The organism is Psychrobacter sp. NC44 (assembly GCF_904846655.1).
Lineage (GTDB): Bacteria > Pseudomonadota > Gammaproteobacteria > Pseudomonadales > Moraxellaceae > Psychrobacter.
In genome coordinates, this window is record NZ_CAJHBN010000008.1 from 1 (window position 1) to 56,648 (window position 56,648).

The 56,648-nt window shown below is 42.8% G+C and carries 66 protein-coding genes and 1 tRNA gene (1 of these 67 running past the window's edge); 13 read left to right on the top strand and 54 right to left on the bottom strand.

Annotated features, from left to right (window positions below; all coding sequences use genetic code 11):
* Positions 1–363: 363 nt before the first annotated feature.
* Complete coding sequence (locus JMX95_RS07445; RefSeq protein ID WP_227676001.1) at positions 364–1,977, top strand: DUF2254 domain-containing protein; 1,614 nt, start codon at positions 364–366, stop codon at positions 1,975–1,977.
* Between the two features lie 131 nt (positions 1,978–2,108).
* Positions 2,109–3,383 carry a cation:proton antiporter gene (locus JMX95_RS07450; RefSeq protein WP_201553391.1) on the top strand — a complete coding sequence of 425 codons (1,275 nt, stop codon included), beginning with the start codon at positions 2,109–2,111 and terminating at the stop codon, positions 3,381–3,383.
* A 117-nt stretch (positions 3,384–3,500) separates the two neighbouring features.
* On the opposite strand, the gene JMX95_RS07455 is transcribed toward JMX95_RS07450, so the two are convergent.
* The 3 genes from JMX95_RS07455 to JMX95_RS07465 form a co-directional block, all read right to left on the bottom strand.
* The gene (locus tag JMX95_RS07455; RefSeq protein WP_227676002.1) at positions 3,501–4,049 is read right to left on the bottom strand and encodes a DUF2127 domain-containing protein; all 549 of its coding nucleotides are present in this window, start codon (positions 4,047–4,049) and stop codon (positions 3,501–3,503) included.
* Positions 4,042–5,136, bottom strand: coding sequence for a dihydroorotase (locus JMX95_RS07460; RefSeq protein ID WP_227676005.1), 1,095 nt, complete (start codon positions 5,134–5,136; stop codon positions 4,042–4,044). The genes JMX95_RS07455 and JMX95_RS07460 overlap by 8 nt, the downstream gene beginning before the upstream one ends.
* A gap of 177 nt (positions 5,137–5,313) precedes the next feature.
* On the bottom strand, positions 5,314–6,387 hold the full coding sequence (locus JMX95_RS07465) for an aspartate carbamoyltransferase catalytic subunit (RefSeq protein ID WP_201553379.1): 1,074 nt from the start codon (positions 6,385–6,387) through the stop codon (positions 5,314–5,316).
* Positions 6,388–6,803: 416 nt separating this feature from the next.
* On the opposite strand from JMX95_RS07465, the gene JMX95_RS07470 reads away from it, so the two are divergent.
* Together JMX95_RS07470 and JMX95_RS07475 are read left to right on the top strand one after the other, a co-directional pair.
* Entirely contained in the window at positions 6,804–7,787 is a 984-nt protein-coding gene (locus JMX95_RS07470; RefSeq protein WP_045454425.1) for a class 1 fructose-bisphosphatase, read from the top strand.
* Between the two features lie 104 nt (positions 7,788–7,891).
* A complete protein-coding gene (locus JMX95_RS07475) occupies positions 7,892–8,686 on the top strand; it encodes a TrmH family RNA methyltransferase (RefSeq protein ID WP_201553377.1) in 795 nt (264 codons plus the stop codon).
* Positions 8,687–8,782: 96 nt separating this feature from the next.
* On the opposite strand, the gene JMX95_RS07480 is transcribed toward JMX95_RS07475, so the two are convergent.
* The 8 genes from JMX95_RS07480 to JMX95_RS07515 form a co-directional block, all read right to left on the bottom strand.
* A complete protein-coding gene (locus tag JMX95_RS07480) occupies positions 8,783–9,715 on the bottom strand; it encodes an electron transfer flavoprotein subunit alpha/FixB family protein (RefSeq protein WP_045446673.1) in 933 nt (310 codons plus the stop codon).
* Between the two features lie 151 nt (positions 9,716–9,866).
* Positions 9,867–10,616, bottom strand: a complete 750-nt coding sequence (locus JMX95_RS07485) for an electron transfer flavoprotein subunit beta/FixA family protein (RefSeq protein WP_201553375.1) — start codon at positions 10,614–10,616, stop codon at positions 9,867–9,869.
* A gap of 453 nt (positions 10,617–11,069) precedes the next feature.
* On the bottom strand, positions 11,070–11,633 hold the full coding sequence (locus JMX95_RS07490) for a DUF421 domain-containing protein (RefSeq protein WP_201553372.1): 564 nt from the start codon (positions 11,631–11,633) through the stop codon (positions 11,070–11,072).
* Between the two features lie 253 nt (positions 11,634–11,886).
* On the bottom strand, positions 11,887–12,099 hold the full coding sequence (locus tag JMX95_RS07495; RefSeq protein ID WP_010196799.1) for a cold-shock protein: 213 nt from the start codon (positions 12,097–12,099) through the stop codon (positions 11,887–11,889).
* A gap of 380 nt (positions 12,100–12,479) precedes the next feature.
* Positions 12,480–12,905, bottom strand: coding sequence for a hypothetical protein (locus JMX95_RS07500; RefSeq protein WP_045454429.1), 426 nt, complete (start codon positions 12,903–12,905; stop codon positions 12,480–12,482).
* Positions 12,906–13,176: 271 nt separating this feature from the next.
* Positions 13,177–14,193: a ketol-acid reductoisomerase gene (gene ilvC / locus JMX95_RS07505; protein WP_045446660.1), complete on the bottom strand. Its 1,017-nt coding sequence runs from the start codon at positions 14,191–14,193 to the stop codon at positions 13,177–13,179.
* Positions 14,194–14,340: 147 nt separating this feature from the next.
* Positions 14,341–14,838: an acetolactate synthase small subunit gene (gene ilvN, locus JMX95_RS07510; RefSeq protein ID WP_045454430.1), complete on the bottom strand. Its 498-nt coding sequence runs from the start codon at positions 14,836–14,838 to the stop codon at positions 14,341–14,343.
* Positions 14,838–16,550 carry an acetolactate synthase 3 large subunit gene (locus tag JMX95_RS07515; RefSeq protein WP_201555017.1) on the bottom strand — a complete coding sequence of 571 codons (1,713 nt, stop codon included), beginning with the start codon at positions 16,548–16,550 and terminating at the stop codon, positions 14,838–14,840. Before JMX95_RS07515 ends, ilvN begins: the two co-directional genes overlap by 1 nt.
* A 982-nt stretch (positions 16,551–17,532) precedes the next feature.
* Here JMX95_RS07515 and JMX95_RS07520 point away from each other — a divergent pair.
* Entirely contained in the window at positions 17,533–18,030 is a 498-nt protein-coding gene (locus tag JMX95_RS07520) for a DUF4124 domain-containing protein (RefSeq protein ID WP_045446657.1), read from the top strand.
* 8 nt (positions 18,031–18,038) lie between these two features.
* On the opposite strand, the gene JMX95_RS07525 is transcribed toward JMX95_RS07520, so the two are convergent.
* Positions 18,039–19,778: an NAD(P)H-hydrate dehydratase gene (locus JMX95_RS07525; protein ID WP_201553364.1), complete on the bottom strand. Its 1,740-nt coding sequence runs from the start codon at positions 19,776–19,778 to the stop codon at positions 18,039–18,041.
* A 192-nt stretch (positions 19,779–19,970) separates the two neighbouring features.
* On the opposite strand from JMX95_RS07525, the gene queG reads away from it, so the two are divergent.
* Complete coding sequence (gene queG / locus JMX95_RS07530; protein WP_201553361.1) at positions 19,971–21,203, top strand: tRNA epoxyqueuosine(34) reductase QueG; 1,233 nt, start codon at positions 19,971–19,973, stop codon at positions 21,201–21,203.
* Between the two features lie 101 nt (positions 21,204–21,304).
* On the opposite strand, the gene lysM is transcribed toward queG, so the two are convergent.
* From lysM to JMX95_RS07560, 6 genes are all read right to left on the bottom strand, one after another.
* Positions 21,305–21,814: a peptidoglycan-binding protein LysM gene (gene lysM / locus JMX95_RS07535; RefSeq protein WP_055125278.1), complete on the bottom strand. Its 510-nt coding sequence runs from the start codon at positions 21,812–21,814 to the stop codon at positions 21,305–21,307.
* Between the two features lie 302 nt (positions 21,815–22,116).
* Positions 22,117–22,353, bottom strand: coding sequence for an acyl carrier protein (gene acpP, locus JMX95_RS07540; protein ID WP_025652201.1), 237 nt, complete (start codon positions 22,351–22,353; stop codon positions 22,117–22,119).
* Positions 22,354–22,634: 281 nt separating this feature from the next.
* A complete protein-coding gene (gene fabG, locus JMX95_RS07545) occupies positions 22,635–23,363 on the bottom strand; it encodes a 3-oxoacyl-ACP reductase FabG (RefSeq protein ID WP_045454442.1) in 729 nt (242 codons plus the stop codon).
* Positions 23,360–24,328: an ACP S-malonyltransferase gene (fabD, locus tag JMX95_RS07550; protein ID WP_201553358.1), complete on the bottom strand. Its 969-nt coding sequence runs from the start codon at positions 24,326–24,328 to the stop codon at positions 23,360–23,362. Before fabD ends, fabG begins: the two co-directional genes overlap by 4 nt.
* Positions 24,329–24,765: 437 nt before the next feature.
* Positions 24,766–24,948, bottom strand: a complete 183-nt coding sequence (gene rpmF / locus JMX95_RS07555) for a 50S ribosomal protein L32 (RefSeq protein WP_011512869.1) — start codon at positions 24,946–24,948, stop codon at positions 24,766–24,768.
* A 337-nt stretch (positions 24,949–25,285) separates the two neighbouring features.
* Positions 25,286–25,879, bottom strand: a complete 594-nt coding sequence (locus JMX95_RS07560; RefSeq protein ID WP_201553341.1) for a YceD family protein — start codon at positions 25,877–25,879, stop codon at positions 25,286–25,288.
* Between the two features lie 185 nt (positions 25,880–26,064).
* Between JMX95_RS07560 and JMX95_RS07565 the strand changes: the two genes are divergently transcribed.
* Positions 26,065–26,796, top strand: a complete 732-nt coding sequence (locus JMX95_RS07565) for an elongation factor P hydroxylase (RefSeq protein ID WP_201553337.1) — start codon at positions 26,065–26,067, stop codon at positions 26,794–26,796.
* A gap of 218 nt (positions 26,797–27,014) precedes the next feature.
* The gene (locus JMX95_RS07570) at positions 27,015–27,635 is read left to right on the top strand and encodes an L-threonylcarbamoyladenylate synthase (RefSeq protein ID WP_201553310.1); all 621 of its coding nucleotides are present in this window, start codon (positions 27,015–27,017) and stop codon (positions 27,633–27,635) included.
* Positions 27,636–27,713: 78 nt separating this feature from the next.
* On the opposite strand, the gene rplQ is transcribed toward JMX95_RS07570, so the two are convergent.
* From rplQ to JMX95_RS07735, 33 genes are all read right to left on the bottom strand, one after another.
* Entirely contained in the window at positions 27,714–28,073 is a 360-nt protein-coding gene (gene rplQ, locus JMX95_RS07575) for a 50S ribosomal protein L17 (RefSeq protein WP_021813387.1), read from the bottom strand.
* A 19-nt stretch (positions 28,074–28,092) separates the two neighbouring features.
* Complete coding sequence (locus JMX95_RS07580) at positions 28,093–29,100, bottom strand: DNA-directed RNA polymerase subunit alpha (protein ID WP_045446643.1); 1,008 nt, start codon at positions 29,098–29,100, stop codon at positions 28,093–28,095.
* Positions 29,101–29,180: 80 nt separating this feature from the next.
* Entirely contained in the window at positions 29,181–29,822 is a 642-nt protein-coding gene (gene rpsD / locus JMX95_RS07585) for a 30S ribosomal protein S4 (protein ID WP_010196731.1), read from the bottom strand.
* 48 nt (positions 29,823–29,870) lie between these two features.
* Positions 29,871–30,260 (bottom strand): 30S ribosomal protein S11, encoded by a 390-nt coding sequence (gene rpsK / locus JMX95_RS07590; protein WP_045454458.1) that lies wholly within the window; start codon positions 30,258–30,260, stop codon positions 29,871–29,873.
* A 20-nt stretch (positions 30,261–30,280) separates the two neighbouring features.
* Positions 30,281–30,637: a 30S ribosomal protein S13 gene (gene rpsM, locus JMX95_RS07595; protein ID WP_021813384.1), complete on the bottom strand. Its 357-nt coding sequence runs from the start codon at positions 30,635–30,637 to the stop codon at positions 30,281–30,283.
* Positions 30,638–30,890: 253 nt separating this feature from the next.
* Complete coding sequence (gene rpmJ, locus JMX95_RS07600) at positions 30,891–31,007, bottom strand: 50S ribosomal protein L36 (RefSeq protein ID WP_010196721.1); 117 nt, start codon at positions 31,005–31,007, stop codon at positions 30,891–30,893.
* Positions 31,008–31,039: 32 nt separating this feature from the next.
* Positions 31,040–32,371 carry a preprotein translocase subunit SecY gene (gene secY, locus JMX95_RS07605; protein WP_173936727.1) on the bottom strand — a complete coding sequence of 444 codons (1,332 nt, stop codon included), beginning with the start codon at positions 32,369–32,371 and terminating at the stop codon, positions 31,040–31,042.
* Between the two features lie 19 nt (positions 32,372–32,390).
* A complete protein-coding gene (gene rplO, locus JMX95_RS07610; protein WP_045446637.1) occupies positions 32,391–32,831 on the bottom strand; it encodes a 50S ribosomal protein L15 in 441 nt (146 codons plus the stop codon).
* Positions 32,831–33,010 carry a 50S ribosomal protein L30 gene (gene rpmD, locus JMX95_RS07615; protein WP_010196714.1) on the bottom strand — a complete coding sequence of 60 codons (180 nt, stop codon included), beginning with the start codon at positions 33,008–33,010 and terminating at the stop codon, positions 32,831–32,833. The genes rplO and rpmD overlap by 1 nt, the downstream gene beginning before the upstream one ends.
* Before the next feature lie 20 nt (positions 33,011–33,030).
* Positions 33,031–33,546, bottom strand: coding sequence for a 30S ribosomal protein S5 (gene rpsE, locus JMX95_RS07620; RefSeq protein WP_010196711.1), 516 nt, complete (start codon positions 33,544–33,546; stop codon positions 33,031–33,033).
* Positions 33,547–33,548: 2 nt separating this feature from the next.
* Positions 33,549–33,899: a 50S ribosomal protein L18 gene (rplR, locus tag JMX95_RS07625; RefSeq protein WP_021813381.1), complete on the bottom strand. Its 351-nt coding sequence runs from the start codon at positions 33,897–33,899 to the stop codon at positions 33,549–33,551.
* Between the two features lie 11 nt (positions 33,900–33,910).
* A complete protein-coding gene (rplF, locus tag JMX95_RS07630) occupies positions 33,911–34,444 on the bottom strand; it encodes a 50S ribosomal protein L6 (protein ID WP_045446634.1) in 534 nt (177 codons plus the stop codon).
* Positions 34,445–34,619: 175 nt separating this feature from the next.
* On the bottom strand, positions 34,620–35,018 hold the full coding sequence (gene rpsH / locus JMX95_RS07635; protein WP_045446631.1) for a 30S ribosomal protein S8: 399 nt from the start codon (positions 35,016–35,018) through the stop codon (positions 34,620–34,622).
* An 11-nt stretch (positions 35,019–35,029) separates the two neighbouring features.
* A complete protein-coding gene (gene rpsN / locus JMX95_RS07640; RefSeq protein WP_021813378.1) occupies positions 35,030–35,335 on the bottom strand; it encodes a 30S ribosomal protein S14 in 306 nt (101 codons plus the stop codon).
* Between the two features lie 12 nt (positions 35,336–35,347).
* Positions 35,348–35,884: a 50S ribosomal protein L5 gene (gene rplE, locus JMX95_RS07645; RefSeq protein ID WP_011512858.1), complete on the bottom strand. Its 537-nt coding sequence runs from the start codon at positions 35,882–35,884 to the stop codon at positions 35,348–35,350.
* A 21-nt stretch (positions 35,885–35,905) separates the two neighbouring features.
* The gene (gene rplX / locus JMX95_RS07650; RefSeq protein ID WP_045446626.1) at positions 35,906–36,223 is read right to left on the bottom strand and encodes a 50S ribosomal protein L24; all 318 of its coding nucleotides are present in this window, start codon (positions 36,221–36,223) and stop codon (positions 35,906–35,908) included.
* 8 nt (positions 36,224–36,231) lie between these two features.
* On the bottom strand, positions 36,232–36,600 hold the full coding sequence (gene rplN, locus JMX95_RS07655) for a 50S ribosomal protein L14 (protein ID WP_010196702.1): 369 nt from the start codon (positions 36,598–36,600) through the stop codon (positions 36,232–36,234).
* Positions 36,601–36,781: 181 nt separating this feature from the next.
* Complete coding sequence (rpsQ, locus tag JMX95_RS07660; RefSeq protein ID WP_045446623.1) at positions 36,782–37,054, bottom strand: 30S ribosomal protein S17; 273 nt, start codon at positions 37,052–37,054, stop codon at positions 36,782–36,784.
* Complete coding sequence (gene rpmC / locus JMX95_RS07665; protein ID WP_011279794.1) at positions 37,051–37,248, bottom strand: 50S ribosomal protein L29; 198 nt, start codon at positions 37,246–37,248, stop codon at positions 37,051–37,053. Before rpmC ends, rpsQ begins: the two co-directional genes overlap by 4 nt.
* Positions 37,248–37,661 carry a 50S ribosomal protein L16 gene (rplP, locus tag JMX95_RS07670; RefSeq protein ID WP_055125273.1) on the bottom strand — a complete coding sequence of 138 codons (414 nt, stop codon included), beginning with the start codon at positions 37,659–37,661 and terminating at the stop codon, positions 37,248–37,250. Before rplP ends, rpmC begins: the two co-directional genes overlap by 1 nt.
* Positions 37,662–37,664: 3 nt before the next feature.
* A complete protein-coding gene (rpsC, locus tag JMX95_RS07675) occupies positions 37,665–38,393 on the bottom strand; it encodes a 30S ribosomal protein S3 (RefSeq protein WP_045446618.1) in 729 nt (242 codons plus the stop codon).
* Positions 38,394–38,396: 3 nt separating this feature from the next.
* Positions 38,397–38,726 (bottom strand): 50S ribosomal protein L22, encoded by a 330-nt coding sequence (rplV, locus tag JMX95_RS07680; protein ID WP_045446615.1) that lies wholly within the window; start codon positions 38,724–38,726, stop codon positions 38,397–38,399.
* A gap of 10 nt (positions 38,727–38,736) precedes the next feature.
* The gene (gene rpsS, locus JMX95_RS07685; protein ID WP_010196682.1) at positions 38,737–39,012 is read right to left on the bottom strand and encodes a 30S ribosomal protein S19; all 276 of its coding nucleotides are present in this window, start codon (positions 39,010–39,012) and stop codon (positions 38,737–38,739) included.
* A 12-nt stretch (positions 39,013–39,024) separates the two neighbouring features.
* On the bottom strand, positions 39,025–39,852 hold the full coding sequence (gene rplB, locus JMX95_RS07690; protein ID WP_055125272.1) for a 50S ribosomal protein L2: 828 nt from the start codon (positions 39,850–39,852) through the stop codon (positions 39,025–39,027).
* A gap of 11 nt (positions 39,853–39,863) precedes the next feature.
* Entirely contained in the window at positions 39,864–40,214 is a 351-nt protein-coding gene (gene rplW / locus JMX95_RS07695; RefSeq protein WP_010196677.1) for a 50S ribosomal protein L23, read from the bottom strand.
* On the bottom strand, positions 40,211–40,813 hold the full coding sequence (rplD, locus tag JMX95_RS07700) for a 50S ribosomal protein L4 (RefSeq protein WP_045446611.1): 603 nt from the start codon (positions 40,811–40,813) through the stop codon (positions 40,211–40,213). The genes rplW and rplD overlap by 4 nt, the downstream gene beginning before the upstream one ends.
* Before the next feature lie 14 nt (positions 40,814–40,827).
* Positions 40,828–41,466, bottom strand: a complete 639-nt coding sequence (gene rplC, locus JMX95_RS07705) for a 50S ribosomal protein L3 (protein ID WP_055125271.1) — start codon at positions 41,464–41,466, stop codon at positions 40,828–40,830.
* A gap of 48 nt (positions 41,467–41,514) precedes the next feature.
* Positions 41,515–41,826: a 30S ribosomal protein S10 gene (rpsJ, locus tag JMX95_RS07710; RefSeq protein ID WP_010196670.1), complete on the bottom strand. Its 312-nt coding sequence runs from the start codon at positions 41,824–41,826 to the stop codon at positions 41,515–41,517.
* 441 nt (positions 41,827–42,267) lie between these two features.
* Complete coding sequence (locus tag JMX95_RS07715; protein ID WP_201553294.1) at positions 42,268–43,878, bottom strand: Rne/Rng family ribonuclease; 1,611 nt, start codon at positions 43,876–43,878, stop codon at positions 42,268–42,270.
* 178 nt (positions 43,879–44,056) lie between these two features.
* Positions 44,057–44,722: a Maf family protein gene (locus JMX95_RS07720; RefSeq protein ID WP_201553290.1), complete on the bottom strand. Its 666-nt coding sequence runs from the start codon at positions 44,720–44,722 to the stop codon at positions 44,057–44,059.
* Between the two features lie 131 nt (positions 44,723–44,853).
* The gene (mreD, locus tag JMX95_RS07725; protein WP_045446600.1) at positions 44,854–45,339 is read right to left on the bottom strand and encodes a rod shape-determining protein MreD; all 486 of its coding nucleotides are present in this window, start codon (positions 45,337–45,339) and stop codon (positions 44,854–44,856) included.
* 161 nt (positions 45,340–45,500) lie between these two features.
* A complete protein-coding gene (gene mreC / locus JMX95_RS07730) occupies positions 45,501–46,361 on the bottom strand; it encodes a rod shape-determining protein MreC (protein WP_201560450.1) in 861 nt (286 codons plus the stop codon).
* Positions 46,362–46,550: 189 nt separating this feature from the next.
* Positions 46,551–47,579 (bottom strand): rod shape-determining protein, encoded by a 1,029-nt coding sequence (locus tag JMX95_RS07735; RefSeq protein WP_083475748.1) that lies wholly within the window; start codon positions 47,577–47,579, stop codon positions 46,551–46,553.
* Between the two features lie 642 nt (positions 47,580–48,221).
* On the opposite strand from JMX95_RS07735, the gene gatC reads away from it, so the two are divergent.
* The 4 genes from gatC (at position 48,222) to JMX95_RS07755 (ending at position 51,831) form a co-directional block, all read left to right on the top strand.
* A complete protein-coding gene (gene gatC, locus JMX95_RS07740; protein ID WP_201553288.1) occupies positions 48,222–48,536 on the top strand; it encodes an Asp-tRNA(Asn)/Glu-tRNA(Gln) amidotransferase subunit GatC in 315 nt (104 codons plus the stop codon).
* A 68-nt stretch (positions 48,537–48,604) separates the two neighbouring features.
* The gene (gene gatA, locus JMX95_RS07745) at positions 48,605–50,101 is read left to right on the top strand and encodes an Asp-tRNA(Asn)/Glu-tRNA(Gln) amidotransferase subunit GatA (RefSeq protein ID WP_201553285.1); all 1,497 of its coding nucleotides are present in this window, start codon (positions 48,605–48,607) and stop codon (positions 50,099–50,101) included.
* Complete coding sequence (gene gatB / locus JMX95_RS07750; RefSeq protein ID WP_201553282.1) at positions 50,101–51,627, top strand: Asp-tRNA(Asn)/Glu-tRNA(Gln) amidotransferase subunit GatB; 1,527 nt, start codon at positions 50,101–50,103, stop codon at positions 51,625–51,627. The genes gatA and gatB overlap by 1 nt, the downstream gene beginning before the upstream one ends.
* A gap of 127 nt (positions 51,628–51,754) precedes the next feature.
* Positions 51,755–51,831: transfer RNA gene (locus tag JMX95_RS07755), tRNA-Pro, on the top strand.
* 135 nt (positions 51,832–51,966) lie between these two features.
* Here JMX95_RS07755 and JMX95_RS07760 read toward each other — a convergent pair.
* Complete coding sequence (locus JMX95_RS07760; RefSeq protein WP_201540385.1) at positions 51,967–52,440, bottom strand: hypothetical protein; 474 nt, start codon at positions 52,438–52,440, stop codon at positions 51,967–51,969.
* A 635-nt stretch (positions 52,441–53,075) separates the two neighbouring features.
* On the opposite strand from JMX95_RS07760, the gene JMX95_RS07765 reads away from it, so the two are divergent.
* Positions 53,076–54,038 (top strand): DUF1853 family protein, encoded by a 963-nt coding sequence (locus JMX95_RS07765; RefSeq protein ID WP_201553279.1) that lies wholly within the window; start codon positions 53,076–53,078, stop codon positions 54,036–54,038.
* Positions 54,039–54,105: 67 nt separating this feature from the next.
* On the opposite strand, the gene JMX95_RS07770 is transcribed toward JMX95_RS07765, so the two are convergent.
* Entirely contained in the window at positions 54,106–55,368 is a 1,263-nt protein-coding gene (locus JMX95_RS07770) for a DUF5723 family protein (protein WP_157908401.1), read from the bottom strand.
* A 117-nt stretch (positions 55,369–55,485) separates the two neighbouring features.
* A protein-coding gene (locus JMX95_RS07775) for a hypothetical protein (protein ID WP_201560451.1) crosses the window boundary here: on the bottom strand, positions 55,486–56,648 show its 3' portion. The gene runs 295 nt beyond the window's last position; only the last 1,163 of its 1,458 coding nucleotides appear in the window; the start codon falls outside the window, past its right edge; the stop codon is at positions 55,486–55,488.

The following is a 56,648-nucleotide window of genomic DNA, read 5'->3' on the forward strand; positions in this document are numbered from 1 at the left end:
CAAGGGTGGATGGAGAATAATCTGCCTAAGCTATTTCAGGATATGGGCTGTATTTATTTTATTGTGAACTGACTATATGCAAACGCGTTCATTAAGTATGGACAGTAAAGAAGAGCCATCAGTGCTAGCAAAAGTAAGCACTGCGATAAGCAATTGGATTGACAATCTAGTCAATTAACAAAACAATCCATTATGCTAAAAATAAGCCCCTATGATAGGGGCTTATTTTTTACTAAATTTTTAAACGATCCTATTTATATGGTAAGGTAATTCTCTTTAAGTCTCTTTATTCAGTGGTGCAACAGCACAGCTTTTATCAATAAAACTTGCTTGATTTTTAGGTCGTTTTTGGAGCACATTATATTGGATAAACACCCTAAAAGTGGCTGGCTTAAGTCGCTATTGCTCACCATCATGCATAGGTTAAAGCAATTTGCCCAGCTCTGGTCGCTACAGACGCTACTGGATTTACCCGATCGACTAAGAAACCTATGGCAGCAGCTTATTGGCTCTTATTGGTTTATCCCAACGGCGTGCGTCATCGTTGGAATATTGCTTGCGCCTTTATTGGTCACTATCGATCAACACTTTGACCGCGAAACAGTTAGAGAGATTACCTTTGCTTTTACCGGTGACGACGATGCGGCGCGCGCTATCATGACAGCGATTGCAGGCGCAGTATTAGGCGTAGCAGGCACGACCTTTTCCATTACAATCGCCGTGCTATCGATGGCCTCTTCGCAATTTGGCCCACGGCTATTGCGCAATTTTTTGACCGATACGCCAAATCAATTTGTATTGGGGGCGTTCATTGGCACCTTTAGTTATAGTTTATTGGTGTTAAAATCCATCCATAAATATGACGTAGCTTTTGGTGTGCCACAGCTCGCAGTGACTTTTGCGATTATCATGGCAATTATATGTGCGCTGTTGCTGGTGTACTTTGTACAGCATATGGTACATGCCATTCAAGCCTCACATGTGATTCAAAACGCCAGCAATGATGCGATTAATAATATTCACTATTGGTATCGTGATCATTGCGATATCCAGCATCAACGCGATATAGAACATCATGACATTGAACAGTTTCATCATTGGTCAGCGATGCCCATTTATCCACCAAGCTCAGGTTATGTCCAACAATTCTATCTTGAATCACTGATTACACTGACACAAGACTATGGCGGCGTGGTGCAAATGCGTATTAATCTTGGTGATTATGTCACTGACAAAAACGTCATCGGTTACTTTTACCAGCGTCCAGCAGGTCATCCAAACAATCGACAAAAAACAGCGACGCCATCTTTAGCTGTTGTACCGCGTGCCCCTGACGGGCTTTTTTGGCAACGCTTTGCAGGCTGTATACGTATCGAACAACGACTGGCTCATTCTAACGATATTGCTTATAGCTTGGGACAAATGACTGAAATCGCCGTCCGCGCCTTATCGCCTGGTATCAATGATCCAAAAACAGCGGTCAACTGCGTACAATCACTGACCAGTTGCTTAAGTATTATGATGCGTCGCCAGCCGCCCAGTCCCTATCATTTTTATACACCGGCACAAAACGATGATTCATCGAAAGCCGAAGTTAGACAGCAACGCTTGGCGATATTAGCCATAGTTACTCATACTCCCAAAATATCTGATTTTATCAATACCTCGCTTGGCGAGATACGTCGGTATGCAGCAGCAGATTTGATGGTCTTAAAAGCGCTATGTCAGGCGATGGTCAATCTAAGTTATGCTCGCGTAAATAACGCACAGCAGCAAACCCTATTGCATGAGATAAAACTGATTAAGCGTGCTGGAGAAGAAAACCTAAGCTATCAAGAGCTGATAGATGACTTGAGCGCGATGTGCCAACAAGCCCAACAATTTATACTTAGTAACGATGCTCATCATCAGTATTTTGACTATGTTAGCGCGTTTGACGCCCATATTCGCCAAGCATTACAAACGCAATCAAGATAGTTTTTTCCTACTTATAATATGGTACATACCGCTGAGGTAAGAATAAAAAACAACCAAAATAGAAATAGAAACTTTCTAATCCTTATAAGCACTAAGCTTAAGACCATTCATCATTACTTGAGAATTTTTTCATGGCCCCTACCAGTAGCCTAACCATACTTGAAATCAGCGCGATATTCTTATCAATCACAGCCCTATTAACTTACGTTAACCATCGCTTTATTGGTCTACCGACCACGATTGGCGTGATGGTAATCTCCATTTTATTATCTATTGGCGCCATATTTTTGGGATTTTTGGGATTTGATCAGCTGATTGATTATGAAGTAAGCTTATTAGAGCAGCTTGATTTTACCGAAGTCTTATTAGATGGCATGCTCTCTATGCTGTTATTTGCAGGGGCGCTGCACGTCAATATCAGCGATTTAAAACGTTATAAACTGCCTATTGGTATCCTTGCTTGCGTCGGTACCATCGTCTCTGCGATGCTTATCGCCACGGCGCTTTATTTTATGCTGCCGCTGCTTGGTTTCGGTTTGCCGTTTCTTTGGTGTTTGCTATTCGGTGCTCTAATATCACCGACCGACCCCATTGCCGTAATGGGTATTTTGGCATCGGCTGGCGCGCCAAAAAGTATAGAAACGGTCATCGCGGGTGAATCATTATTTAACGATGGTATCGGCGTCGTCATCTTTGTATTGCTGCTAGGGATTTTATCCAGTGGTGATATACCGACGGTCAATTATGTGGCGCATACTCTAGCGGTTGAAGCTGGTGGCGGCATTATTTTTGGCTTAGTACTTGGGGCGATTCTGTATTACATGCTGAAAAGTATCGATAGCTATCAAGAAGAAGTGTTATTAACGCTTGCTGGTGTGATAGGTGGTTATGCACTCGCCAGCCATTGGCATTTATCAGGACCACTCGCCATGGTGATGATGGGATTAATGGTTGGTAATCGCGGACGAGCATTGGCGATGAGCGATAAAACGCGGCATTATATTGATTTATTTTGGGAATTAATCGATGAAATTCTCAATGCTATTTTATTCGTACTCATCGGTTTAGAAGTAGTGATGATTGCTTATTCGGGTAATTTATTTATCGCCGCTGGTTTGACGATTGTCATTGCCCTAGTTGCGCGTTTTATCGTTGTAGGTATGACGACCAAAACCTTTCATCGTCAGCTCGATTTACCGAATGGTGCATGGAAAGTGCTGACATGGGGCGGATTACGTGGGGGTATTTCGGTAGCTTTAGTATTGCAGCTGCCGCTGGGAACCGAACGCGATATCTTGTTGGCGCTCACTTATGCAGTGGTGATATTCTCTATCTTGGTGCAAGGTTTGAGTATTGGCAAAGTCGCCAAAAGCATTCGCGCTGATAAGAGTACAGCAAAGCCATAATTTATAACCAGTTTTAAGCCAATCATTTTAGCAAAAGAAAGCCAGCATAAGAGAGTATCTTATGCTGGCTTTTTCATACACATTCAGTTTTTTTGATAGCCGCTATATACGCACTTTTTATATTAAACCTTTACGCTTCATATTACGATAGACCACGACCACAATAAGAAGGTTTGAGACTAATATTCCAAGTTTAAACCAATCAAATGGGCTAACGATTAGATAGTAAAGCTCAATAGGAATAAACACCCCATAACCCAGCACACCAAACCAATACGCCCACGTTTTATCTTGCCATAAGCCATAAGCCTCAAGGAAACGCAAACTGGCGTAAGCAAAGATTAATAACAAGAATAATGGCCAGTTTTTACTTGCCTGCTGGGCAATCCGTACTGCACTGTCAACTTGCGGTGCCAGTAGCTGTCCAAAAGTCTGTTGCCAAGAAGCAGTCGCCGTCGTTAGCCAATGGTCAAGGTCAGTATGCCATGACCATAAAGCCCCTGCCCCTAATAGTGCACCGACCCCTTTAACCACCTCATAGATTGCCACCGCTTTGATAGATTCACTAGCAGTACTGTGCGACTTGATGGTTTGGTTGTGCAAGTGATGATCGCTATCCTTCGAGGATGGTTGCAGACTATCATCCTGCCTAGGCAAATTAGCCAAAGAAAGTCTCCACAACGCGGCCTTGCAACTGCTGATTAAAGAATGGCGTGTTTTTACCATTGGACAGCATGGATTGTGCGGTAACTTGCCATTCCAAATTAGGATCCACCAGTACTGCCCCGCCGATTTTTTCATATTGCTCACTAATACCAGCGATTTTCGCCGGATTGAGACAGATTTTATCGACAAGTTGCTCTAAGGTTAATACCTCATCATTTACTAGCTGACAAGCCAGCGCCATAAAGGTATCAAAATTTGAGATGCCTGGTGTACTCTCAGCAAATGGGGCTTTCTTGGCGGTACTGTTCAAGGGTTCATGATGGCTACATATCGCATCAATGGTGCCATCTTTCAAACCACGGCGGATGGCTTGCTGATCGGTATTACTACGCAGGGGCGGTAATACGTAGGCTTGGGCGTTAAAACCCTCTAAATTATCATCGGTCAAATACAACTGATGCATCGCCACATCACAAGTCACGGGCAAGCCTTTATCTTTTGCCCAGCGCATCAATTCGATTGAAGATTTACACGACAGTTGACTAAAGTGAGCGGCGATGCCCGTTTCTTCAACCATTAGCAACTGCGTTGATAAGGCAACCGTTTCAGCGATCCAAGGAATCCCTTGCAAGCCGTGATATGACGCGATATAACCTTCATGCGCCACGCCATCACCAGATAGACTTGGCTCATCAGGATAAAAGAATACTTTCATATTAAAAGTCGCGGCGTATTCCAGTGTACGCAGCAATACTAAGTCATTGCGAAAAGGGCGGCGCGCATTAGAAACGGCTATACAACCGCCTTTTTTAAGCCCAGCGATATTTGATGGACGCTCGCCTTCTAAACCAGCAGTCAATGCACCCAAAATATGCAAATATATGCCGCCATCACCAAGCGCGCGCTCACGTAAGCCCTTTAATAATGAACCGTTCTCTAAGATAGGATTGGTATCAGGCGGAATGACCACATGCAAAAAACCATTGGCGCGAGCAGCGCGCCCTTCTGACTCCAAAGTGCCATGTTGTTGTTGACCCGGCTCACGTAGGCGGGCGCACAAATCAACCAAAGGCGGCAGTACCCACATTTCACGCCCAGCTTCGAGTGAAGCCAACTTATCTGTCGCAGCACTTGATAGTGAGTCTTTAAATGATTGAGAAAGATGGTTAATTATCGGTGCATCTATATTTAACATAGTTGTCATGAGCGTTATTACCGTATCAATAAAATGGGATAAATAAATATAAAACAGCGAGGCAGAGGATTATTTATTCGCGGCTTGGTGAGCGCGCTGACCTTCCATAGCTAGCGACAGTACTGCCATACGAATAGCAATGCCGTTATTCACCTGTTTTAAAATCACTGACTGGTCGCCATCGGCAACGCTTGATGCAATCTCAACACCGCGGTTCATCGGCCCTGGATGCATGACCAACGCATCGGGCTTAGCCAACGCCATGCGCTCTGGTGTAATACCATAGTGTTTATAATATTCACTCGATGATGCCAGCAGCGGCGAGCCGATACGCTCGTTTTGTATTCTTAATCCCATAATGACATCACAGTCGGTGACACATTCATTCATATCTTCATAGACTTGTACCCCAAAGCGCTCAATGCCTTTCGGTAATAAGGTACGCGGCGCACAGACGCGAATGTCTTTAACGCCCAAGGTTTGTAGCGCACTGATATCTGAGCGCGCCACTCGCGAATGCTTGATATCGCCAACGATAGCCACTGACAGCTCCTCAAATGGACGCGGTGCTTCACGATGAATGGTGAGCATGTCGAGCATCCCTTGCGTTGGATGCGCATGCCAGCCGTCGCCGCCATTAATAATAGCAATATCTGGTGTTACTTCGGTTGCCATAAAATGGGCAGCACCTGACGCTGAATGCCGTACCACAAAAATATCTGCCGTCATGGCTTGTAGATTCCACAGCGTATCGCGCAAGCTTTCACCTTTTTTGGTACTAGAGCGCTCGATATCGATATTGAGCACATTGGCACCGAGACGCTTTTCGGCTACTTCAAAGGTCGTACGGGTACGCGTTGACGGTTCAAAAAACAAATTCATCACCGTATAGCCTTCGAGCTCAGGACGGTTAATGAGCTGTCCGTTATCATCAAAAAACGTCTCTGCTTTGGCAATAATCGCTTGCAACTGCGCTTTATTAAGACCTTCTACCCCCAAAAAATGGCGAATGCTACCATCAGCATTCAGCTGCGGACGACTCAACGACGCATCAAGTTTCTCATGAATGGTATCAGGATCAAATTTAGCATAATCCGTTGGCGAGACTGTCTGAGTTGAGCGGCTATCGATAGAATTTGGCATAATGGCAGGTCTTTATTGTTGGTTTATATGATTTAATAATCATTATTTATGCGTTTTTTGGCGATTTATAGTCGACGATAAGCACAGAGACAAGGACATTTTGGCACTTATTTGCTACAATTTACCCCAGTGGCAGTGAGAGACATAGCGCCGTAAAAAACAGCCATTGTTATTCTCTTGGGCAGTAGCCATAGACCTGTCAAAACCATCATCAAAAATCCGCTTAGCCAAACGATAAATAAATAATAATAGTGATAGTGTAGCTGATTTTGTGGTCAGGACAAAGATGCCGTGCGAGGTATTTAAAAATTTGCCAGATTTAGGTCTGTAAAGTGCCACCTAACCAATTTTTCAATCCCTTATTTAATCCTTAGTTTCAGTAGCCTTTATTTTAACAGCATTTATTAGGAAGCCTTATGACAACCCTTACAGACTATCTCAATGATTATTCACCCAATCCTGCACTGAGTGACGTTATTACGACTGTCACTGACGTGGGTAAAACCATCTCACAATTATTGAGAAAAGGGGCACTAGCAGACATTCTAGGCGAAGCTGGTAACCAAAACGTCCAAGGTGAAGACCAAAAGAAACTGGACGTACTGGCCAATGACTTATTATTAGATGCTTTGGCGAAAAATACCCATTGTGCAGGCGTTGCCTCAGAAGAGCTTGACGATGCTACCCCTGCCAATGCAGATGGCAGTTTGTTGGTATTGTTCGATCCGCTTGATGGTTCATCAAACATCGATATTAATATGGCCGTTGGCACTATCTTTTCTATTTTACCGTACCAGCGCCAAGGTCAAGTCAGTGAAAATAGCGACTTCTTGCAAGCAGGTAATCAACAGCTAGCAGCAGGCTATTTATTATATGGCACCTCTACCGTACTAGCGCTAACTATCGCCGATCATGTCGTGATGTTTAGCCTAGATCCTGACACTAACGATTATGTACTCATACAAGAAAACGTGCAAATCGATGCCGATACCAGCGAATATGCCATCAATGCTTCAAACTACCGCTACTGGCGCGCACCCATGCAGCAGTATATCGATGAGTTAATTGCTGGCGAAACGGGTGTCCGTGGTCGCGATTTTAATACGCGCTGGGTGGCTGCTATGGTCGGTGATGTGCATCGTATTTTATGTCGCGGTGGTCTCTTCACTTATCCGTTCGATACCAAATATGCCAATAAAGCGGGCAAATTACGCTTGATGTATGAAGCCAATCCAATGAGCTTATTGATTGAGCGTGCGGGTGGCGCTGCTACTGATGCAGTCAATCGCATTTTAGACATAGAGCCAACCGATATTCACCAACGCGTCCCAGTGGTACTAGGCAGCAAAAATGAAGTCGATTATGTTAAAAATCTGCATGTAACTTACGCTGATAAATAAGCCCTTTAACGTTACTTTGATAATAATCAGTATAAAGCCAGAGCATTTGTAGTACTTTATACTGATTGTTTAATTTTTCTATATTTTTTTCTAAGCGATCTACTATGGTAGCAAATCCCACCGAGCTTATTACCTCAGATAAAAATACGACCGTTAAACTTGTCAAATCCTTGTTAACGCAAGCGCGGCAGCGGAAGAAGCAAGGTCAAACGGTGATTGAGGGCGTGCATCTCATCGATGCTGCGCTGCGTAGCGACTACCCGTTTGTCCAAATCCTACTCGCAGAGTCTGCGCACAACCATCCTGAGGTTCAGCAAATTTTGACGCGCTTGCCTACTTATACGCCTATTTTAACGTTATCAAATTCGCTGTATGAGAGCATTCGTAGCTTAGGTACTGGTATCGATATCATGGCAATCATTAAAGTACCAACGCCTCGTTTATCGATGATTGATAATGACTGCTTGATTTTAAATGATGTGCAAGACAGCGGCAATGTGGGCACCCTATTACGCACCGCAGCAGCGGTTGGCATCAAGAACATACTCTGTACCAGCGCTACGGCACAAGCGTGGTCCCCTAAGACATTACGAGCAGGCATGGGCGCTCAGTTTGCTCTGACTATTTATGAAGGTCTAAGTGCGCAAGATATTTTAGACCATGTACAAACACCGCTATTTGCGACCAGCTCACACACAGATACTATCATTTACGATCACGATTTATCTGCGCCTGTGGCTTGGATTATGGGACATGAAGGACAAGGCGTTTGTGATGAGCTGATGCAGTGTGCTACCCCTATCGCTCTACCACAGCCTAATGGTCAAGAAAGTCTGAATGTCGCCATTGCAGGCTCATTATGCTTGTATGAAACACTACGTCAAAGAAATTATAACTAATGTTGTTTGACTGAATCAAAAACATACCTCTCAAACACGAAAAACCCGCTATAAATAATAGCGGGTTTTTATACTTAACTAATCACTAAATAACGATTAAACCTTGCTAGTAAGCTCAGGCAATGCTGTAAATAAATCCGCTTCTAAGAAGTAATCAGCAACGCTAGCGATAGGCGCTTCTGGGTCATTGTTGATAGCAACAATAACTTTAGAATCTTTCATACCTGCTAAATGCTGAATCGCGCCTGAAATGCCCGCTGCGATATATAAGTCTGGTGCAACGATTTTACCCGTTTGACCGACCTGCATATCGTTTGGTACGTAACCTGCGTCAACAGCGGCACGTGATGCGCCAACAGCAGCGCCAAGTTTATCAGCCAATGGCTCGATATATTTGGTGAAGTTTTCGCCATTTGCTAAGGCACGACCACCAGAAACCACAATGCCTGCTGAAGTCAATTCAGGACGGTCAGATTTCGCCATCTCTTCATTAACGAAGCTTGCTTTGCCAGTTTCTTGCACGTTGTCGATTGTCTCAACAGTAGCTGATCCACCTTCGCTTGCTACTGGGTCAAAAGCCGTGGTACGTACTGTCATGACAACTTTATCTTCTGTGGTCTTAACAGTTGCTGTTGCGTTACCAGCATAGATAGGACGCTCAAACGTTTGCGCATCTACGACGGCAGATATTTCTGATAGCATGCTTACGTCAAGTAAAGCGGCAACGCGTGGCATAAAGTTCTTACCAGTAGTGGTTGCTGGTGCAAGAATATGACTGTAATCACCAGCGATATCAGCAACCAATAGTGCGACGTTACCCGCCAATTGATGCTCATAGGCAGCGTTGTCTGCTAATAATACCTTAGTCACGCCTTCTGCTTTAGCTGCTTGGTCAGCGACAGCTTGAGCACCACTACCTGCAACCAACACATGGATATCATCACCCATTTGCTTAGCAGCAGCGATGGTATTCAAAGTTGCCTTTTTTAGACTGGCATTGTCATGTTCTGCATATACCAAAATTGCCATGATTTTAATCCTTTTTTATTCGTATCATCTATTCATGCGGTTGTTTGTGTACAAAGCTGTTTGAGTAACTATTATTTAATATGAAATAAATCAGTTAAATCTATAGCCCTCTACAGGATATGCCGTAGCGAAGTATCCAATCATTGAAACATTAAATGACTTTTGCTTCGTTTCTTAGCTTATCGACCAACTCATCCACTGAACCCACTTTGATGCCAGCTTTACGTTCAGCAGGTGGCACAACTTTAATGATCTCTTGCTTAGAGGCCATATCAACACCAAAATCAGCAGGCGTTTTTTCGTCAAGTGGCTTTTTCTTCGCTTTCATGATGTTAGGCAATTTAGCATAACGAGGCTCATTCAAGCGCAAGTCAGTGGTAATAACTGCTGGCAAATCAAGTGCTAGCGTCTGTAAACCACCGTCGATTTCGCGAGTGACGTTTACTTTATCGCCTTCAACCTTCACTTCTGATGCAAACGTACCCTGACCGATACCCATCAATGCCGCTAGCATCTGACCAGTCTGGTTGTTATCATCATCAATGGCTTGCTTACCCAATAGTATAATATCAGTGCCTTCACTCTCGGCGATATTTTTGAGGATCTTAGCAATTTGTAATGGATACGGCTTGTCGTCAGTCACTACCAACACACCACGATCAGCGCCCAATGCTAGTGCTGCGCGGATCTGTTCTTGTGATTCTTTTGGACCGATTGATGCCACGATGATTTCATCAATCACGCCTGCTTCTTTTAGACGTACTGCTTCTTCTACGGCAATCTCATCAAAAGGATTGATTGACATCTTAGTGTTTGATAAATCAACGCCAGAGTTGTCAGCTTTTACACGAACTTTTACGTTGTAATCAATGACACGCTTGACCGCTACTAATGCTTTCATACGTTCCTCGTTTATTAATGTTATGAATTAAAAATTGTCAGTTAAGAACCAAAGGTTCATTTTTTTAAACTGTCGTTCAAAATACTACTTAGGGTTATTACTGCGTCAACAGATAGTAGTTAATTAAGCAAGAAGAAACAATACCGAAAATGGTATTAGTATCACACTACTCATTGATAAAATCTGCTAAAGCTAAGCCAACCATTATTATCAGACCCCTGTATCTTGCGTGACCACAGGCATAAGGTCAAGACAACGCCGTGAATAATGCGTCATAAATTTGTCACCATTCTATAATAAATAGTTTATAAGTGCACAATTTTACAGTCTTCTTTAACCTACATTCTCAATATTTCACCTGTTTTTAGCACTGTCAACACGATAGTTACTTAATGGATTGTTGTGATCTATCTCGTTGGCATCCATCGAGCACAACAATCAAAAACTCAAAATCTACGACTTGCTGTTTTTACTGGAACCAATCAGCAACTCACTGTCGCGTATATCATCGAATAATGACCAGTCAGGCGTAACCGCATTATTTTTGATGACACTCATATCCCCTGTGGTTTCCATAATGACAGCAAATACTTCCGTTTTAGACTTGATTCCATTCTTGCGCAAAACCTGTTGAACATCACTGGTACTGAGATTGGCCTCTTTTAAATTTCCACTAAAATACTCGCCATGGGCCATTAATATAATGGCTCGATTGTCTATCAGAGATTTTAACGGTTTGAATTTACGCCTGATAAATGAGATAACCCCTTGAATCACAAACAATACTGCGACAGCAAACAGCCCTTGCATTAATGACGGTGTGTTTGATAGCACCGTTGAAGCGAGTATACTGCCAATACCGACAGTCATCGCAAAATCATGGCTTGAGAGCTTGGAGAAACTCCGCAACCCCATCAATCTTGTAAACAACATTAACCCTAAATAAAAACCGATTGCAGATAGAGAAATACCCAGCACTTGCTGCCAATCGATTGAAAACCATGCCTCCCACTTCATAAAACAACCTTATTTTGTTAGATCTTTTTTGAGTCAGTGCTGATGACTGACAGCTAATATCAGTATACTTTTGATGATTTTACGTTTATAGCGAGAAAAATGGCATAAAAAAAGCAACCTCTTATCAGGTTGCTTTTTTTTAGAGTTGAAACAGTATTTTTATTGTTTTAACAAACAAAGGCATCAATGCATATTGATAATCTTACTGTCATCAAGCTTACTGACTAATCAGCTTACCAGATGTCAAATGAGATTAGATAGCTTCGATTTGCTCGGCTTGTGGGCCTTTTTTGCCATCACCTAAGATGAAAGACACTTTTTGGCCTTCGGCTAGAGTTTTGAAACCACCACCTTGGATAGCGCTGTAGTGAGCGAATACGTCTTGTCCGCCATTGTCTTGAGCGATAAAACCAAAACCTTTAGCTTCATTAAACCACTTTACAGTGCCTTCAACTTTATCTGACATAAATTTTCCTAACTCTTTAACTGTTGGCGAGACGTGTGTCGTCACCGATTAATTGATATATACCCAAACTATTTTCTGCTAAATGCAACAGTCAATACGATCAAAATATCGTTAGATAGCTTGAAATTACGACCTAAAATCTTTTGAGTACAGCCTGATTATAGCAGCTTTTTATAATCGCAACAGGTTAAATTGATGATTTTTGTAAATAACGATAATCCGTTTTGAAAAGTCACGAAAGCCAATTAAATACTATCTAATACATTGATAAGAAAGATATTTCATATCATTTACTATCTATCATTCTAACGTAAAGGTGTCATTTAAGTTGGTGACAGCATTATCTCAAATAATAAATAGGTAATAAGTCAGCATATACTTCATTGAGATATCGGTAGCCACGGTGAACTTAATACTAACAAACAAAGCGCAAAAAATATCAGTGAAAATGACTGACTATAGGCGATGTATTTAGCAGGTATCACCAAGTCTTTAGGAGAATCAGGAATACCTTTACGCTTTAGTAAACGCGTCCCGTATATCCATCCAAAGGTAGTATAGATGCCATAAGCAGCAGGTACCGTAATGGCTAGTGGCGTCAAGTCAATCACATATAATATGACAACGGAAATAAAGAACCACAAAGTATCCAAGAGTGAGCTGATTTGAAAAAACTTAGACTTAGGCAATTTGCCATCGGTTTTTTTGAGCATCTCCCCTTCTATCCATATTAAAACAGCTACCACAGCGCTAAGAGTAATATATACGAATTGCGGCGTTAGCCAGTCTGGATAAGATATTTGCACAACACACAACCTATAATCTATAAAAAAGTAAGAACGCGCAACTCAATCGTTTTGATAATTAACCAGCAATTGGTTGCACTAAGAATATTCAAAAAAGTCAATGAAGGCTAAATATATGAGGCATCGATTGGTAGTTTTCAACCAACACCAAAGCGATTGTGGTTAAAATTTCATTAAAGTAGTGCAAACTAAAAAAGCTCACACTATTAAGTAATAGCATGAGCTCTTAGTTCTATATCAGCGACTAATTTCTTAATAGCCTAATACTGAATTAGTTTTTTTCTTTATCGATGATTTTGTTACCACCGATCCAAGGCATCATGCCACGTAGCTTAGCGCCAGTGATTTCGATTTGATGCTCTGCATTGTTACGACGACGAGCCGTCATTGATGGATAGTTGGTTGCGCCTTCAGAGATAAACATCTTCGCGTACTCACCAGACTGAATGCGTTTTAGGGCATTACGCATGGCTTCACGTGATTGCTCATTGATGACTTCAGGGCCAGTTACGTATTCGCCATATTCAGCGTTGTTACTGATTGAATAGTTCATGTCAGCGATACCGCCTTCATACATGAGGTCTACAATAAGCTTTAACTCATGCAAACACTCAAAGTAAGCCATTTCTGGGGCATAGCCAGCTTCAGTTAGGGTTTCAAAGCCCATTTTAACCAGCTCTACTGCACCGCCGCAAAGTACCGCTTGCTCACCAAATAGATCCGTTTCAGTCTCATCTTTGAACGTCGTTTCGATGATACCTGAACGACCACCACCAACACCAGCAGCATAAGACAAGGCTAATTGCTTGGCTTGACCTGATGCATCTTGGTAGATAGCGATCAAATCTGGAATACCGCCGCCTTTTGCAAACTCTGAACGTACCGTATGACCTGGTGCTTTTGGCGCAACCATGATGACATCAAGATCACCACGTGGTACGACTTGGTTATAATGAATCGCAAAACCATGAGCAAACGCTAGGGTTGCACCTTCTTTGATGTTTGGTTCGATTACATCATTATATAGCTCTTTTTGAAACTCATCAGGCGTCAAAATCATGATGACATCAGCGGCTTTTACCGCTTCTTCTACTTCAGCTACTTTTAGACCTGCGTTTTCTGCTTTTTTCCATGAGCCAGAGTTAGCACGTAGACCAACGGTCACATCAACATCTGAATCTTGTAGGTTAAGCGCGTGTGCATGGCCTTGTGAACCATAACCAATGATGGCAACTTTTTTGCCTTGGATGATTGATAGATCACAATCTTTATCATAATAAACGTTCATAAACAGAGTCCTTTTCCTAAATCATGGCTTGCCATGGATAAATAAACACTTAAATTATAATCACCTTATCGAAGTGATGGGTGAGATAAGCGCTATGTTAATGTTTGAATAAATAATTTGACCTACAATAAGTACAGTAAGCACCCATTATAAACTGAGCGTTTTTTCGCCGCGTGCAATACCAATCACACCCGAACGCACCACTTCCATAATACGTTCACGACCAATCACATCAATAAAGCCATCAAGTTTGGCTTTGTCACCAACGATTTGAATGGTATATAGATTGGCGTTTACATCAACGATTTGTGCACGGAAAATATCGGCACTGCGTTTAATCTCTTCACGTACGCCGCCCGTTGCCCGCACTTTTATGAGCATCAACTCGCGTTCGACGTGTACGGTATCTGATAGATTAAGCACTTTAACCACTTCAATCAATTTATGCAATTGCTTGGTGATTTGTTCTATTTTTTCAGGTGAGGTAATAGTGGTCAATGTTAAGCGAGAAATACTCGAATCGTCTGTTGGCGCAACGTTCAAAGTTTCAATGTTGTAGCCACGTTGAGAGAACAAACCGACCACTCGCGACAACGAACCCGCTTCGTTTTCCATCAATACCGAAATCAGATGTTGTTGTTGCATTAGGTACGCTCCCCTTTTGTTAACCACATATCACGCATCGCTTGCCCAGCAATTTGCATCGGATATACATGCTCGTTACGATCGACATAAACGTCAATAAATACCAATCTATCTGTTATTGCCATGGCTTCCGCCAACTGTGCTTCCATGGTCGCAGGATCAGTAATCTTGATACCGACGTGACCATAGCTTTCAGCGAGCTTGACAAAGTCTGGTAGTGAATTCATATAAGAATGGGCATGACGACCTTCATACAGCATGTCTTGCCACTGCTTCACCATGCCTAATTGGGCGTTATTTAGATTTAAGATTTTAACTGGCAAATTATATTGTAAGCAGGTTGAGAGCTCTTGAATATTCATCTGAATAGAGCCTTCACCCGTGATACAAACCACGTCGCGATCTGGACAAGCTAATTTGGCGGCCATCGCATACGGCAAGCCAACACCCATCGTCCCTAAACCACCTGAGTTTAGCCATTGACGCGGCTCATTATAGGTATAGTAAAGGGCAGCAAACATCTGATGCTGACCGACGTCACTGGTGATAATAGCGTTACTATTAGTCACTTTATCTAAGGCTTGCACGACCGCTTGTGGCTTAATACCATTATCAGTGCTGGTGTCATAACGCAGGCCATGACGCTTACGCCACTCATTAATCTGTGACCACCAATCCAACAATGCTGGTTGGTCTAGCTCTTTATCATCACCAACAATTTCTATGATATCGGTCAGGACAGATTTGACATCGCCCACGATCGGAATATGCGCATTAATCGTTTTTGAAATAGAGGTAGGATCAATATCAATATGAATAATCGTCGCATTCGGACAGAATTTTTTGACATTATTAGTGACACGGTCATCAAAACGTGCACCAACTGCCAAGATGACGTCGGCATGATGCATGGTCATATTGGCTTCATAAGTGCCATGCATACCGAGCATACCCAAGAACTGACTATCAGAACCAGGGAACGCACCCAAGCCCATTAAGGTATTGGTTACTGGTAAATTTAAACGGTGCGCAAGATTAGTAAGCTCTTTATGCGCATTGCCTAAAACAACACCGCCACCAGAGTAAATAATCGGACGCTTTGCAGCAAGCAGTGTTTCAACCGCTTTTTTAATCTGACCACTATGGCCTTTTAATGACGGCTGATACGAACGTATAAACACTTCTTCTGGATAAGCATAAGCAAATTTTTCACTTGGCGCGGTCATATCTTTTGGTACATCAATCACTACAGGACCTGGGCGTCCAGACTGAGCAATATAAAAGGCTTTTTTGACAATCATTGGGATTTCGCTAGCGTGGCGCACTTGAAAGCTATGCTTCACGATAGGACGTGATACACCGACCATATCTGTTTCTTGGAAGGCATCTTCCCCAATTAGGCTGCTAGGTACCTGACCTGCGATGACCACCATCGGCACAGAATCCATAAACGCTGTTGCGATAGCCGTTACGGTATTAGTAGCACCCGGACCTGACGTCGCTAATACTACACCTGTCTGCCCTGTGACTCGCGAATAAGCATCTGCCATGTGACCGGCTGCTTGCTCATGACGTACTAAGATATGCTCGATATTTTCTTGTTGAAACAAAGCATCATAGATATGAAGAACCGCACCACCTGGATAGCCAAAAATATATTTGACGCCCTCATCAGTCAGTGATTGCACCAACATCTCAGCACCAGATAGCATGATAGGTTGCTCACTACCCTCAGCGAGGCGTTGTTGCTTTTCTTCAAAATTTTTGGCGGCATTCCCCGTTTGGGTATGTCCCGTCATATTCGGACTTTGCGTGGTTTGCGTCACTGTCATCACCTTTTTTTTGTCAAGAATTGGCGTTCATTTATAAGAGAAAACCATGCTATTTACACAAGATGGTTCATCTTATAGAAATGGCTGCAAATCCTTATCCATATCAAGAATGTGTGCCCACTATCTCTAAGTAACGCTGTTTTATAAGACAGCAGGCTACTCAAACACAGCAATATATGTAGGGTCAGTTTTATGGCAGGAGTCTATCGATGTACAGTGACAAGATGCGCGTGCATCTATAAAAGAAGCTTATTATTGATAAATAGCAGACAGCATTTACAACAGATTGATTTATACAGAGGCATCGATATTCACAATTTAAATCACTCTCACAGCCAATACTAATTTGTAAAATGGTTAGATTTTACGACAGGCTTATTAAAAAGATTGAATTGCTGAATATTTTTCCATGTTTAATACAACCGCTAGAGTCACGCTTAGCGCATTTCAAATAATAAGTTTATCTTAGTCATTGTAGACAGATAAGTCCGGAGACAATACATAAAGTTATCGATAACAATCGTTATGATTACTATCTTTGCAATATCATTGTCACAAAGAAACGAAAACTGCGTAAGCCACTGATAAGTAACCTATCGTCCTCATTTTCAAGTGCCACGGCAATATCATAAAAGCCGCTCACTGACCAATCAACTGCTATTATATTCGATGGTTTGTGAGCTATTGTCAAGAAAAACTTCTAAAGCCCATCCCTAACTATTAGTTATTAAATAATATACATTCATAAGGATTATTTGTTAGAATCGAAAGCTGGTACATTTTTAGTACCATTCCAACACTTAAATGTTATATTGACACATATATACACATCTGTTTTTTACCCCTTGAGAGGATTGCTACTATGGCATATGCGTCTAAAATAAATACTGCTACCAAACTGCTTATGAGTACTGCGTATGTGCTAATGCTGTCGATGAATGCCAGTCATGCTATTCAAGTTTATAAATCTGTCGGTGCACATGGTGAAGTCAAATACAGCCAACATGCGCCGCAAAATGGTAAAAACATTGAGCTGATTGAATTTCGTAGTGATGGCAGACAAAGCAATGCAGGACAATTGGCTGGCAAAACAGATGCCAATCAAAGTACTAATACTCAAAGCGTAGAAGAGCAAAGAGTTGCAGCGCTTGAAGCACGGATTAAAGAACAAGAAGCACAAGCCAATGCACAGCGTTGCCAGTCACTCCGCAATAATTTGACCAACTTGAATGTCGGCGGACGTATTTATGAGATGGATGCAAATGGCAAGCGTCAATATTTAGACGGTCGTGAAATTGAGCTCAAACGTGAACGCGTACAGCAGGCAATTGATCAGTATTGTGGCAACTCAACTACCTAGGCTTAATGCTAATTATAGACGTTAATCAATAGCTGCATCACATGACGAATGGCTGCTGGCATATCCTGAGCTTGTAGTCCTCGTTGTCCAACCAATAACGTATTATTACTTTGATTGACCAGCGTATCCCCTGCTAATCCATGTATAACAACCGCTTGATGCAAGCTTTGCATTCCTGACGATAAATCTTGTTGTGCTAGCAGACCAGCAATGACACCGGATAACACATCACCCATGCCAGCCGTCGCCATACCGGCATTACCGACAGCACAAACATAAACGTGGTGCTCATCTAAGCCCTGCTCTAATATCAAAGAACCTGCGCCTTTTAGCACCCATTCACCACCATAAGTTGTAGCGCACTGTTTTATCGCTTGTAGTCTATTGCTTTCCACTTCACTGATTCTCTTATTCAGTAATCTAGCAGTTTCGCCACTGTGCGGTGTCAAACAAACTTGATGATTAACGCTATATTCTCGCAGCTGACTGACCAATTCATGATGCTCTAATTGCAATGATGCCAAATGATAAAGTCCATCAGCATCAATCACTATTGCCTTTTTAGCTGTCATCGCAGCTTGTAGATACTTTATAAATAACACTTTTGCTTTTTCATCACGACCAAGCCCCATACCAATCGCAATCACAGTAGCTGACTTAATTAACTCCTGCACTCCATCCACATCATGCAAATTAATCGTCATTGCATCTGGTAGCGAAGTTAATAGGGCGCTATGAAAAGCCTCATGGCAAGCAACTGTAATTTTACCCGCTCCTGCCGCCATCGAGCTCGAAGCAGACAGTATCGCAGCGCCGCCCATACCTTGTGAGCCATCGATACGATTACCGCCAATAATCAGTACATGACCATAGCTACCTTTGTAGCTATTTTGACGGCGAGGACTTAGACCATATGCAGTAGTAATCAGTGTTGCTACTGGCATGAACCTTTTATCATTTATTGGATAAGGTATCAGCGGTATATCAATTACCTTGCCGCTACAATCCATACCATCTTTGGTATGCAAACCGAATTTCCGTGCAATTAAACATAGCGTTATATCAGCCTGTATAGCCACCTGCTCAAACACCTCGCCAGTCGAAGCCACCAAACCACTTGGAATATCAACCGCAATGGCCAAGGTGTTATTTCCTTTAGATAACTCATTAAAAGTGCTAATGGCCGTTTTATAAATACCTGTAGGTGCACGATCCAGACCAATACCAAACAGCGCATCAATATAGACATCGGCTTGCAGATTACCATCTACTCCTTCTTCTGGCTCACAAGCACCATTTTCAAAGCGTCGATAAGGGCAATTGGCCCATAGCGCCTCTTTTAGGGTTTTTTGTGCGTCAGAAAATGCTGTTGTGTCACTGGTATCAAAATCATCACTCTCAAAACCAACTGTTACCACTTGTACCTGCCAACCCATTTGCTGTAAATAATAAGCAATGAGCCAACCGTCGCCACCATTATTACCCTTTCCAACCCAAATGCTCACTCGATGCTGACGCATATGACGACGAGGCACATAAGTAGTGGCTGATGGATATATGTTTAATTGTTTTTGTTCATATAATTGCTCTATGTGTTGCGCCATTTGCCAGGCTGCTTGTTTCATCAACCCAAAACTATCATGCCCCTCTACAAACCATGCTTGCTCCATCACATAGAGTTGTTCACTGCTATATAACGGGATAGGTTTTGTATTTTTTATAGGTGATAAATTGGTCTGATTTTTCATAGCTAGTCCTTGAGTATTTTTTGCTGATTTTCTATTTTATTGAGATATGATTACTATCATTTAGCATCAGCTTAGCAAACGCTTACATCAACGTATGTATCAATATGAATGTGAAATTATTTGCTTTTATACTTGCGCTCTTAGCTCACTGGCTTATTATATCGGTATTCACTCTATCGCCTACTGTCACACATGAATAATCCTCCTAAAGTAAACTTGCCTATCTCTTCAACCCAGCAGAAATCAGCTAAGCAAATCTCTGCTGAACCTAAGCCTGCGTCCGAAAAAAAGATTAATGTGAATAATAGCCCAACATTTACCACCACAGCAGATGTCAAACAATGGATTAAAGACCAAGCACAGGCTTTAGGGTTTGCCGACTGCGGTTTTTTATCGGTGCATCATCCTTTATTTGCTAAGCAGATTGTACAATTGCAACAATGGCTCGATAAAGGCTATGAGGGGCAACTGCAGTTTATGCATAACAATCATGAACTGCGGGCAAATCCTGACCAACTGGTAGAAGGGGCAAAAACCATCATCAGTGTCCGTATGGATTACCTGACTCAAGCACCAACCCCACGTAAGATCACTGACAATGACTACCCCAATCAAGGCATCATCGCTCGTTATGCCAGAGGACGCGACTATCATAAAACGATGCGCAGTCGTTTGAAGCAATTGGCACTAAAGATAGAAGCCATGCTTCCTGAGTGGCAACACCTCAATATAGGTTCAGAGCAAGATTTTATTTTTAGGCCTTTTAGCGACTCTGCTCCTATTTTCGAGCGACCCATTGCCGATGCTGCTGGTCTTGGCTGGACAGGAAAGCACACCTTATTAATCAACAAGCAAGCGGGTTCATTTTTTGTATTGGGTGAGCTATTTATTAGTCTCCAGTTACCTGATGACAAACCGGTCAAAGAGCATTGCGGCAGTTGTAGCGCTTGTATCGATATCTGTCCCACTCAAGCGATTGTCGCGCCCTATGAGCTCAATGCTGCAGCTTGTATCTCCTACCTCACTATCGAGCACGACGGTATTATTGATATAAAATACCGCCGCGCAATTGGTAATCGCATCTTTGGCTGTGACGACTGTCAACTTATCTGTCCTTGGAATCGCTACGCCAATCTTACACCTGTAGAGGATTTCGCACCACGGCATAACCTTGATAGCAGCAGTTTGCTTGAGCTGTGGCAATGGCAAGAAGCTGAATTTATGAAAAAAACTGAAGGCAGCCCGCTTAGACGCACAGGCTATGTGAACTTTTTGCGTAATATCGCGATTGGTCTTGGAAATGCTAATGGTAATGAAGAAACCATTACTCAGTTACAATCAAAGTTGGGCGTACATAACGAAATGCTCGATGTACATATCAATTGGGCCATAGCTGAACAGTACGAGAAGTTAAAAAATCTCTAAATCTTAAGTTTATATTTCTATATGCCAAAAAAATGCCTCTTATTATAGTAAGAGGCATTCTTTATTTTTTTCGCACATATCTCTGACAGTTCAAAAGCCTATTATGGCTTAGGAATACGCAGTACTTGACCAGGATAAATCTTATCAGGGCTAGATAGCATCGGCTTATTGGCTTCAAAGATTTTCATATAATCATCCGCTGAACCATAAACCTCTTTTGCGATCTTAGACAAGCTATCACCAGATTTCACTGTATACATCGTTGACTCAGGCGCATCTTCTTCGATATCAATATTATCGATTACCTTGGCCACGTTTTGTACATTACCAATGGCGATAATCGCTTTTTCGCGGTCTGCTTGCGTTTTAGCTTTACCGCTGATTTCTGCAGTATCTGTTGAGCCGTTATACTTGATTTTCAAATCGCTAATATTAAGATTCTGCTGTTGAATACGACGAAGTAAAATATTGGCAACTGATTGCGCAGAAGGTTCGCTACTCTGTACTGGCGTATTGGCGTCTGCTTTAGTTTCTGACTTGGCATCGTGTTTGGCGTCATCACGATTGAAAATTTTATCACCGATATCTTTTGCAAAACTGAACATACCCATTTACATACTCCCTTAAATATTGTTATTTATTATTGATCATTATTTTTTTAATGGCATATACATTCGTATATAACCACACTTTATATATAACTACACTTTGTTACTGCTTACCATTGTGAGTATAGACAAAGATAGGTGAGGTAGATAGTAATAGTATGTTGAGTAATGTTGATTTGGCGTAGCTTATGTTAACGTATTGATTAGTCACATAACTACCTGTCGCCATGGCAAATTAAGAACATAAAAAAACCGCCTATCTCTACAGATAGGCGGCTAAAATAACTCGCTAAGCCACTAGCTAATTATAGCTGCGCTTGTACATAATCAATCGCTTTTTGAACAGTCGTTAATTCTGCTGAATCTTCATCAGGAATGGTAATGCCAAAGTCACTTTCAAATGACATAACCAATTCGACTAGGTCTAACGAATCTGCACCTAAGTCTTCCATAAATGATGCATCATTGTTGATATCTTCAACATTCATACCCAATTGCTCAGCTACTGCAGCTTTAACTCTTAGCTCGGTATCATTACTCATGTAGATTTCTCCTTTTTGATCTATTATTTTGGCAAGTCACCATAGTCCTATCATTAGGCTCTACAGCATTGTATATAAAATCATATCTTCAGATTAGCACAGCTATCTGAGTACTTTGTAACTTATTTATAGCTGGTTATACGTTTTGACGGATGTCTAGTAAAGCCCTGCTATAATACAGGGCTTTGACATAAAAGTATCCGTCATTATAACACCCTTTATTATAGTTTACACTCGTGCACAGAGTTTTTTATTATAACTGTGTAACACTTATTTATCACCTACATATACATACCACCATTGACAGGAATAACAGCGCCTGTGATATAACTGGCCTCATCGCTGGCTAAGAAATGTACGGCGGCGGCAATGTCTTCTGGCTGTCCAAGGCGACTGATAGGTACAGCGTCTAGCATAGAGTTCAATAGGCGCTCATCAAGCTCGTCCGTCATATCCGTTTCGATCAAACCAGGGGCTACGCAATTGATCGTCACTTGTCGTGAGCCAATTTCACGCGCGAGCGTACGGCTGAACCCTTCAACGCCTGCTTTGGTCGCCGCATAGTTAGACTGACCTGCATTACCCATTTGCGCAACGACAGAGGTTATATTGATGATGCGACCACGGCGTGCTTTCATCATACCGCGCACAGCACGTTTACTCATACGGTATACCGACGTCAAATTGGTATCGATAACATTTTCCCAGTCGTCATCTTTCATACGCATCAGCAGACCATCTTGGGTGATACCTGCATTATTGACCAAGACTTGTACTGCGCCGTAGACGCTCTCAATCTCTTCAAACAGCTTATCAATTTGTGCGGTATCACGCACGTCTAAAACACGTCCAATACCGCCACTATCGTGGAGATAACCATCAATCAGCTCAGCACCTTTTTCCGTAGTGGCTGTACCAATAACAAAATGTCCTTCTTTGGCGAAACGTTTGGCAACGGCTTTACCAATACCACGGCTAGCACCTGTCACTAGAGTAATCGTACGACTCATGATAACACCTCCATTAATTTATCAAGACGAGCGGGCTTGTCAGTAGGATAGCTCGTAATTGGCTGTGCTTGGCGCTTCGCCAAGTTGCTCAATACATTACCACTGCCACATTCGATTAAAATATTAATTTGCTTGTCAGCCAGCTCTTGCATGGTTTTTGACCATAATACTGGTTGGCTTAATTGCTCCGTTAATGCCTGCTTGATACCGACCGCACTGCTCTCGACACGCGCATGTCGATTTTGGATAACAGGAATCGTCGCTTGATCAAATTTTATTTCTGCCAGAATCTCAGCCAATGCACTACTGGCTGGCTCCATAAGCGCGCAATGTGATGGTACGCTGACCTTTAGCGGGATAGATTTTTTGCCAGTGTTTTGCACTTTATCAATAACGGCATTCACACCAGCAGCATTACCCGATATCACCACTTGTCCTGGACTATTAAAGTTGGCTGCACCTACAATGGCACCTTCGACATGTTCAGTCGCTTGCTCACACAAGTTTTCTACTCGATTGTCCTCAAGCCCTAACACTGCTGCCATGGCAGTATCGACACCTACAACGGCTTCTTGCATCAACTGACCGCGCTTATGTACCAATTTAACCGCATCAGCAAGCGATATGACTTCAGCCGCACAAAGCGCACTGTACTCACCTAGAGAATGACCCGCTAAATAACAAGGCGCTGTATTTATTTTTTGTTTTAAGATACGCCAAATGGCAATGCTCGCCGTCAGTAATGCTGGCTGAGTATACTGTGTTTGGTTGAGTTTTTCTTCATTTTGACAGATTGCCCATAAGTCTTCACCAAGCGCGGCGCTAGCTTCAGTAAAGGTATCGAGAATCTCTGGATAGATTTCAGCAAGCTCACTAGTCATCCCGACTACTTGCGATCCTTGACCAGGAAAAATTACCGCAATACGTGTCGGCGGCTTTTTTACCATATCGGGTACAGAGGCCATAACCAATATTCCTTATTTAATTGGAAATATCCCTAAAAACAATTGGGGTTTATTATATTATTAGAGGCGATATAAAGCCGTTGCTTTAGTATTTGTCTAAAAAAACGGATTATCGATAAACTATACACTGACGCACACTATTATCATAGTGGATGCTACTGAAACACGTATAGTAAAAGATACCATTCAAATTAAAATGGTAGAGTATATCGGTTCATTTTCATATTTTCTAAAGGCACATGGTAAAAGGTTGTTCAAATACCTACCATAAAAGCCAATAGCAAAAAGCCAAGTTATCTAGCCACATAATATATGATAGCGAAATAACTTGGCTTTCTTCAGCTCAAAGCATATTACCTAATAACAGCGTTGCAAAAATAATGACAGTCACCAGTACTATCATTATTTTTACAATCAGCTATTGAATAGCCAATAATTTAAGCGTCTTGACTAACTTTAAACAACTGGCGACCACGGTAGAAACCATCTTTAGTCATGTGATGACGACGATGTTTTTCACCAGTGGTAGCATCTACGCTTATCTCAGCGATTTCCATACGATGATGTGAACGGCGCATGTCACGACGAGAACGACTTTTACGACTTTTTTGAACGGCCATGATATAGCTCCTATACTTAAAAGGGGATAAGCTTGAAATTCAGCTTTAATCGACACTGACAGAGGCTATATAATCACAACAACCTAAGTCTTACGCATCATTAGTTAAATAGATTGCCACGTATTAAAGTGTTGATTACGTCTAAAATCTATAGTTAGTCTGCAAGATCAGCATCTATCTGCCAGTAGCAGATTGCTAGAATGCAATAAACGGGACATTATACGCATGTTTAGCGGATTAATAAAGCCCTGCTTCTCACTCTTTGGTAGAAAGCTGATGAAAGGTATCATAAATTTATTAAGTAGTACATTGATATATGACTTGTCTCTTAATAAGATTACAACTTGCCTTTTAGCGAGGCTAAAGCAGCAAAAGGATTTTCGCTTTCTTCCTCTTCTGGGATCTCACCAAATTGCTCTACCGTCATTTCACAGTCGTCATGTTTTGGCGACATCGGCGTCTTCAGTAATATCTCATCTTCTACCAATTTTTTGAATGGCAATAAAAGCTCTGGTGCAGGCTCAGTAATAATTTCATCAAGTAATAAATAGTCTTGTTCATCATTGATTGAACGTGCTTGGCTCTCATCTTCTAGTAGCGCAATATTATAATCATCAGACAAATCGATAGCCACTGGCTGTAGGCAACGTTGACAGGTTAACCAAACTTCACCCGTCAGTGTGAATGCCAAATGTAAGACATTATTGCGTCGATACAGATTGGCATTAAGCGAGATGTCTGCTTGTTCATGTTCGGTGGCTAAGGTAGCAGCAAGACGTTTGAAAGCGCTTGGCTCTACCTCTCCTGTCCATTCATAACCAGTATCTGCCCATTTATCCAAAGAAATAGATTCAGGCATACTAGTAGATAAAGGCGCTTTTTTATTATCAGCATAACCTGCTGACGGTTTACTTTTTGGAGTGCTTGACATGCGCGACCTCATTCATCAAAACGGTGTATAATATTGCCTGCCATACTAACGGAAAGCATTGAGCGACGCTAGCGCTAGTATGTTAAATTTATTTGATATAAGCTCTATTTTCATCTCTTTATTTCTCCTATTTATATTCAAAGATAGTTCTTCTTTTCATCTTTTATTTGACCAGTGTTTTACCTATGAATGTGTTTAATGATAAACCTGACTTCTCGAACCTACTTTCTGCACTTGAAGCAAAAATACTATTGCAACGTCTCACTACGTTAACCAATAATGTGAATGCCTCTTCCACTGACTCGTGGAACCTTAACAACAATCAGTGCTTAGAGGATGTAAAAAGTGAATGGCAAAGGTTAGCTGCTATCAAAGGCTTAGATAGCACTCCATCATTGGTTAATAAATACGAGCAAGCGGCTACTGATTGGCTCATCCAATTATTCAATAATTTATTCACTCATCAAAACGTTACATTGGTTCGTGGACAAGGAGAACCAGAGTACTTTCCGGCACAAAATAACGAACCCGCAAAAATTGAATTCGCTCATGGATTTTTTGCTAGCGCATTGCATGAGCTGAGCCATTGGTGTGTGGCTGGAGAGGCTCGTAGACGTTTACCTGACTTTGGCTACTGGTACGCACCAGATGGGCGTACCGCCGCTCAGCAGCAAGCATTTGAGCGCGTAGAGATTAAACCACAAGCGTTAGAGTGTTTATTTACTCTCGCTTGTGAACGATCATTTGAGGTGTCACAAGATAATTTGTTTGCTGACTTTGATACGAGCAATAGTACATTCGCAAATGACGTCTACCGACAAGTGCAACAATACATCGCTAAGCCGAATATATTGCCACCTGATGCTAAAACTTTATTACACGCCTTACTCAGTGTCTCTATAGCTGATCTAGAGTAACAGCAGCATATCAGCGTAAAGGTGCGGTATTTTTATGTTAACGATTGTCTACGCATAGTAACGGCTTGCAATCAAACTTATATTGGCTTTGCGCTATACTAGGAAGGCAGTGATGCTTTTTTAGTAAACTGAGTGAAAGAAGCATGCGCGCCACCGATATTCTACTTAGTCAAAAACCTCACATTTAAAAACCCATAATTATAAAATAAGGAACTGCTATGCAAGTATTTTATATTCATCCAGAAAATCCACAGCCACGTCTGATTGAGCAAGTGGCGGATCTGTTACGTAAAGACCAGCTCATTATCTACCCTACCGATACCAGCTATGCTTTTGGTTGTCGCTTAGGAGCAAAGGATGCACTCGATAAGCTCAAACAAATTCGTGAACTTGATGATAAACACCAGTTTACTTTACTGTGCCGTGACTTAAGCGAAATTGCCAACTATGCTGCAGTGGACAATATACAATTTAAACAGCTCAAAGCGCTTACTCCTGCGCCCATCACCTTTATCCTCAATGCCACAAAAGACGTACCAAAAAAATTGGCACATGCGAAGAAAAAAACCATCGGTATTCGAGTACCTAGCAACCCTATTGCGCAAGCGCTTTTAGAGGCCATGGATGAACCTATCTTAACCAGTTCATTAATACTGCCTAACCGTGATGACATACTAGATGATCCCTTTGAGATTGAGGATTTATTAGGCAATCAAATCGACGGTTTGATAAATGCAGGTGTAAAGACCACTAAACTAACTACGATTGTTGATATGACTGGTAGCCAGCCTGAAATTATCAGACAAGGTGCCGCGGATGTAGATTCACTACTACGGTAATAAACTAAAGCATCAAACACAAAAAAAGCTCCAATTGAATTGGAGCTTTTTTATATACATCTTTTGCTTATTGTAAAATTAGTCGCGATCAACCAATTCTACATATGCCATTGGCGCATTGTCACCATCACGGTAACCACATTTTACGATACGCAAATATCCACCTGGACGGGTCTGGTAACGAGGACCTAACGTGCCAAATAGTTTACCTACCATAGCTTTGCTACGCATACGGCTAAATGCCAAACGACGGTTAGCAACGCTGTCTTCTTTAGCCATAGTGATTAATGGCTCGGCAACGCGACGTAACTCTTTTGCTTTTGGTAAAGTTGTTTTGATCAGTTCATGCTCAAATAATGAGTTAGTCATGTTCTGAAACATTGCCTTACGATGACTGCCGGTACGACCCAGCTTGACTCCACTCTTACGATGGCGCATAGTCAAAAATCCTTAAAGTTTAACGGCTACGATAAGAAAAGCGATCATCAACACGAAGGTCAGCTGGTGGCCAGTTATCTAGGCGCATACCGAGCTCTAAATCTTTAGACGCTAGTACGTCTTTGATTTCCGTTAATGATTTCTTACCAAGATTTGGGGTTTTTAGAAGTTCAGTCTCTGAACGTTGTACCAAATCACCGATATAGTAAATGTTTTCAGCTTTCAAGCAGTTGGCTGAGCGAACCGTTAGTTCAAGATCGTCCACAGGGCGTAATAGCACCGGATCAACCTCTTCTTTCTCTTTCACAGGCTCAGGCGCTTCTTCAGCTTCTAGGTCAACAAAGATAGAAATCTGTTGTTGTAAAATAGTGGCTGCTTTACGAATTGCTTCTTCTGGATCTATAGTGCCATTAGTTTCAAGCTCAATGATAAGACGATCAAGATCAGTACGCTGCTCTACACGAGCGTTCTCAACCTGATAAGCAACACGAAGCACAGGACTAAAACTTGCATCAAGCTTTAAACGTCCGATTGCTTTAGTATCACCATCTTCACGGCGCTGGTTTGCTGGCTCATATCCACGACCCATTACTACACGCAAACGCATCTTAAGATGACCACGATCACTCAATGTACCCAACACCAATTCTGGATTGACGATGTCTACATTATGCGGTAACGCGATGTCTGCAGCAGTAATAGTGCCTGGACCTTGTTTATCCAAGGTCAAAAATACTTCATTTTGGTCATGAAGCGTAATAGCCAAGCCTTTTAGATTCAAAAGCAAGTCAAGTACATCTTCTTGTAGCCCTTCAAGCGTTGAGTATTCATGGTCAACACCATCAATCTCAGCTTCAATGACTGCAGCACCAGGTAATGAAGATAACAAGATGCGACGTAAGGCATTACCAAGGGTATGCCCAAAGCCGCGTTCTAACGGTTCGAGCGTGACTTTCGCAATCGTTTCATTAACCGTATCCACATTAATGGCATTCGGCGTTAGAAACTCAGTTGCATTTAGCATCATGATGTCACCTCGATTTATTAAACTGGTTTAATTAACGTTAATTGCTCAATGCCGTTTTCACGACATCGAGCAGTACGTCATTACTTAGAGTATAGCTCAACGATCAAGCTTTCGTTGATTTCAGCAGGTAGATCAATACGATCAGGCGCTTGTTTAAACGTGCCTTGTAATTTGCTGTGGTCAACATCTAGCCATTCTGGAATACCACGTTGGGTAGCCAGCTCAATTGCGTTTTTAATACGTAATTGCTCGCGAGACTTCTCTTGGATAGCGATGACATCACCATCTTGCAACTGAATTGATGGAATGTTCACACGAACAAACTCATCACGACCAGCTTTTTTTACCATAACAGTACGATGACTGACTAGCTGACGTGCTTCAGCGCGAGTTGAGCCAAAGCCCATGCGATAAACAACGTTATCTAGACGGCTCTCAAGCATGGCTAACAGGTTTTCACCAGTAGCACCGCGCTTACGAGCAGCTTCTTTATAGTAATTAGCAAACTGACGCTCTAGTACACCATAAATACGCTTAACTTTCTGCTTTTCACGCAGCTGTAAAGCATATTCTGAGGTCTTGTTACGGCTTACACCGTGTTGACCTGGTGGACGACCAGCTTTTTTCGTTTTTACGTCGTATGGTTTAACGCCAGACTTAAGACCTAAGTCCGTGCCTTCACGACGTGATAATTTGAGTTTTGGTCCAATATAGCGGGCCATTGTTATGTCTCCTATAAGCTTTTGGGATAAAAAGCTTCGTCTTTAATATTAGACGCGGCGCTTTTTAGGCGCACGGCAACCATTGTGTGGGATTGGGGTTACATCAGAGATGCTGTTAACTTTATAACCCAATGCACCTAGTGCTCTTACCGCAGACTCACGACCCGGTCCTGGTCCTTTGACCAAAACGTCGATATTCTTAACACCATATTCTTGAGCCGCTTTACCAGCGACCTCAGCTGCAACCTGAGCTGCAAATGGTGTAGATTTACGTGAACCACGGAAGCCTTGTCCACCTGAAGTGGCCCAAGCCAGTGCATTACCTTGACGATCGGTAATCGTAACAATGGTGTTATTAAAAGACGCATGGATATGGGCAATGCCCTCCGATACTGAACGACGAGTCACTTTCTTGCGACTACGAGTGTCTTTAGCCATCTTTTAGCTTCCTAAGTTAATTATCTTTTGAGAGGGCGTGTCGGACCCTTACGAGTACGAGCGTTGTTCTTAGTATTCTGACCTCTAACTGGTAGGTTACGACGATGGCGGATGCCACGGTAACAACCAAGATCAACTAAACGCTTAATATTCATTGACACTTCACGACGAAGATCACCTTCAGTCATGTAATTTGCAACTTGTGCACGGATAGCATCTAACTGTGTATCATCTAACTGACTAACTTTAGTAGTAGGGGCAATGCCAACTGCTTCTAAGATTTTCTGAGCAGTGGTACGACCTACACCAAAGATGTAAGTTAGTGAAATAACAGCATGCTTATTATCCGGAATGTTTACGCCGGCAATACGAGCCATTGATTTCTCTCCATTAAAGAAAAATAAGCGTTATTTATCAATAAGGCTTTATTTTTCAGATTTGTTGCTGTCAATACTAAAGCTTTTATAATTATTATCGCTGCTTTGACTTGATTACAAGCCTATTCATTGACGGTCTTATAAAAGTTTTTGCATAAACTACGGCAAGTGGCGGATGATATCCCATCCGCCGTCATTTTTCAAGTATTAATTGAGATAGTAACAAAAGTCTGAGACTTTATAATACTAAATATTAACCTTGACGTTGCTTGTGGCGAGGTTCTGCTGTACAGATGATATGTACACGGCCTTTACGGCGTACAACTTTACAGCTACCACAAATCTTTTTAACTGATGCTTGAACTTTCATAGCATGCTCCTTTGAGATATCGTACCGCTCATTTAAGGTTGAGTGGGCGATTGAATTAACGTCTGATCATGATATTGATGGGTCATCAAATGCGCTTGGATTTGCGAAATGAAGTCCATTACCACAACCACCATAATCAGTAAAGACGTACCACCGAGTTGAAACGGCACACCAAACGATGACTGGACGACCATTGGCATTAAACAAATAACCGTCATATACATCGCGCCAATAAAGGTCAGTCGGTTTAATACATGATCTAGGTAACGCTGAGTTTGTTGTCCGGGGCGAATACCTGGGATATACGCACCACTACGTTTAAGGTTTTCAGCTACTTCACGTGGACTAAATACCAATGCCGTATAGAAGTAACAGAAGAAAATAATCATCGCGCCAAACAGAACCAAATATAGCGGCTGTCCTGGAGACAACACCAATGCCATATTCTGTAGTATCTTTTGTGTAAGGGTAGGATCAGTTGATTGACCGACCCACTGCCCTAAACTTGCTGGAAACAACAACAACGAGCTGGCAAAAATGGCTGGGATAACCCCTGCCATATTAAGCTTCAGCGGCAAATGTGACTGCTGCTGAGCATATATTTTGCGACCTTGTTGCTGCTTCTGTGCATAGTTTACTGGAACACGGCGCTGAGCACGTTCAATATAAACGATACCAGCAGTAACCGCGATGCCTAGTAGCACAAAAATAAACAGTACAATCAAGTTCATTTGTCCTTGATTGACCTGTTCAATAGACTGCGAAATCATACCTGGCGTACCAGCCACAATACTCGCAAAAATGAGCATTGAAATACCATTACCTACGCCGCGCTCTGTAATCTGCTCACCAAGCCACATCAAGAACATAGCACCCGCTACCAATGAGGTAACCGCTGGAATATAAAAGGTCAGACCAGAAGATAAAGTAAGATTTTGACTGATTAAGCCAGCACACATTCCTAATGACTGTACTAGGGCTAAAGCAAGTGTCCCTTGACGGGTATACTTGTTCAACTTACGTCGTCCCGCTTCGCCTTCTTTTTTGAGGGCTTCAAGCGATGGCAATACTGCAGACATCATCTGTACAATAATCGATGCTGAAATATACGGCATAATGCCGAGCGCCATAATGGACATACGCTCTAGTGCACCACCTGAGAACATGTTAAACATGCTCAAAATGGTGTTTTCGTTGCGCGAAAACAGATCAGCCAAGTTGACCGGATTGATACCCGGTACTGGAATATGTGACCCTAAACGATAAACAACCAATGCGCCGATTAAGAATAATAAACGCGTCCATAATTCATCATACTTGCGTATGAATGCAAATGGATTGAGCGGTATACCAGTCGATGACATTGATTGTTTTGACACGTTACTACTCCTCGATGCTACCACCAGCAGCTTCGATTGCTAGCTTAGCGCCTTTAGTCACTTTGATACCTTTAAAGGTATAAGCCTTAGTGACTTCGCCTGACAACATAATACGGGCACGCTTCATGTCGTGACGGATTAGGTTAGCAGCTTTAAGTGTTTCAAGGCTAACCACATCGCCATCAATTTTATTCAGTTCAGAAAGACGTACTTCAGCCGTCTTCATTGCCATTTTACTGGTAAAACCAAATTTCGGTAGACGACGATATAAAGGCATTTGACCACCTTCAAATCCTGAGCGTATGCTAGAACCTGAACGAGATTTCTGACCTTTTACACCACGACCACCAGTCTTACCAAGACCTGAACCGATACCACGACCACGACGTTGGGCAGTTTTCTTTGCGCCAACACCTGGTGATAATTCATTTAATCTAAGACCCATTACGCTTCCTCCACTTTTACCATGTAGTTAACGCGATTGACCATACCACGGGTTGAAGGTGTATCTTCTACTTCAACAGTATGATTAATACGGCGTAAACCCAATCCTTTCAAGCTCGCTTTGTGGCTCTTTAGGCGATGGGCACCCGATTTAAATTGAGTGACTTTCATTTTTTTCATCGTAACTCACCTAGTCTAAGTTAACCCAAGATTTCGTCTACAGATTTACCACGTTTTGCTGCCATCTTCTCTGGAGTTGACATATCACGTAAACCGTTAAACGTTGCGCGAACAACGTTAGCAGTATTGGTAGAACCATAACATTTAGTCAAAACATCTTTGACACCAGCAACTTCTAATACAGCACGCATTGCGCCACCAGCGATTACGCCAGTACCTTCAGATGCAGGTTGCATATAAACTTTACTAGCACCATGACGTGCTTTGATCGGATGATACAAAGTTGCATCATTAAGCTCAACAGTAATCATATTACGTTTGGCAGCTTCTAGTGCTTTTTGGATAGCCGCTGGCACTTCACGTGCTTTACCGCGACCAAAACCAACACGACCATTGCCATCGCCCACTACAGTCAATGCAGTGAAAGAGAAAATACGACCACCTTTAACAACTTTTGCAACGCGATCAACGGTAACTAAGCGTTCTACTAGACCGTCAGTCTGTTCATTTTTATCATTTTTATCATTTCTAGCCATGATTAAAACTCCAATCCGTTTTCGCGAGCTGCTTCTGCTAAAGCTTTAACTCGACCATGATATTTAAAACCACTACGGTCAAAGGCAACTTTAGTGATACCAGCTGCTTTTGCGCGTTCTGCGATCATTTGGCCCACAGACGTTGCTGCATCAGCATTGCCAGTCGCGCCTGAGCGCAAGCTGCCGTCTAAGGTAGATGCCTGAGCAATCACTTCACCACCGGTAGGAGAGATAATCTGGGCATAAATATGTTTTGGCGTGCGAGTAACCGTTAAGCGATGAACGCCTAAGAAACGGATATGCGCGCGGGTTTTCTTAGCTCGACGCAGACGAGCTGCTTTTTTATCAAACATTTCAACTCACCTTATTTTTTCTTGGCTTCTTTGCGAATCACATGCTCGTCACTATAACGAATACCTTTACCTTTATAAGGCTCAGGTGGGCGGAAACCGCGGATATTAGCCGCTGCTTGACCAAGCTGCTGTTTATTGTTTGATTTCAAAACAATTTCAGTTTGCGTTGGGGTTTCAGCTGACACACCTTCAGGCAACGTATATTCTACTGGATGAGAGTAACCAACGTTCAAAGTTACCTTGTTACCAGCAACTTGTGCGCGATAACCAACACCAATTAACTGAAGACGCTTTTCAAAGCCTTCATTCACGCCTTTAACATAGTTGTTAACAAGAGCGCGCATGGTGCCAGTGTGCATCATGGCTTCTTTTGAATCGACTGTAGGTGAGAAAATGATCGCATCATCTTCCTGTTTCAGCTCGACCAATTCATGCAGGCGTAAAGACAAAATGCCGTTCTTGCCTTTCACTTCGACCTGCCGATCGTTCAAAGTAACACTTACGCCGTTTGGCAGTGTCACTGGGGCTTTAGCCACACGAGACATAGGAATATTCCTTAAAAAATTAACTTCTTTATATTAGCGAAAAAACTAACAGGCTAAAAAGCGTGTTAGTTTAGCATAGTTGACTGCGTTAGACACCTATCAATTTGAAATAATTCATTATTACTCAATCAATAGAAGTCTAACAACCATCAAATAGACTTTATCGTCGTGTAGCTTACGCTACAAATGCGACGATTTCACCACCGATACCAGCAGCGCGTGCAGCACGATCACTCATGATACCTTGGCTAGTTGATACGATAGCAACACCCATACCTTGCTTAACAGTAGGGATAGCGTCTTTACCGCGGAACTGGCGCAAACCAGGACGGCTAAAACGTTGAATCGTTTCGATGACAGCGCGGCCTTCGAAGTATTTCAATTCGATAGATAGGGTTGCTTTATTGTTTGCTTCTTCAGTAACAACAGCGCTCGCCACATAACCTTCGCTAACTAGCAAATCAGCTATTGATTTACGTAATTTAGAGCTCGGCATTGCTACCGATACTTTGTTAGCCATTTGTGCGTTACGAATACGGGTTAGCATATCCCCAACGGTATCTTGCATACTCATATAGTTACCCCTTACCAGCTTGCTTTACGAACACCAGGCACATCGCCTTGCATGACACGCTCACGCAGCATATTGCGTGATAAGCCAAACTTGCGGAAGTAACCGTGAGGACGACCGGTGATAGCACAACGATTGCGCAGACGTACTGGCGATGAATTGCGTGGAAGAGCTTGTAGCTCTAGCATCGCTTCCATACGAGTTTCGTCACTTGCAGTCATATCACTGATAGTTTCTTTTAGCTTGATACGCTTATCAGCGTACTTAGCAACCATTTTTTCGCGCTTTAATTCGCGGTTAATCATGCTCTTCTTTGCCATAACGTCTTTACCTTATTTAAATGGGAAGCCGAATGCTTTAAGCAACGCGCGACCTTCTTCATCAGATTGAGCTGACGTGGTGATTGTCACATCCATACCGCGGATACGATCAATCTTGTCAAAATCTACTTCTGGGAATACGATCTGTTCTTTGATACCCAATGAGTAGTTACCACGTCCGTCAAAGGCTTTAGGTGAAAAACCGCGGAAATCACGAATACGAGGAATTGCAATGGCAATGAGACGATCTAAAAATTCGTACATTTGCTCACCGCGTAGCGTTACTTTGCAGCCAATTGGCCATTCTTCACGAATTTTAAAGCCAGCAACTGATTTACGCGCTTTGGTGACGACAGGTTTTTGACCAGCGATAGCGGTCATGTCAGCTACTGCACCTTCAAGCAATTTCTTGTCTTGAGACGCGCCGCCTACACCCATGTTAAGTGTGATTTTAGTGATTTTAGGCACTTGCATCACATTAGCCAAACCAAGCTCTTCTTTGATTTGCTGCTTTAATTCTTCGTTATATAAAGATTTTAATCTTGCCATTACCATTACACCCTTAGTGTCTTACGCAGTCGCCACTACTTCACCGTTCGAACGATAGACGCGTTGTTTCTTGCCGTCTTCGCCGAACTGATAAGTAATACGATCAGCTTTTTGGGTTTGCGCATTTAATATTGCGACATTTGAGATATGTAGAAAAGCTTCTTTCTTAAGAATGCCACCTTCAACGCCAGTTGCCTGATTCGGCTTCTGATGTTTAGTGACAATATTAATGCCTTCAACTTTAATACGATCATTTTTTACAGCTTGTACAGTACCTTGCTTGCCTTTGTCTTTCCCAGCAATCACGATAACTGTATCGCCTTTACGTAATTTTGACATGGATTACCTCACAATACTTCTGGTGCTAGTGATACAATTTTCATAAACTGATCACCACGTAGTTCACGAGTTACCGGTCCAAAAATACGAGTTGCAATCGGTGCTTTATTTTGGTTCAACAATACCGCAGCATTGTCGTCAAAACGCAGAACAGAACCATCAGGACGACGAACGCCTTTTTTGGTGCGTACAACTACAGCATTCATCACGTCGCCTTTTTTAACACGACCGCGAGGAATGGCTTCTTTAACCGTTACTTTAATAATGTCGCCAACTGATGCATAACGACGATGAGAGCCACCCAGTACTTTAATGCACTGAACTCGTCTTGCACCGCTATTATCTGCAACTTCCAGCATCGATTCAACCTGAATCATAGCGTTACTCCACACGTATGAGCAATAAAAACCAGTTGCTGCCGCTAGCACAGTATGAGTAGTCGGCATTTTAATAATAATAACCGCTGCTACTCTTAATGTGAGTGATATACGCTCGGCGCAATCAGCATCCTTAAAAAGGCGGCTATTTTAACAGCTTCTGGCTTTTAATGCAATTTACTTAGATTTTTTCTACTTTTTCAACCACTTCAACCAAAGTCCAAGACTTGGTTTTAGAGATTGGACGCGTTTCTTTGATGCGGACAAGGTCGCCTTGTTGGCAAACATTATTCTCATCATGGGCTTTGATTTTTGTAGAACGACGAAGCTGCTTGCCATACAAAGGATGACGAACCAGACGCTCAATCAAAACTGTGATGGACTTGTCCATCTTGTCACTGACAACTCGTCCTGTCAATACGCTAGCATTAGCTGTTTGATTGTTATCGCTCATGAGTCGCCTCGTTGTTTCTCGTTAATCAAAGTCTGAAGCTGAGCAATCGCACGACGATTAACACGTACTTCATGGGTATTACCCAACTGACCAGTTGCTTTAGCCATACGAATACGGAAAGCATCAAGTTGCTTTTCATCAAGTAACTGAGTCAGTTCTTCTAATGATTTATCACGTAATTCACTGATCTTCATTACATTATCGTCCGCTTAACAATGGTAGTTTTAAAGGGCAGTTTTGCTGCAGCAAGCGTGAACGCTTCGCGAGCAAGTTCTTCTGAAACCCCTTCGAGTTCATATAGCACTTTACCAGGTTTGATTTCGCATACCCAATATTCTACAGGACCTTTACCTTTACCCATACGTACTTCTAGTGGTTTATTGGTAATTGGTTTGTCTGGGAATACACGAATCCAAATCTTACCACCACGCTTAATTTTACGAGTGATGGTACGACGTGCTGCTTCAATTTGACGGGCAGTCATACGACCACGAGTCAACGATTTTAGACCAATTTGTCCGAATGCAACGGTGCTTCCACGATGAGCTAGCCCAGTGTTACGACCTTTGTGCATTTTACGAAACTTGGTACGTTTTGGCTGTAACATAGTTTAACCTCTGTCTGTGTTTCGACGGTTTCCGTTTCCACGACCACGGCGTTTTGGCGCACGAGTCTGCTCTTCTTTAACGGGATTGTATACACTGTTCATACCGTCAAGGATTTCGCCACGGAAGATCCAAACTTTTACACCGATGGTGCCGTAAGTAGTTTCCGCACGTACTGACGAATAGTCGATATCAGCGCGTAGTGTATGCAATGGCACACGACCTTCACGGTACCATTCAGTACGAGCAATCTCAGCACCGCCAAGACGGCCAGACAGCTCAACTTTAATACCTTTAGCACCAGAACGCATGCTGTTCTGTACGGCGCGCTTCATAGCACGGCGGAACATAACACGACGCTCAAGCTGACTTGCGATACCTTCCGCTACTAGATGAGCATCAAGATCAGGCGAGGTGATTTCTTCAATGTTGACCTGAGCAGGTACGCCCATAATTTTGGTCAATTCTTTTTGAAGTCTTTCGATGTCTTCGCCTTTCTTACCGATAACGATACCAGGACGCGCAGTGGCGATGGTAATCTTAGCAGCACCGGTAGGACGCTCAATCATGATTTTGCTAATCATAGCACTATCAAGCTTTTTGCGCAGATATTCACGAACTTGAATGTCGTTGATTAGGTATTCTGAGTATTGTTTAGGGTTAGCATACCAGTTTGCGTTATGCTTCTTTACAACACCAAGACGAATTCCGATTGGATGTACTTTTTGACCCATAACTTATTCTCCTACCTTTATAGTGATGTGACAGGTACGCTTACTGATACGATCAGCGCGACCTTTAGCACGTGGTAGGATACGTTTTAGCGTAATGCCTTCATCAACGTAGATGGTTGATACTTTAAGGGTATCAATATCTAGACCGTTGTTGTGTTCGGCATTGGCGATGGCTGAGTTAAGACATTTCTTAACAAATACAGCGCCTTTTTTATTACTATACGTTAGGATATCCAAAGCACGCTCGATAGATTTGCCACGAACTTCATCGGCAACGAGTCTAACTTTTTGTGCCGATATGGCGGCACCGCGTAATTTTGCAGTTACTTCCATGGTAAGCACCTTATCTCTTAGCTTTTTTGTCAATGCCATGACCACGATACGTACGAGTCGGGGCAAATTCACCTAGTTTATGACCAACCATCTGTTCACTCACGATAACCGGTACATGAGTACGGCCATTGTGAACAGACAAGGTTAAGCCAACCATTTGTGGTAGGATCATCGAGCGGCGCGACCAAGTCTTAATTGGCTTGCGTGAGTTGGTGTCTAATGCATTCTCAACTTTGGCAAACAAATGCGCGTCTATGAATGGACCTTTTTTCAATGAACGAGGCATGAAATTCTTCCTTTATTTCTTCTTGGCGCGACGGCGGATGATCATATTGTCAGTACGCTTATTACTACGCGTTTTAAGTCCTTTAGACTTCTGACCCCAAGGGCTGGTTGGATGGCGACCTTTATTACGACCTTCACCACCACCATGTGGGTGATCAACCGGGTTCATAGCAACACCACGAACAGAAGGACGAACACCACGCCAACGTGAAGCACCGGCTTTACCAAGTGATTTCAAGTTGTTTTCAGTGTTAGAAACTTCACCAATAACGGCACGGCAGTTCACGTGTACACGGCGAGTTTCGCCAGAGCGCATACGTAGAATAGCATAAATACCTTCACGACCTAACAACTGAACGCTAGCACCCGCAGAACGAGCCATCTGTGCGCCTTTACCGATTTTAAGTTCGATATTATGGATCACAGTACCCAATGGGATGTTTTTTAGCGGTAAACAGTTACCTGGACGAATTGGTGATAGCTCACCTGACATTACTGTATCGCCAACTGCTTGTTTTTTAGCAGCAATGATATAGCGACGTTCGCCATCAGCGTACTTAAGTAAAGCAATGTGCGCAGTACGGTTAGGATCGTATTCAATACGCTCTACCGTGGCTGGGATATTGTCTTTAGTACGTTTGAAATCGATAATACGATAATGCTGCTTATGACCACCGCCAATATGACGAGTCGTTATGCGACCATTATTGTTACGACCACCAGTTTTACTTTTTGATTCGAGAAGCGCTGCAAACGGACGACCTTTATAAAGGTGTGGATGCACCACTTTTTCAACAAAACGACGGCCTGGTGATGTTGGCTTTGCTTTTACGATAGGCATGAGTGTAATCCTTATTCGTTGTTCGCTGTTTCACTAGTAGAAGCAGTCGTATTCGCGACCTCTTCACCAGCATCAGCCATTTGTACATCTTGACCAGCTTTTAAGGTAACGTAGGCTTTTTTGTAGTCATTACGACGGCCGATACTTTTACCAAAACGCTTTGTCTTACCTTTAACATTCAAAGTGTTTACTTTTAAAACTTCAACACCTTCAAACATCATCTCAACCGCTTTTTTGACTTCAAGCTTAGTAGCGTTAGAGTCAATTTTAAATACCTGCACACCAAGTGAGTCGCCAAGCATTTGAGATTTCTCTGAGAATACAGGTCCTCTTAGGATCTGATAAAGTCTTGCGTTATTCATGCTAGTGCTTCCTCAAATTGTTTCGCAGCTTCGACTGTCATGATCACTTTATCAAAAGCGATCAAGCTCACTGGATCCACTTCACTTGTATCAAGTACATTGACATGTGGGATGTTGCGAGCAGCTAAGTATAAGTTTTCGTCAACTTCTTTAGTGACGATTAATGCACGTGATGCATTTAACTCACCTAACTTTGCAATCAACTCTTTAGTCTTAGGTCCAGAAACGCTTAGTTCTTCGACCAAAATCAAACGCTCTTGGCGAATCAATTCGGCTAAGATACACTGCATAGCACCGCGATACATTTTACGGTTGACTTTCTGTGACCAATCTTGTGGTTTAGCCGCGAATGCACGACCACCCCCACGCCAGATTGGGCTACGAATAGAACCTGCACGAGCGCGACCAGTACCTTTTTGGCGCCATGGCTTAATGCCACCACCAGAAACTTCGGCACGGGTTTTTTGAGCGCGTGTACCTTGACGAGCACCAGCAAGATATGCGGTGACGACTTGATGCACTAGTGCTTCGTTGAATTCACGACCGAAAGCCGTATCAGAAAGCTCAACTGCCGCCCCTGTAACTGTTTTTAAATCCACGTTAATCCCCTTGCTTAGGCTTTGACTGACGGACGTACGATGACATCGCCACCGGTGGCACCTGGGATAGCACCCTTGATGACAAGTAACCCTTTTTCAACATCAACCGATATCACTTCTAGGCCCTGAACGGTAACGCGTTTGTTACCCATCTGACCTGGCATTTTTTTGCCTTTGAAGACTTTACCTGGTGACTGGTTTTGACCAGTTGAACCAATGGCACGGTGAGATACTGAGTTACCATGAGTGGCATCTTGCATGCTGAAGTTGTGACGCTTCACGCCGCCTTGAAAGCCTTTACCTTTACTGTTACCTGTGACATCAACCATCTGACCTTGTTCGAACAAGTCAGCTAGGATCTCACCACCAATTTCACGACCTTCAAGATCGCTATCATTGGCACGAAATTCCCAAACACCACGACCAGCGGCAACGCCAGCTTTAGCGAAGTGACCTTTTTGAGCTGCTGCTACGCGGCTGTCACGACGGGTACCTGTGGTAACTTGGATGGCTTGATAGCCATCTACATCAGTATTTTTTACTTGAGTAATGCGATTAGCACTGATCTCAACCACTGTTACAGGGATAGATGCGCCTGCTTCAGTGAAGACACGGGTCATGCCGCATTTTTTACCGACTAAACCGATCGCCATTTTAGACCTCTTTATATCTTATATTAATGGGTTGGGTGTTTATGTGCATTAACCCAAAGCAATTTGAACGTCAACACCCGCCGCCAAGTCAAGCTTCATTAGCGCATCCACAGTTTTGTCGGTAGGTTGAACGATGTCAACCATACGCTTATGAGTACGGATTTCGTACTGATCACGAGCGTCTTTGTTTACGTGTGGTGAAGTTAGAACGTTGAAGCGCTCAATGCGAGTCGGCAACGGTACAGGACCACAAACTTGCGCACCGGTGCGCTTTGCAGTATCAACAATCTCTTGTGCAGATTGATCAATCAGACGATGATCAAAAGACTTAAGACGGATACGGATTCTCTGGTTAGCCATGCCAGCAAGCTCCTAATATGTGCTTTTGTCATTTTTGCTTTGCAAAGATATGATCAAAAGCCGTTTGGTTAAATATTCACTTAAAGCGGCCTTCTGTTCTTAACCAGAATGAGTTCTTTATCCGAACTTGTAGCGTGCCAAAAGCAAAATAGTTTAAAGCCCCGCCGACCCTTCCATTATAGGATGTCAGCAAAGGCATAATGAAATAGTGCTAGAAACGATGCTCTAGCTGTCATAGCGCCCGCTGTTTGATTGGCGGCGCATATATAATTCAGTGGTGTATATTATACATAGTATTTCAGTCATTGCAAGGGTAATATCTGTAGCGACTTATGATATTACCCTTTATAAACAGTAATATGTAAACAACCGTATCTGTGCTTAATAATCACGCTTATATGAATTGGTAACTATGCACTGTTAATCTAAAACTATGAAACATCAATCCAAAACAATGTCATATTGCTCTTGAGTATAGAGATTTTCGACATCAAAGGTAATCACTCTACCAAGTAAATACTCTAAATCTGCCACCGTGTCTGACTCTGAAGTGAGAAGTAAATCAATCACTGCAGCATGGGCAACGACCGTAAATTTCTTGGGAGAGTTATAAGTACGAGCACAACGCATGATTTCACGGAATATCTCAAAGCACACTGTCTCAGCCGTTTTAACAAAGCCGCGTCCTTGACAGGTCGAGCATGGCTCACATAGCTGCTGTCCGAGCGACTCACGCGTACGTTTACGCGTCATCTCTACTAACCCAAGCTCACTGACCTGAGTAATCTTAGTTTTGGCATAGTCTTGTACTAGCTGTGATTGCAGACTCTCTAACACATCATCTTTATGCTGCTGTTCAAGCATGTCAATAAAGTCTAGGATGATAATACCGCCTAGATTACGCAAACGCAGCTGACGGGCGATTGCATGAGTTGCCTCAAGATTGGTTTTATAAACCGTATCTTCTAACGAACGCCCGCCTACGAATGATCCTGTATTGACATCGATTGTGGTCATCGCTTCTGTTTGGTCGATAATGAGATAGCCACCTGATTTTAAATCTACGCGGCGTTTTAAAGCATCACGCAAATCATCTTCGACACGATGGACATCAAACAAGGATGGCTCAGCGGTATAATGGACAATGCGGTCATAGACAAAAGGTACAAACTCTTTGGCAAAGGATCTGACTTGTTCGTAAATTTGTGCATTATCAATGATGACTTTCTCGGTATCCGCGTGTACCAAATCACGGATAGAACGCAGCGGTAATGATAGCTCTTGATAAATAAGCTCAGAACTTTGATGTTGTTTCATCTCTTGGCGACGCGCGCAGATGGTACGCCACAGTTGCAATAGATAATAAATGTCTTCTTCAAGCTTATCGACAGGGACACGTTCAGCAGCGGTACGAGCGATGAGACCGCCTTTTAGATTGACCGTTTGCATCAGGCTACTAAGCTCAGTCTTCAAACGAGTGCGCTCTTCTTCGCCATCAATGCGCTGAGAGATACCAATGTGTTCGCTTGAGGGCAGATACACCAAATAGCGAGATGGCAAGGATATATTGGTGGTCAAGCGAGCGCCTTTACTGCCCAACTGATCTTTGGTCACTTGCACTAAAATACGTTGGCTTTCATGCAAGCGATGTTGAATCAACGTTTTAGAAACAGGGATGACTTCGGTATTTTGTATACTAATCACCGGTGGCGTGACAGCCAAGTTATCAGTACCATTTTCTACCACAGCATCTTCTATATTGCTATCCGAGTTTTTATCGCTATTGTCAGCCGCTTTACTTTTATTTTCTGCTACTGGACGCGGCTCACGCTGCATATCATTGACATGTAAAAATGCTGTCCGCGACTGCCCGATATCAACGAATGCTGCCTGCATACCAGGTAAAACGCGTACGACTGTACCCAGATAGATATTGCCGACCAGACCCAATTTATGATGACGTTCAATATAAATTTCGCCCAAGATGCCATTGTCTAAGACTGCGACACGGGATTCCATTGGACTAATATTAATCAGCAGCTCTTCGGACATAATGTTTTTCTCTTATCTCTCAGCTTTCTTGTTAGACGTTCATCGTCTATTATCTTTATAGTGTAACAAATGCAGCTGGCTCTCGCCCATTACTCTCGCGTGTTATTATGTGCAGCAGGTTAGAGTGACAACCAATCTCTGAGAGACAAATAATCTCCATCAGGGTCTGTCTCGTATTTTACTTGACACTAATATCTGTGACGTTTTTAATTAACGCCAGCGTTTGTGGAAGTGGTAAACCCACGACATTGGTATAGCTACCATTGATACGGCTGACCCAAATAGCACCCAAACCTTGTATACCATAACCACCCGCTTTATCAGCAGGCTCACCACTTTCCCAATAGTTACTCATCATCTCCGCAGTGAGCGCTATAAAGGTCACTTCGGTACGCTCAGTGATTCGTTGCTGATTAATGATTTGAAATACTGGCTCATGAGTTGAGCTGTTAGCCACTTTAGAAGATAATGATATATAAGTTGCTTGAACCGCTGTCCATACTTCATGGACATTATCAGACATCCGTTGCCACATGCTATAAGCGTGCTCACGATCGACTGGCTTGACCAGCACTGTTTGACCATCTGCCAGCACACCGATGGTATCAGACGTTAAAATGATAAGTGAGTCAGAAAAACAGCTTTTATCCGTTTTCAAGCGTGATGCTAGTTGCTGTATGGCAGCCTCAGCTTTAGTGGCGACCATGCGCTCGATATAGTCTGTGGGTGACTCATCATCATGCTTTGTTTCATCAACATCTACACTCAATGTGCTAAATTCTAGTTGTGCTCTTTCTAACAGCTCACGACGGCGCGGCGAACCAGAAGCTAAAATAATATCCATCGCTACTCTCTTTATATCTGAATTTATCTGCCTACTACCGAAAACTGCTGCCTTTTAGTGCATTAACATTAGTTAGTCAGGATTAATAAACACCAGCGCTAAAATCTTATTGGTTGTCAGCAGAATTTTTCTTATGACGCAAATTTACGCAAAGCCAGTAGTACCAATGGCCAGCTGATGATACTCATCAACAGTGATAAGGCAGATTGTGCGACAAAGACATTCTGGATAAACATCTGCAATATCCATAAACATAATTGAAAAACAACCAATCCTAAGCTCGCTAATAACCATGCACTGATGGTATTTAGTTGCCTAATATAAATACTGGTTATTTTTATGAAGAAGGCGACTGCCACGGCGGCAAACGCTTGCTGTCCCAAATGGGTATCCATGAGTAAGTCAGCAATGAGACCGATGGTAAATGCTGTAAAAATACCAACATAGCGTGGCTGAAATAACAACCAAAAAATCAGCACCATGATCATGACCATAGGGCGTAAGGTAGCCATACTAGGACTTAACGGATATACATTGAGCGATGACGCAATAACAAAACTTAGAATGATGGTAGCAATCAGTAGTACCGTTGCATTCTCAGAATCAGGATACGACATGGGTACTTACCTTAACGAATGTATTGATGGCTGCTGTTAAAGCATGAGTGGGTATTGATGGGATAAAAACCATGGCTAAAAATGTATCGACAAAAAGACCAGTTAATAAATAGATGCCAGCCATTATCTTATTGGTACTTACGTATTGAGCACCTAACTTCTTAAAGGTCATTGAGAGTCATATTATTTTTATTCACCAGCTTATCTTGCAGGACTAATACATACGCATTATCGATAAAGTTCGCCGCTGGGGTCACTTCTATACTTCTAAAGTTATCGGCTTGAGTATCTTTAATATGGGCGATACGCCCGACACGATACCCTGCTGGAATACGCCCACCCAATCCTGATGACACCAGCTCATCACCCACACGCACGTCTGAGGTTTTGAATACATAGTCAAGGCTTAATGAGGTTGGTATACCTTGCCCTGTCACGATAGCGCGTTGACCTGTACGCTTGACTGTAACTGCAACCGATTGCTGTTCATCAGTAATCAATAGTAGGCGACTGGTATTGGGATAGACATTAATAATCTGCCCTAAAATACCGTCTTCATCAATCACTGTCTGTCCAACTTGAACCCCGTCTTGAACGCCTTTATTGAGCACCACGATTTGTCTGAGTAAGTTGGTGTCTGTACCAATTACCTGTGCCAAATTAAGATCAAATTGTTCAGGCTTGGTTGTTGATAAAATACCTTGCAGGCGCGCATTTTGTGCCAAAATATAATCTTGCTGCTGTAACTTGGCTTGCGCATGGATAAGCTGAGACTTCAATTGCATGTTTTCGCGGCGCAGCGCTTCTTTAGACTGTAAGCTGCCACCTGCCCAATGCTTGGCATAACTCGGTAACAGTGACAGCTCATAAATAGGCTGCATAGCGGCATGACTGGTACTACGTACTGGATTAAACCATTCTGAATTTTTGCTATCGAACCACATCAGTATTAGAGCTGCTATTAATACAATGGCAGTCTTACGAAGTGCTAACGGCTGGCGCGCAAAAATACTTGGGGTCATAAGTCGTCTAACTCAGGAGTTATAAAATAAGCAGTAGCCAGTACTGGGTTCTAGTTAATGAATGCAATTAAAGGCAGCGCAACTGGCTACCTTTAATTTTATACTGTTTTAACCCACTATTTTTACGCAAGCTATCATCAAGCACGACGAAGATGATTTATCAATACCGCAGTGCTTAACTAAAGCAATCTAAACAAAAATCATGTTCAAGCTTTTGTTATTGATAAAGTCAAGCGCAATACCACCGCCGCGGCTAACACAAGTCAATGGATCTTCAGCAACGGTCACAGGTAGACCTGTCTCTCTTGAAATTAATTTGTCCAAATCACGTAACAGCGCACCGCCGCCCGTCAAAACAATACCACGCTCTGCGATGTCTGATGACAGCTCAGGTGGCGTCTGCTCAAGTGCCGCTTTTACCGCGCTAACGATACCGCTCAGCGGATCACTCAGGGCTTTTTGTACTTCTTCTGAATTAACAGTAAAGGTTTTTGGCACGCCTTCTGCCATGCTACGACCGCGAACTTCGACTTCTAGCTGACTGTCTTCATTCAAAGCAGAGCCAACTTCGTGCTTAATACGCTCAGCTGTCGTCTCACCAATCACACAACCATGGGTACGGCGCACGTGGGTGATAATCGCGTCATCAAACATATCGCCACCGATACGAATCGACTCAGCATAAACGCAACCAGATAACGCGATAACGGCAATCTCCGTCGTGCCGCCACCAATATCAACCACCATCGAACCGCTGGCCTCATGAACTGGCAAGCCAGCACCGATGGCAGCTGCCATTGGCTCTTCTAACAATAGTACTTTACTCGCACCTGCCGAAGATACCGCTTCACGAATCGCTTTACGCTCAACCAGAGTAGACTTACAAGGCACACAAACCACCACGTTAGGCTGCGCCATAAAACGCTTGGCTTTTACCTTCGTGATGAAATGCTTGAGCATTTTTTGCGTCACTTCAAAGTCAGCAATCACGCCGTCTTTTAATGGGCGAATCGCTGTAATGTTAGCAGGTGTACGACCAAGCATCTGCTTGGCATCAATACCAACAGCCGCAACGGTAGGGTTTTGGGTACGATTACTTCGTAACGCAACCACCGTAGGCTCGTCAAGTACGACGCCTTTATTAGGAATAAAAATGAGAGTGTTCGCAGTACCGAGGTCGATAGCGATATTATTTGATAAAAATCCAAACAGGTTCATGACTAATATTTCCAGCGTATTACAAATGAGGCGAATGAGGCGAATGAGATTGACTGAGGCGTTACTCGTCAGCGTTGAGCAGGTCGTCGTTAGACATTACTTATGGCGAAATTTGAACCTCGCAACAAGTCAAACCTAAGCAATAATGATGCAATGGAAAAACTGAGCTAAATTATACCGATTTGGCTCAAAAAAAACACAGATATTTGCATCAGTAAGTCAGGATTTCGGTCTTAAACGCTAAAAGTTGTTACAAAGTTTAAAATAGCAGTAAATACCATTCGACTTAATGAAACATCATTTAATTCAATAACTAACAAGGCTCTACAGGCAAATGATAATTTTGCTTAGCAGCACAGGTGCATACTGTAACGTATTTCAGAACGTAATGGGTAAGCAATTGAGAATCAATCGTGAATTATACGGTCAATTTTGCAAATCACGCCATCTTGGTTGATATTGTGCATCAATCAAGCGTCATGCTCTGTAAACTTAAGCCAGATGCTTTATAATAAAGCCACTATATATACATCTTAAGATAAACCCCTTGTTTTAGTTTGTGTTAATAATTATCTATATCTAATGCTTGCCTATTTTAGCCGCATTCTACTCTAACAAAAACTGTCCTTCACTGGAGAAACTATGTCACAGCAACCAGCAACGTCTGACAGCAACGTCAGCCGTGAAGAAATCCTAGAAGTTGCCAACCTTGCACGTTTGGGTGTCGATGAAAGCACAGCCGATAGCTATGCCGGCGATATTAGTAAAGTATTAAAACTGATGAATACGTTATCTAACGTGGATACCACAGGCATCAAACCCTTAGCGAATATCCATGAAGCTTGCCAAGAATTGCGGGCTGATGTGGCCAAACACGATATCAACCGCGCGCGCAATCAGTCAGTCGCCCCAGCTGTTGAAAATGGCTTATATTTGGTTCCACAAGTGATTGAATAAGCAGCGCGCTGCTTTAATCGCTACCCTATTTTACTTTATGCTATTCACATTTTGACGGACGACACCTTATGTCAGAACTTCATTTATTAAGTACCCAGCAGCTTATTACGGGCTTGCAAGACAAACAATTTAGCAGCCTTGAGCTGACAGAACACTACATCAAGCGTATAGATGCGCTAGACAATAAGATTAACAGCTTTATCACTCATACTTCTGAGACAGCACGCGCGCAAGCAAAGGCAGCAGACGAGATGCGCGCGCAAGGCGATCAGCGTCCATTACTTGGCGTACCGATGGCGCACAAAGACATCTTTTGTACCCAAGGTGTACTGACGACTTGTGGCTCTAAGATGCTGCATAACTTTGTCTCGCCTTATGACGCTACCATCGTTTCTAATATCGACAAAGCAGGCATGATTAGCTTGGGCAAGCTCAATATGGATGAGTTTGCGATGGGCTCAGACAATAGCAGCTCATACTACGGCACGGTACAGAATCCTTGGAACCTAGAGCGCGTCCCCGGTGGTTCATCAGGTGGTAGTGCTGCCGCCGTTGCCGCAGGTTTTGTCCCAGTCGCAACGGGCAGTGATACTGGTGGCTCTATTCGCCAGCCTGCCTCATTTTGTGGTTTAACCGGTATCAAGCCCACTTATGGTCGCGTCTCTCGCTTTGGGATGATTGCCTATGCCTCAAGTCTGGATCAAGCGGGTAGCATGGGGCGCAGCGCTAAAGATTGTGCCTATCTGCTACAGCCAATGATTGGTCACGATCCACGCGATGCAACGTCCATCAAGTATGATATGCCTGACTACGTACAAGATATCAGCGATGCAGAAGCTGCGGCTGGCGATAAGCCATTTAACGGTCTACGTATTGGTGTTGCCAAAGAATACTTTAGTGCGGGACTAGACGCTGAAGTAGAAACGGCCGTACGTGCTGCTCTGAACAAGTATGAAGAGCTAGGTGCGACGATTGTGGAGGTGAATATCACTGACCCTGAGATTACCCTTGCCACTTACTACATGCTCGCCCCTGCCGAAGCCTCATCAAACCTGTCACGCTTCGATGGCGTACGCTTTGGCTATCGCTGTGAGAATCCAACCGATCTGCTCGATCTATACACGCGTTCACGCTCTGAAGGCTTTGGTCCTGAAGTACAACGCCGTATCTTGACCGGCACTTATGCACTTTCGGCAGGTTACTTTGATGCGTACTATACCAAAGCACAAAAAATCCGCCGCTTAATCGTCAAAGACTTCGATGAAGCCTTTGCTAGCTGTGATGTGATTGCTAGCCCAACAGCACCAACCGCTGCTTACAAGCTTACTGACAACCTTGATCCTGCGACCATGTACTTGGGTGACGTTTATACCATCGCGGTCAACTTAGCGGGTCTACCTGCGCTTAGCCAGCCAGTTGGTCTAACCTCAGAAGGTTTGCCTATTGGCTTACAATTAATCGGTAAGCATTGGCAAGAGAGCCAATTGCTCACGACTGCTCATTTATTCCAGCAGCATACAGACCATAATCTACAACACTCTGCCATCGCAAAGGAGACGGTATAATGAGTACAGCTACTACTGATAACAATGCCGTGCGCGAGCATGCCGTGCGTAAAGAGCTTTTCGTCGATGGTTATGAAGTGGTCATCGGCATTGAGATTCACTGTCAACTCAATACGGAAAGTAAAATATTCTCAAGTGCGCCGACTGACTTTGGTCATGAGCCAAACAGCCAAGCTAGCATCGTAGACTTAGGTCTGCCTGGCGTATTGCCAGTGCTAAATGCTGGTGTGGTCGATCGTGCCCTAAAATTCGGTATCGGTGTCAACGCTGAGTTAGGTCTATTTAATACGTTTGACCGTAAAAACTACTTCTATCCAGATTTGCCTAAAGGCTATCAAATCACTCAGATGGCAAACCCTATCGTTGGCGAAGGCTATATCGATGTGGTGGTCAATGAAGGGGATAAGAACGAATATCCAAAACGTATGGGTATCACCCGCGCACATTTAGAAGAAGATGCGGGTAAATCAGTTCACGATGCCGTCGATGGTATGACTGGTGTGGATTTGAACCGTGCTGGTACGCCATTAATCGAAATCGTCTCTGAGCCAGACATGCGCTCAGCTCACGAAGCCCTTGCCTATATCAAAGCCATTCATCAGCTGGTCACGTGGCTTGGTATTTCAGACGCAGTGATGGCGGAAGGCTCATTCCGTTGTGATTGTAACGTCTCTATTCGTAAGCCTGGTGCTGAATTGGGTACGCGTACTGAGCTAAAAAACCTCAACTCGTTCCGCTTTATCGAACGCGCCATCAATCGTGAAATCGAGCGTCAAATCGACATCATTGAGGACGGTGGAAAAGTCGTGCAGGCAACGATGCTGTATGATCCAGAGCGCGACGAAACTCGTGTGATGCGTACCAAAGAAGACGCTAACGATTATCGTTACTTCCCTGACCCTGACTTGCTACCTGTGCGTATCGAACAGCATACGGTTGATAGCATTCGTGCAGCAATGCCGGAGCTACCCGTTGCTCGTCGTGCCCGTTTTGAAGAAGCGCTTGGTCTATCAGAATATGATGCTCGCATCCTAACGGGTAGTCGTCAAATTGCTGATTATTTCGAAGCAGTCGTCGAAGAAATTGGGCGAGCAGATGCCAAAATGGCTGGCAACTGGGTGATGGGTGACCTACTCGGTGCGCTAAATAAAGATGATAAAGAAATTACTGACTCCCCTATCAGCGCCAAGCAATTGGCTGGTATGCTAGCCCGAATCAAAGATGACACGCTATCTGGCAAATTGGCGAAGAAAGTCTTTAGCGCTCTATACGAGCGTGAAGGCGGTGATGCTGATGATGCCGCTGACAAAATCATCGAAGAAAAAGGGCTTAAGCAAGAAACCGATACGGGCGCTATTAAAGCCATCGTTGAAGAAGTCATCGCTAAAAATGCAGCCATGGTTGAAGAGTATCGCGGCGGTAAAGAAAAAGCCTTTAACGGTCTGGTCGGTCAAGTCATGAAAGCAAGTCGTGGTAGTGCCAACCCGCAGCAAGTCAACCAAATCCTCAAAGAGCTACTAGGTTAAGGATAATTGCTGATTGGTTTTGCCCATTGGTTATGCTGACTGTGATACGTAAATTAAGGTTATAGAGTTTGACTAAAATAAATAGCCCTTGCAATATGCATAATTTTGCGTAAAATAGTCAGTCATTCGGGGCGTAGCGCAGTCTGGTAGCGCACTACACTGGGGGTGTAGTGGTCGCAGGTTCAAATCCTGCCGTTCCGACCAAACATAGTAGTAAAGAAAAAAGCCAATCATTGTTTTCAATGGTTGGCTTTTTTTTGATTAAAATTTGGGCAATGCCTTACAGTTGTTACTTTTAGTAGGTGTAGGTATGACATTTAAATTACTTTGATGACAAATCTACAGATTACTAGCCCCTGCACAGACATCTTTGTTCAAAACCACTGTTTCTACCAAATTATCCTGATTGTCATAACTAGATAGCTTAACCACAACATTATTAGCAGCTTGGTATTTTGCGCCATAAAAATCATTACAAAGCTCAGTCATACCCGACTCTTGGAAACTAGGCTCCATGTTCTTAAAAGCGAGTGAGCTTGAGTATAGGTCGACATGCCAGCTCATCAAGTGATTTTTACCACCCAATTTAAAATCAGGTTGCTCATTTTTAATCTTTTTATTAAACATATGATCCATTAAGTCAAAAAAAGTAGACGCGGCTTCTAAGTCTACGTAACGGTAGTTTTCATCTACGACCTCAAACTCTTTAAAATACTTATCCATAGCATCAAAAGCACTGGCACTGGCATTGGCATTGGCATTGGTAGCGAATGTAACACCCATCAGAACAGCAGTAACTAGCCATGCTTTCATAATATATTACCTCTCATAACGATCATCTTTATCTATTCAAACAATTCAAACTGTTGCTTGATTTTATTATACATATAATTACTTTTTTCATCAGAACTTGATTTTCCATTACTCTCATTACCAATATGGCCTAGTTTCACAATTTATTTCCTCAATTTTATACTTGATAGCAGCAATACAGTATTTGTCTTCACTCACATACTCCCTACTCTCATAATTACAAGTTTCTTTTTTATTAAATAGAGTGCACCTTCGAACCTTGTCATAGTTTAAGCTGTCATTAACCACCATAACATGATTAATTGCTTACTGAATATCTTGTGAAATATGCTCTTAGGGCAAAGTAGGTTTCTGTGCCATAGTCAAAGTTGCGCCCATAGACGCACAGGCAGTGGACTTATCATGCATGAAATATTTTACAGATGCTTATTTATCATAGATTATCATCTTAGTATTAATAGTAAGGCATTATCGAGCAACAATATTTGGCTTGATACAAGTTATGGATAGAATATCTTGTTATTTTCAGGCATTAGCCGACAAGTGGTCACAACATTAACATAATACGATTGACCATAGACTTTTATAGAGCGAGCCGTTAGGGTAAATGCTACACCTTTACACTGGTTTATCCTATGTCAGAGCCTATCGCTCAGCCCACCTCTACCCGCCCTATAGATGATGCCCCTTGGGAGCGTTACAAGCGACCTTATGTGCGTGATTTGGCTTATGCACTTGCTTGTCCTAACGTATTAACGCAGTGGATAGACTTTGCACCGCAGGAGAACACACATGCGATTTCAGTACATAGCGCCAGATTTTGGCAGGTACAATTTGAAGCGTATAAGCAACGATTAACAGAACTAGATACTACTACTGATTATCAAGAATTGACCCGTTATTTACTCAAGCGTCCAAGTCCCAATCGATTGGGGTTTCATTTTGAAGGGTTAATTTCTTTTTGGTTAGAAGATGGGTTTGCGCGTAAGTTGCATCTATACGAGACAATCGCTAATAACATACAGTTATTTAACGGCAAGCAGACGACTGGTGAGCTGGATTTAATCTTATATAATCATGGAGAAAATCTGGTCGAGCATTGGGAGCTGGCGATTAAGTTTTTTATGGGATCAGCGCCTTTTGCTCCTGAGAACTGGGTTGGCATCAACTCCAATGACAATTTACAGCGTAAAATGACCCATATGCAAACCAAGCAGTTTCGTACCGTATGGGTAGATACCGAAAAGCATGGACAAGTTAAAATTGATAAGCGTTATGGGATAATTAAAGGACGCTTCTTTTTGCCAATCAATACCTGTAATTTTACTTATCCGCCTTGGTTAGCGCCAAGCTTTCCTATACATAAATGGTGCGATAACACCGATATGACTAATCTTGCGACGCTTGATATAAGGGCATTACGAGCTGCCCATTATATCGAATGGTTTACTAGGCGCGACTGCTATGATGGACGACAGCCGCAGGTAGCTTGGTCAAACGACGCAATGCCTATGCCTACGACAGGACTATACTTCGAAGGTCATAGTCCGATCGTCATTTATCCTGAACAGCGCGACAAAACGCATGATAAATTTTAGTAACGTCCACCGCATTATATGCACATCGACGCTTTAGCCATCTGCTTTATTAATGCAATGAATCAAGCTACCAAGCATAGCGTCCATACAAGCTAATCTCACTGCGTTTGGCTTTTTCTGAATCGAGACTGTCGGTCAGCAATTTGATGCCAGCATAACGACTGTCTACAGCAAGACCCAATGCTTGCGTTTGCGGCTCTATCAAGCCCGTCACCGTAATGGGGAAAGCATCGTTGGACGTTTGGTAGCCTGCGGATAATTGATATAAGTCTTGAATGTCATTCACTTGACCATGTAGACCGAGCTGCCATTGACTGTCTAGCTGATGCTGAAGGCTACCTTCCACTCGCCATGGCAATGTCTGTGTGACATCATCAGTGCTAAGCTGCCCTTCAATCGTATAGAGAGGTCTGCCGTTGACGTCATAATCCAATGCATAACGAGTGCTTGGCATGTCTTTCCAGTGCATACGTCCAAGGATATCGTAGCCACTCAGAGACAACTGCGTACTATCAGACAACTGACCTGTGAGCTGCAAATCGAGCGAATAACCATATCCCGAAGGTTTCGCGGGGTTCCAGTCTAGATTTTCCTCCCCTAAAGCCGGTTCATCATAGTAATAATCGATGTAAGCGTTGGTTTTATCCAAACTGTCTCGTATGTCTGTCACCTCATTATTTGGCAACACTCTGGTGCTTAAATCGCCAACTATCTTACCTTCTAATGCATGCAGTCCTTGCCAGAGATTGGCACGAGTAGTCAATTGCCAGTTAGGCATGAGCTGCTGCGTCAGACCAATATTAGCACCGAATCTTTCATTGTGCTTGGCTTCCAAAAATAACGGATAATCTTGACTGGTACTTGAGGGCTGTTTATTTTCATACTGCCAATAAACTTCGGCAGTCTCTTTGCTAAACGTCATTAAATAATCATAACGCCAACCTAGACCGTAGCTAATCGCACTGCCCGCAGGACGAATCTCAAGCGACGTCCGACCTTGGGCATAAGCATGATCACCCGAGTCCAAAGGGGCACTCCAATCGTCTAAAAATGCTGAGATAGGCTGTGTTGGGCTATGAGCCGTTGCCATCACACTCCACTCTATCTGTGCGTCTGATTGTTTGGTCTGACTGTCTAGCAACCCTGTCGCTTGGGGGTAGAAGTAAAAATTCGTATCAGCAGCTGGTATATCTGCACTATCAGCAACCGCAGCGCTGGATATCATCATAGCGGCAATCGCTGGCGTAGTGATTAACTTGGTACGGCTGTATAAATGCGATGCTAAGCTTTTAGGTAAAAAACCATAGAGAATTGAAACGTTATATGGCATAAATTTCTCACGTTTATTAGAGAGCATAAAAAAGAGACAGTAATCTGTCTCTTTTTTTGTTGCTATACCTCAATCGCTACTAACAACGGTTGAGAGTCGATGTGACACATGATTTGATTATAGAATAATTAAACTGTCATCAGTAAATTTGGCAGTAACTTTGCCATCATTATCCATCAAATCACCGTAGTCTTTACCGTTAACCATGATATCGCCAAGCTTACCCATTTTATCTTTGATAAAATCACCATTGGCATCGACATTTAACTTGATCGATGCTTTATTTTGCTCAACGGTAAACTGGGTGCTAACCACATCATAGTTATTATCTAAGCTTGACTTACCTGTTACAAATAGCTTCTTACCCTCTACGCTAGCAGTCAGACCTTGTAGCTCAATAACATTACGAGCAGTACGTTTAAGATTGGCTTGGAAATCAAGTGGAATCGTCGTTGTGCTCTCTTTCGTTACCTTGCCCTTAATCGCCAATACTATTTCCATACCTACGTATTTATTGGCGGCTTCTTCGATATCACCGACTTCATCGATTATGATAAATTTCTTTATATCAGCGTCATTGGCAGTCGCGTTCAGTGTAATCTCTACATCAGTCATCGGTTTTTGCTTGGTCATCTTGCCCGTTATAGCAAACTTATAAGGGATAGTTCTAACCACCAGACTGTTATCTGCTAGCTTTCTGCTGACATCCAGTGCGGCAAATTCAAAATCTTTTGCTTCAATCACGCTATCATTAGCCGTCAACTTCAGGCTGCTTAATTTGATGACCGCCTTTTCTAGTGTGATGCCTTCTCTATTTGCATCATTGATATCAAACTCATCATTGACCACGACTTTATCACTGAATTGACCACTGACTGTTGCGCCTTTAGTATTTGAGCTGAGGGCAACGATATCAGTGCCAGTGCCAATTTTAATACTCTTGAAACCCAAGCTGCCGTTAAAGTTATCTGTACTGGTGTTTGAGCTTAACGCATCTTCAAAGCCATCAAATGCTACCTTAAAACTGTCTTGATTGACGACAACAGATCCGTACAAACCTGTTTGTGGGTTATACAAATAATCGTATTCTTCAACATCTACTTTGGTTGTACCATTCAAGGTAAACTTACCGTCAGTACTTAGCGTTGCGACAAAACCATTTTCGGGCGTTAAAGTGATATTGCCTAATGCGACCTCAAATTTTGCATCATTGGCTAATGCTAAGATATCAGCTGCCGTGAGCTGTGACACATCATTCTCTTCCATATAGTATTTTAGAT

What these genes read in the sequence shown, in the direction of transcription:
- JMX95_RS07450 (WP_201553391.1), top strand. Translation starts at nt 2,109, where the DNA reads ATGGCCCCTACCAGTAGCCTAACCATACTTGAAATCAGCGCGATATTC.
- JMX95_RS07460 (WP_227676005.1), bottom strand. Translation starts at nt 5,136, where the DNA reads ATGTGGGTACTGCCGCCTTTGGTTGATTTGTGCGCCCGCCTACGTGAG.
- JMX95_RS07465 (WP_201553379.1), bottom strand. Translation starts at nt 6,387, where the DNA reads ATGCCAAATTCTATCGATAGCCGCTCAACTCAGACAGTCTCGCCAACG.
- JMX95_RS07470 (WP_045454425.1), top strand. Translation starts at nt 6,804, where the DNA reads ATGACAACCCTTACAGACTATCTCAATGATTATTCACCCAATCCTGCA.
- JMX95_RS07475 (WP_201553377.1), top strand. Translation starts at nt 7,892, where the DNA reads ATGGTAGCAAATCCCACCGAGCTTATTACCTCAGATAAAAATACGACC.
- JMX95_RS07480 (WP_045446673.1), bottom strand. Translation starts at nt 9,715, where the DNA reads ATGGCAATTTTGGTATATGCAGAACATGACAATGCCAGTCTAAAAAAG.
- JMX95_RS07485 (WP_201553375.1), bottom strand. Translation starts at nt 10,616, where the DNA reads ATGAAAGCATTAGTAGCGGTCAAGCGTGTCATTGATTACAACGTAAAA.
- JMX95_RS07490 (WP_201553372.1), bottom strand. Translation starts at nt 11,633, where the DNA reads ATGAAGTGGGAGGCATGGTTTTCAATCGATTGGCAGCAAGTGCTGGGT.
- JMX95_RS07495 (WP_010196799.1), bottom strand. Translation starts at nt 12,099, where the DNA reads ATGTCAGATAAAGTTGAAGGCACTGTAAAGTGGTTTAATGAAGCTAAA.
- ilvC (WP_045446660.1), bottom strand. Translation starts at nt 14,193, where the DNA reads ATGAACGTTTATTATGATAAAGATTGTGATCTATCAATCATCCAAGGC.
- ilvN (WP_045454430.1), bottom strand. Translation starts at nt 14,838, where the DNA reads ATGCAACAACAACATCTGATTTCGGTATTGATGGAAAACGAAGCGGGT.
- JMX95_RS07515 (WP_201555017.1), bottom strand. Translation starts at nt 16,550, where the DNA reads ATGCTATCTGGTGCTGAGATGTTGGTGCAATCACTGACTGATGAGGGC.
- JMX95_RS07520 (WP_045446657.1), top strand. Translation starts at nt 17,533, where the DNA reads ATGGCATATGCGTCTAAAATAAATACTGCTACCAAACTGCTTATGAGT.
- JMX95_RS07525 (WP_201553364.1), bottom strand. Translation starts at nt 19,778, where the DNA reads ATGAAAAATCAGACCAATTTATCACCTATAAAAAATACAAAACCTATC.
- queG (WP_201553361.1), top strand. Translation starts at nt 19,971, where the DNA reads ATGAATAATCCTCCTAAAGTAAACTTGCCTATCTCTTCAACCCAGCAG.
- lysM (WP_055125278.1), bottom strand. Translation starts at nt 21,814, where the DNA reads ATGGGTATGTTCAGTTTTGCAAAAGATATCGGTGATAAAATTTTCAAT.
- acpP (WP_025652201.1), bottom strand. Translation starts at nt 22,353, where the DNA reads ATGAGTAATGATACCGAGCTAAGAGTTAAAGCTGCAGTAGCTGAGCAA.
- fabG (WP_045454442.1), bottom strand. Translation starts at nt 23,363, where the DNA reads ATGAGTCGTACGATTACTCTAGTGACAGGTGCTAGCCGTGGTATTGGT.
- fabD (WP_201553358.1), bottom strand. Translation starts at nt 24,328, where the DNA reads ATGGCCTCTGTACCCGATATGGTAAAAAAGCCGCCGACACGTATTGCG.
- rpmF (WP_011512869.1), bottom strand. Translation starts at nt 24,948, where the DNA reads ATGGCCGTTCAAAAAAGTCGTAAAAGTCGTTCTCGTCGTGACATGCGC.
- JMX95_RS07560 (WP_201553341.1), bottom strand. Translation starts at nt 25,879, where the DNA reads ATGTCAAGCACTCCAAAAAGTAAACCGTCAGCAGGTTATGCTGATAAT.
- JMX95_RS07565 (WP_201553337.1), top strand. Translation starts at nt 26,065, where the DNA reads ATGAATGTGTTTAATGATAAACCTGACTTCTCGAACCTACTTTCTGCA.
- JMX95_RS07570 (WP_201553310.1), top strand. Translation starts at nt 27,015, where the DNA reads ATGCAAGTATTTTATATTCATCCAGAAAATCCACAGCCACGTCTGATT.
- rplQ (WP_021813387.1), bottom strand. Translation starts at nt 28,073, where the DNA reads ATGCGCCATCGTAAGAGTGGAGTCAAGCTGGGTCGTACCGGCAGTCAT.
- JMX95_RS07580 (WP_045446643.1), bottom strand. Translation starts at nt 29,100, where the DNA reads ATGATGCTAAATGCAACTGAGTTTCTAACGCCGAATGCCATTAATGTG.
- rpsD (WP_010196731.1), bottom strand. Translation starts at nt 29,822, where the DNA reads ATGGCCCGCTATATTGGACCAAAACTCAAATTATCACGTCGTGAAGGC.
- rpsK (WP_045454458.1), bottom strand. Translation starts at nt 30,260, where the DNA reads ATGGCTAAAGACACTCGTAGTCGCAAGAAAGTGACTCGTCGTTCAGTA.
- rpsM (WP_021813384.1), bottom strand. Translation starts at nt 30,637, where the DNA reads ATGGCTCGTATTGCCGGCGTAAACATTCCGGATAATAAGCATGCTGTT.
- rpmJ (WP_010196721.1), bottom strand. Translation starts at nt 31,007, where the DNA reads ATGAAAGTTCAAGCATCAGTTAAAAAGATTTGTGGTAGCTGTAAAGTT.
- secY (WP_173936727.1), bottom strand. Translation starts at nt 32,371, where the DNA reads ATGTCATCGACTGGTATACCGCTCAATCCATTTGCATTCATACGCAAG.
- rplO (WP_045446637.1), bottom strand. Translation starts at nt 32,831, where the DNA reads ATGGGTCTTAGATTAAATGAATTATCACCAGGTGTTGGCGCAAAGAAA.
- rpmD (WP_010196714.1), bottom strand. Translation starts at nt 33,010, where the DNA reads ATGAAAAAAATGAAAGTCACTCAATTTAAATCGGGTGCCCATCGCCTA.
- rpsE (WP_010196711.1), bottom strand. Translation starts at nt 33,546, where the DNA reads ATGGCTAGAAATGATAAAAATGATAAAAATGAACAGACTGACGGTCTA.
- rplR (WP_021813381.1), bottom strand. Translation starts at nt 33,899, where the DNA reads ATGTTTGATAAAAAAGCAGCTCGTCTGCGTCGAGCTAAGAAAACCCGC.
- rplF (WP_045446634.1), bottom strand. Translation starts at nt 34,444, where the DNA reads ATGTCTCGTGTGGCTAAAGCCCCAGTGACACTGCCAAACGGCGTAAGT.
- rpsH (WP_045446631.1), bottom strand. Translation starts at nt 35,018, where the DNA reads ATGAGTATGCAAGATACCGTTGGGGATATGCTAACCCGTATTCGTAAC.
- rpsN (WP_021813378.1), bottom strand. Translation starts at nt 35,335, where the DNA reads ATGGCAAAGAAGAGCATGATTAACCGCGAATTAAAGCGCGAAAAAATG.
- rplE (WP_011512858.1), bottom strand. Translation starts at nt 35,884, where the DNA reads ATGGCAAGATTAAAATCTTTATATAACGAAGAATTAAAGCAGCAAATC.
- rplX (WP_045446626.1), bottom strand. Translation starts at nt 36,223, where the DNA reads ATGTCAAAATTACGTAAAGGCGATACAGTTATCGTGATTGCTGGGAAA.
- rplN (WP_010196702.1), bottom strand. Translation starts at nt 36,600, where the DNA reads ATGATTCAGGTTGAATCGATGCTGGAAGTTGCAGATAATAGCGGTGCA.
- rpsQ (WP_045446623.1), bottom strand. Translation starts at nt 37,054, where the DNA reads ATGAGCGATAACAATCAAACAGCTAATGCTAGCGTATTGACAGGACGA.
- rpmC (WP_011279794.1), bottom strand. Translation starts at nt 37,248, where the DNA reads ATGAAGATCAGTGAATTACGTGATAAATCATTAGAAGAACTGACTCAG.
- rplP (WP_055125273.1), bottom strand. Translation starts at nt 37,661, where the DNA reads ATGTTACAGCCAAAACGTACCAAGTTTCGTAAAATGCACAAAGGTCGT.
- rpsC (WP_045446618.1), bottom strand. Translation starts at nt 38,393, where the DNA reads ATGGGTCAAAAAGTACATCCAATCGGAATTCGTCTTGGTGTTGTAAAG.
- rplV (WP_045446615.1), bottom strand. Translation starts at nt 38,726, where the DNA reads ATGGAAGTAACTGCAAAATTACGCGGTGCCGCCATATCGGCACAAAAA.
- rpsS (WP_010196682.1), bottom strand. Translation starts at nt 39,012, where the DNA reads ATGCCTCGTTCATTGAAAAAAGGTCCATTCATAGACGCGCATTTGTTT.
- rplB (WP_055125272.1), bottom strand. Translation starts at nt 39,852, where the DNA reads ATGCCTATCGTAAAAGCAAAGCCAACATCACCAGGCCGTCGTTTTGTT.
- rplW (WP_010196677.1), bottom strand. Translation starts at nt 40,214, where the DNA reads ATGAATAACGCAAGACTTTATCAGATCCTAAGAGGACCTGTATTCTCA.
- rplC (WP_055125271.1), bottom strand. Translation starts at nt 41,466, where the DNA reads ATGGCGATCGGTTTAGTCGGTAAAAAATGCGGCATGACCCGTGTCTTC.
- rpsJ (WP_010196670.1), bottom strand. Translation starts at nt 41,826, where the DNA reads ATGGCTAACCAGAGAATCCGTATCCGTCTTAAGTCTTTTGATCATCGT.
- JMX95_RS07715 (WP_201553294.1), bottom strand. Translation starts at nt 43,878, where the DNA reads ATGTCCGAAGAGCTGCTGATTAATATTAGTCCAATGGAATCCCGTGTC.
- JMX95_RS07720 (WP_201553290.1), bottom strand. Translation starts at nt 44,722, where the DNA reads ATGGATATTATTTTAGCTTCTGGTTCGCCGCGCCGTCGTGAGCTGTTA.
- mreD (WP_045446600.1), bottom strand. Translation starts at nt 45,339, where the DNA reads ATGTCGTATCCTGATTCTGAGAATGCAACGGTACTACTGATTGCTACC.
- mreC (WP_201560450.1), bottom strand. Translation starts at nt 46,361, where the DNA reads ATGACCCCAAGTATTTTTGCGCGCCAGCCGTTAGCACTTCGTAAGACT.
- JMX95_RS07735 (WP_083475748.1), bottom strand. Translation starts at nt 47,579, where the DNA reads ATGAACCTGTTTGGATTTTTATCAAATAATATCGCTATCGACCTCGGT.
- gatC (WP_201553288.1), top strand. Translation starts at nt 48,222, where the DNA reads ATGTCACAGCAACCAGCAACGTCTGACAGCAACGTCAGCCGTGAAGAA.
- gatA (WP_201553285.1), top strand. Translation starts at nt 48,605, where the DNA reads ATGTCAGAACTTCATTTATTAAGTACCCAGCAGCTTATTACGGGCTTG.
- gatB (WP_201553282.1), top strand. Translation starts at nt 50,101, where the DNA reads ATGAGTACAGCTACTACTGATAACAATGCCGTGCGCGAGCATGCCGTG.
- JMX95_RS07760 (WP_201540385.1), bottom strand. Translation starts at nt 52,440, where the DNA reads ATGAAAGCATGGCTAGTTACTGCTGTTCTGATGGGTGTTACATTCGCT.
- JMX95_RS07765 (WP_201553279.1), top strand. Translation starts at nt 53,076, where the DNA reads ATGTCAGAGCCTATCGCTCAGCCCACCTCTACCCGCCCTATAGATGAT.
- JMX95_RS07770 (WP_157908401.1), bottom strand. Translation starts at nt 55,368, where the DNA reads ATGCCATATAACGTTTCAATTCTCTATGGTTTTTTACCTAAAAGCTTA.